General features: G+C 41.2%; 47 protein-coding genes (1 of these 47 cut by a window edge). 43 read left to right on the forward strand and 4 right to left on the reverse strand.

The features are described 5' to 3' along the window. From dpaA to HNQ84_RS09845, 21 genes are all read left to right on the forward strand, one after another. Window positions 1-53, forward strand: the end of a protein-coding gene (gene dpaA, locus HNQ84_RS09745) for a dipicolinic acid synthetase subunit A (protein ID WP_246348845.1). The gene continues 850 nt to the left of window position 1, outside the view; 53 of the gene's 903 nt are visible here — the last part of the coding sequence; its start codon lies beyond the left edge, outside the window; it ends in the stop codon at window positions 51-53. Beyond that, window positions 50-643 (forward strand): dipicolinate synthase subunit B, encoded by a 594-nt coding sequence (dpaB, locus tag HNQ84_RS09750; RefSeq protein ID WP_435621976.1) that lies wholly within the window; start codon window positions 50-52, stop codon window positions 641-643. The genes dpaA and dpaB overlap by 4 nt, the downstream gene beginning before the upstream one ends. Window positions 644-748: 105 nt before the next feature. Further along, window positions 749-1,798 (forward strand): aspartate-semialdehyde dehydrogenase, encoded by a 1,050-nt coding sequence (asd, locus tag HNQ84_RS09755; RefSeq protein WP_435621977.1) that lies wholly within the window; start codon window positions 749-751, stop codon window positions 1,796-1,798. A 22-nt stretch (window positions 1,799-1,820) separates the two neighbouring features. Continuing rightward, complete coding sequence (gene dapG / locus HNQ84_RS09760; protein ID WP_183241480.1) at window positions 1,821-3,047, forward strand: aspartate kinase; 1,227 nt, start codon at window positions 1,821-1,823, stop codon at window positions 3,045-3,047. A gap of 12 nt (window positions 3,048-3,059) precedes the next feature. Continuing rightward, the gene (dapA, locus tag HNQ84_RS09765) at window positions 3,060-3,929 is read left to right on the forward strand and encodes a 4-hydroxy-tetrahydrodipicolinate synthase (protein ID WP_435621978.1); all 870 of its coding nucleotides are present in this window, start codon (window positions 3,060-3,062) and stop codon (window positions 3,927-3,929) included. Window positions 3,930-4,032: 103 nt separating this feature from the next. Continuing rightward, window positions 4,033-5,694 carry a ribonuclease J gene (locus tag HNQ84_RS09770; RefSeq protein ID WP_435621979.1) on the forward strand — a complete coding sequence of 554 codons (1,662 nt, stop codon included), beginning with the start codon at window positions 4,033-4,035 and terminating at the stop codon, window positions 5,692-5,694. A 110-nt stretch (window positions 5,695-5,804) separates the two neighbouring features. Next, the gene (locus tag HNQ84_RS09775; RefSeq protein ID WP_183246965.1) at window positions 5,805-6,518 is read left to right on the forward strand and encodes a ClpP family protease; all 714 of its coding nucleotides are present in this window, start codon (window positions 5,805-5,807) and stop codon (window positions 6,516-6,518) included. After that, a complete protein-coding gene (locus HNQ84_RS09780) occupies window positions 6,515-6,739 on the forward strand; it encodes a YlzJ-like family protein (protein ID WP_183241464.1) in 225 nt (74 codons plus the stop codon). Before HNQ84_RS09775 ends, HNQ84_RS09780 begins: the two co-directional genes overlap by 4 nt. Before the next feature lie 64 nt (window positions 6,740-6,803). Then, window positions 6,804-9,044 carry a DNA translocase FtsK gene (locus HNQ84_RS09785; protein WP_435621980.1) on the forward strand — a complete coding sequence of 747 codons (2,241 nt, stop codon included), beginning with the start codon at window positions 6,804-6,806 and terminating at the stop codon, window positions 9,042-9,044. A gap of 202 nt (window positions 9,045-9,246) precedes the next feature. Further along, window positions 9,247-9,972 (forward strand): GntR family transcriptional regulator, encoded by a 726-nt coding sequence (locus tag HNQ84_RS09790; RefSeq protein WP_435621981.1) that lies wholly within the window; start codon window positions 9,247-9,249, stop codon window positions 9,970-9,972. Window positions 9,973-10,079: 107 nt separating this feature from the next. Next, window positions 10,080-11,171 (forward strand): BMP family lipoprotein, encoded by a 1,092-nt coding sequence (locus HNQ84_RS09795; protein WP_435621982.1) that lies wholly within the window; start codon window positions 10,080-10,082, stop codon window positions 11,169-11,171. A gap of 115 nt (window positions 11,172-11,286) precedes the next feature. Further along, entirely contained in the window at window positions 11,287-12,816 is a 1,530-nt protein-coding gene (locus HNQ84_RS09800; RefSeq protein ID WP_435621983.1) for an ABC transporter ATP-binding protein, read from the forward strand. Next, window positions 12,813-13,859 (forward strand): ABC transporter permease, encoded by a 1,047-nt coding sequence (locus tag HNQ84_RS09805; protein ID WP_435621984.1) that lies wholly within the window; start codon window positions 12,813-12,815, stop codon window positions 13,857-13,859. Before HNQ84_RS09800 ends, HNQ84_RS09805 begins: the two co-directional genes overlap by 4 nt. Then, window positions 13,860-14,813: an ABC transporter permease gene (locus HNQ84_RS09810; RefSeq protein ID WP_435621985.1), complete on the forward strand. Its 954-nt coding sequence runs from the start codon at window positions 13,860-13,862 to the stop codon at window positions 14,811-14,813. An 81-nt stretch (window positions 14,814-14,894) separates the two neighbouring features. Next, window positions 14,895-16,097: a PucR family transcriptional regulator gene (locus HNQ84_RS09815; protein WP_435621986.1), complete on the forward strand. Its 1,203-nt coding sequence runs from the start codon at window positions 14,895-14,897 to the stop codon at window positions 16,095-16,097. A gap of 98 nt (window positions 16,098-16,195) precedes the next feature. Then, on the forward strand, window positions 16,196-17,743 hold the full coding sequence (gene pruA / locus HNQ84_RS09820; RefSeq protein WP_435621987.1) for an L-glutamate gamma-semialdehyde dehydrogenase: 1,548 nt from the start codon (window positions 16,196-16,198) through the stop codon (window positions 17,741-17,743). A gap of 21 nt (window positions 17,744-17,764) precedes the next feature. Continuing rightward, entirely contained in the window at window positions 17,765-18,679 is a 915-nt protein-coding gene (locus tag HNQ84_RS09825) for a proline dehydrogenase family protein (RefSeq protein WP_435621988.1), read from the forward strand. Window positions 18,680-18,764: 85 nt separating this feature from the next. Continuing rightward, complete coding sequence (gene putP / locus HNQ84_RS09830; protein WP_435621989.1) at window positions 18,765-20,222, forward strand: sodium/proline symporter PutP; 1,458 nt, start codon at window positions 18,765-18,767, stop codon at window positions 20,220-20,222. Window positions 20,223-20,323: 101 nt separating this feature from the next. After that, window positions 20,324-21,571, forward strand: a complete 1,248-nt coding sequence (locus HNQ84_RS09835; protein WP_435621990.1) for a GntP family permease — start codon at window positions 20,324-20,326, stop codon at window positions 21,569-21,571. Between the two features lie 111 nt (window positions 21,572-21,682). Further along, window positions 21,683-22,672, forward strand: a complete 990-nt coding sequence (locus tag HNQ84_RS09840; RefSeq protein ID WP_425486234.1) for a CapA family protein — start codon at window positions 21,683-21,685, stop codon at window positions 22,670-22,672. 45 nt (window positions 22,673-22,717) lie between these two features. Further along, window positions 22,718-22,807, forward strand: a complete 90-nt coding sequence (locus HNQ84_RS09845; protein WP_281380797.1) for a hypothetical protein — start codon at window positions 22,718-22,720, stop codon at window positions 22,805-22,807. A gap of 28 nt (window positions 22,808-22,835) precedes the next feature. Here HNQ84_RS09845 and HNQ84_RS09850 read toward each other — a convergent pair whose 3' ends face one another. Continuing rightward, a complete protein-coding gene (locus HNQ84_RS09850; protein ID WP_435621991.1) occupies window positions 22,836-23,210 on the reverse strand; it encodes a zinc ribbon domain-containing protein in 375 nt (124 codons plus the stop codon). A gap of 164 nt (window positions 23,211-23,374) precedes the next feature. On the opposite strand from HNQ84_RS09850, the gene HNQ84_RS09855 reads away from it, so the two are divergent. From HNQ84_RS09855 to HNQ84_RS09905, 11 genes are all read left to right on the forward strand, one after another. Beyond that, window positions 23,375-24,037, forward strand: a complete 663-nt coding sequence (locus tag HNQ84_RS09855; protein WP_183246939.1) for a DUF975 family protein — start codon at window positions 23,375-23,377, stop codon at window positions 24,035-24,037. 253 nt (window positions 24,038-24,290) lie between these two features. Further along, entirely contained in the window at window positions 24,291-25,781 is a 1,491-nt protein-coding gene (locus HNQ84_RS09860; RefSeq protein ID WP_435621992.1) for a malate:quinone oxidoreductase, read from the forward strand. Between the two features lie 93 nt (window positions 25,782-25,874). Next, window positions 25,875-26,054 carry a hypothetical protein gene (locus HNQ84_RS09865; protein ID WP_435621993.1) on the forward strand — a complete coding sequence of 60 codons (180 nt, stop codon included), beginning with the start codon at window positions 25,875-25,877 and terminating at the stop codon, window positions 26,052-26,054. 74 nt (window positions 26,055-26,128) lie between these two features. Continuing rightward, complete coding sequence (locus HNQ84_RS09870; RefSeq protein ID WP_435621994.1) at window positions 26,129-26,575, forward strand: MarR family winged helix-turn-helix transcriptional regulator; 447 nt, start codon at window positions 26,129-26,131, stop codon at window positions 26,573-26,575. 68 nt (window positions 26,576-26,643) lie between these two features. Then, window positions 26,644-27,504, forward strand: coding sequence for a permease (locus HNQ84_RS09875; protein ID WP_435621995.1), 861 nt, complete (start codon window positions 26,644-26,646; stop codon window positions 27,502-27,504). A 15-nt stretch (window positions 27,505-27,519) separates the two neighbouring features. Beyond that, complete coding sequence (locus tag HNQ84_RS09880; RefSeq protein WP_435621996.1) at window positions 27,520-27,666, forward strand: hypothetical protein; 147 nt, start codon at window positions 27,520-27,522, stop codon at window positions 27,664-27,666. Between the two features lie 143 nt (window positions 27,667-27,809). Continuing rightward, complete coding sequence (locus HNQ84_RS09885; RefSeq protein ID WP_435621997.1) at window positions 27,810-29,147, forward strand: MATE family efflux transporter; 1,338 nt, start codon at window positions 27,810-27,812, stop codon at window positions 29,145-29,147. A 185-nt stretch (window positions 29,148-29,332) separates the two neighbouring features. After that, on the forward strand, window positions 29,333-32,578 hold the full coding sequence (gene hsdR / locus HNQ84_RS09890) for a type I restriction-modification system endonuclease (protein ID WP_435621998.1): 3,246 nt from the start codon (window positions 29,333-29,335) through the stop codon (window positions 32,576-32,578). Beyond that, window positions 32,579-34,057: a class I SAM-dependent DNA methyltransferase gene (locus tag HNQ84_RS09895; protein ID WP_435621999.1), complete on the forward strand. Its 1,479-nt coding sequence runs from the start codon at window positions 32,579-32,581 to the stop codon at window positions 34,055-34,057. After that, a complete protein-coding gene (locus HNQ84_RS09900) occupies window positions 34,054-35,529 on the forward strand; it encodes a restriction endonuclease subunit S (RefSeq protein WP_435622000.1) in 1,476 nt (491 codons plus the stop codon). Before HNQ84_RS09895 ends, HNQ84_RS09900 begins: the two co-directional genes overlap by 4 nt. A 557-nt stretch (window positions 35,530-36,086) precedes the next feature. Continuing rightward, window positions 36,087-37,274 (forward strand): hypothetical protein, encoded by a 1,188-nt coding sequence (locus HNQ84_RS09905; RefSeq protein ID WP_435622001.1) that lies wholly within the window; start codon window positions 36,087-36,089, stop codon window positions 37,272-37,274. A 56-nt stretch (window positions 37,275-37,330) separates the two neighbouring features. On the opposite strand, the gene hepT is transcribed toward HNQ84_RS09905, so the two are convergent. Together hepT and mntA are read right to left on the reverse strand one after the other, a co-directional pair. Further along, complete coding sequence (gene hepT / locus HNQ84_RS09910) at window positions 37,331-37,738, reverse strand: type VII toxin-antitoxin system HepT family RNase toxin (protein ID WP_435622002.1); 408 nt, start codon at window positions 37,736-37,738, stop codon at window positions 37,331-37,333. Beyond that, complete coding sequence (gene mntA / locus HNQ84_RS09915) at window positions 37,731-38,123, reverse strand: type VII toxin-antitoxin system MntA family adenylyltransferase antitoxin (protein WP_435622003.1); 393 nt, start codon at window positions 38,121-38,123, stop codon at window positions 37,731-37,733. Before mntA ends, hepT begins: the two co-directional genes overlap by 8 nt. Window positions 38,124-38,309: 186 nt before the next feature. Here mntA and HNQ84_RS09920 point away from each other — a divergent pair, with 186 nt between their 5' ends. The 7 genes from HNQ84_RS09920 (at window position 38,310) to HNQ84_RS09950 (ending at window position 44,691) form a co-directional block, all read left to right on the forward strand. After that, complete coding sequence (locus tag HNQ84_RS09920) at window positions 38,310-39,188, forward strand: Rpn family recombination-promoting nuclease/putative transposase (protein ID WP_435622004.1); 879 nt, start codon at window positions 38,310-38,312, stop codon at window positions 39,186-39,188. Window positions 39,189-39,391: 203 nt separating this feature from the next. Further along, window positions 39,392-39,907, forward strand: coding sequence for a hypothetical protein (locus HNQ84_RS09925; RefSeq protein WP_435622005.1), 516 nt, complete (start codon window positions 39,392-39,394; stop codon window positions 39,905-39,907). 63 nt (window positions 39,908-39,970) lie between these two features. Then, window positions 39,971-42,094, forward strand: a complete 2,124-nt coding sequence (locus HNQ84_RS09930) for a Piwi domain-containing protein (protein ID WP_435622006.1) — start codon at window positions 39,971-39,973, stop codon at window positions 42,092-42,094. Window positions 42,095-42,241: 147 nt separating this feature from the next. Next, on the forward strand, window positions 42,242-42,706 hold the full coding sequence (locus HNQ84_RS09935; RefSeq protein ID WP_435622007.1) for an NUDIX hydrolase: 465 nt from the start codon (window positions 42,242-42,244) through the stop codon (window positions 42,704-42,706). A gap of 145 nt (window positions 42,707-42,851) precedes the next feature. Beyond that, a complete protein-coding gene (locus HNQ84_RS09940; protein ID WP_435622008.1) occupies window positions 42,852-43,280 on the forward strand; it encodes an NUDIX domain-containing protein in 429 nt (142 codons plus the stop codon). Between the two features lie 135 nt (window positions 43,281-43,415). Next, a complete protein-coding gene (locus HNQ84_RS09945) occupies window positions 43,416-44,540 on the forward strand; it encodes a conserved virulence factor C family protein (protein ID WP_435622009.1) in 1,125 nt (374 codons plus the stop codon). Window positions 44,541-44,559: 19 nt separating this feature from the next. Further along, complete coding sequence (locus HNQ84_RS09950) at window positions 44,560-44,691, forward strand: hypothetical protein (RefSeq protein ID WP_435622010.1); 132 nt, start codon at window positions 44,560-44,562, stop codon at window positions 44,689-44,691. A gap of 47 nt (window positions 44,692-44,738) precedes the next feature. Here HNQ84_RS09950 and HNQ84_RS09955 read toward each other — a convergent pair whose 3' ends face one another. Continuing rightward, window positions 44,739-45,311 carry a Uma2 family endonuclease gene (locus HNQ84_RS09955; RefSeq protein ID WP_183246907.1) on the reverse strand — a complete coding sequence of 191 codons (573 nt, stop codon included), beginning with the start codon at window positions 45,309-45,311 and terminating at the stop codon, window positions 44,739-44,741. A 169-nt stretch (window positions 45,312-45,480) separates the two neighbouring features. Between HNQ84_RS09955 and HNQ84_RS09960 the strand changes: the two genes are divergently transcribed. The 4 genes from HNQ84_RS09960 (at window position 45,481) to HNQ84_RS09975 (ending at window position 48,347) form a co-directional block, all read left to right on the forward strand. Then, on the forward strand, window positions 45,481-46,260 hold the full coding sequence (locus HNQ84_RS09960; RefSeq protein WP_032099633.1) for a GNAT family N-acetyltransferase: 780 nt from the start codon (window positions 45,481-45,483) through the stop codon (window positions 46,258-46,260). Window positions 46,261-46,327: 67 nt separating this feature from the next. Next, window positions 46,328-46,789, forward strand: a complete 462-nt coding sequence (locus HNQ84_RS09965; protein WP_435622011.1) for a gamma-glutamylcyclotransferase family protein — start codon at window positions 46,328-46,330, stop codon at window positions 46,787-46,789. Between the two features lie 29 nt (window positions 46,790-46,818). Beyond that, on the forward strand, window positions 46,819-47,211 hold the full coding sequence (locus HNQ84_RS09970) for a gamma-glutamylcyclotransferase family protein (protein ID WP_435622012.1): 393 nt from the start codon (window positions 46,819-46,821) through the stop codon (window positions 47,209-47,211). A 128-nt stretch (window positions 47,212-47,339) separates the two neighbouring features. Continuing rightward, complete coding sequence (locus HNQ84_RS09975) at window positions 47,340-48,347, forward strand: TlpA family protein disulfide reductase (protein WP_435622013.1); 1,008 nt, start codon at window positions 47,340-47,342, stop codon at window positions 48,345-48,347. The last annotated feature ends 199 nt before the right edge of the window (window positions 48,348-48,546 follow it).

The following is a 48,546-nucleotide window of genomic DNA, read 5'->3' on the forward strand; positions in this document are numbered from 1 at the left end:
TGGCACAACTTCTTTCAGCAGATTTGAAAAAAAGAAAGGAGAATAAAAAATGAACGTACAAGGAAAGCGCATTGGCTTCGGCTTAACCGGATCACATTGCACATATGATGCGGTGATGCCAGAAATTGAAAAATTAATTGCTAAAGGGGCAGACGTCATTCCGATCGTTTCCTATACCGTACAATCGACAAATACCCGATTTGGCAAAGGAGAAGAATGGGTGAAAAAACTTGAAGAGATGACAGGTCATCAAGTCATTGATACAATTGTAAAGGCGGAGCCGTTAGGACCGAAATTACCGCTTGATTGTATGGTCATTGCACCGTTAACCGGAAATTCGATGAGCAAATTAGCGAACGCAATGACAGATTCTCCTGTACTAATGGCTGCGAAAGCGACGATGCGTAACCATCGTCCGGTTGTGATCGGCATTTCGACAAACGACGCGCTCGGTTTAAATGGAGTGAATTTAATGCGATTAATGGCGGCAAAAAATATTTACTTCATTCCATTTGGGCAAGATGATCCATTTAAAAAGCCAAATTCGATGGTGGCTCATATGCCTTTATTGCTCGATACAGTAGAAGCCGCGCTAGAAGGTCGACAAATTCAGCCGGTCATCGTTGAACATCGTCGCTCATAAATAAACAGTTGCAAGAAAATTTATAAAAAACGTCTCTCCTTTATGAATGAATGTGCTAAAATAAATGATATTAAAATTGTCTATGAGTTGGAAGGAGAAGAAGAGATGGAGCAAAAAGGATTACATGTCGCCGTCGTTGGCGCGACTGGAGCTGTCGGACAGCAAATGATTCAAACGTTAGAAAAAAGAAATTTCCCAATTGCTAAATTGTCTTTACTTTCATCGGAGCGTTCAGCTGGAAAAAAAGTCATGTTTAAAGGTGAAGAAATTGAAGTGCAAGCAGCAAAGCCAGAAAGCTTTGAAGGAGTGCATATCGCATTATTTAGTGCAGGAGGAGCGGTATCGAAGCAACTTGCTCCTGAAGCGGTGAAACGTGGAGCAATTGTTGTTGATAATACGAGCGCATTTCGTATGGATGAAAACGTCCCACTTGTCGTTCCTGAAGTGAATGAAGCAGATTTACATTGGCATAATGGAATTATTGCTAACCCAAACTGCTCAACGATTCAAATGGTTGTTGCGCTCGAACCGATTCGCCAAGCATTTGGACTAAAGCGTGTGATCGTCTCGACATATCAAGCAGTGTCAGGAGCAGGAGCACAAGCGGTAGAAGAGTTAAAAACGCAAACCGCGCATATGTTAAATGGAGAAGAAGTGACACCGGAAATTTTACCGGTAAAATCGGATCGCAAACATTATCCGATTGCATTTAACGCCATTCCACAAATTGATAAATTTCAAGATAACGGGTTTACATTTGAAGAAATGAAAATGATTAATGAAACGAAAAAAATTATGCATATGCCGGAATTGGAAGTAGCAGCAACGTGTGTACGCATTCCGGTGATGGTAGGACATTCGGAATCCGTTTACATTGAAGTAGAAAAAGAAGGAGTATCGGCCGAGCAAATCCAGTCGCTCCTAAAAGAAGCACCGGGCGTTGTCTTGCAAGACGATCCAAGCGAACAACTTTATCCAATGCCGTTGTATGCAACAGGACAAAATGACGTATTCGTTGGTCGCATTCGCAAAGATTTACATCGCGATACAGGGTTCCATTTATGGATCGTTTCTGATAACTTGTTAAAAGGAGCAGCATGGAACTCTGTTCAAATTGCCGAAAGTCTTTTAAAATTAGGGCTTGTGAAAGCGTAAAATCAGCATCGAGGTGTTGACGTTGAAAATTATCGTTCAAAAGTTTGGCGGTACGTCTGTTCGTGATGAACACGGCCGAAATTTAGCGCGTAAACATATTGAAAAAGCGTTGGAAGACGGATATAAAGTTGTTGTCGTCGTTTCGGCGATGGGGCGAAAAGGAGATCCGTATGCAACGGATACGCTTCTTAGCCTCATTGACGGAGCCAATGCATATGTGACAAACCGTGAAAAAGATTTATTGATGGCGTGTGGGGAAATTATTTCAAGCGTCGTTTTCACAAACATGTTAAACAAACATGGTGTCAAAGCCACAGCCTTTACCGGAGCGCAAGCAGGCTTTCGTACGAACAATGATCATACGAATGCGAAAATTATCGATATGCGTTGTGAGCGGTTGTTGCGTGCGCTAAGAGAGCATGATGTTGTCGTTGTCGCAGGTTTTCAAGGTGCTGCCGAAAACGGAGATGTAACAACGATTGGACGCGGTGGGAGCGACACGTCAGCAGCCGCACTCGGCGCTGCACTAGGTGCGGAATGGATTGACATTTTTACCGACGTTGAAGGTGTGATGACAGCAGACCCACGTATCGTAGAAAATGCACGACCACTTGATGTCGTGACATATACGGAAATTTGCAATATGGCATATCAAGGGGCGAAAGTCATTCATCCACGTGCGGTTGAAATTGCGATGCAAGCGAAAGTGCCTCTGCGCATTCGTTCGACGTATTCTGATGCCCCAGGGACGCTTGTCACATCGATTGGAAAAAAAGGAAGCGATGTGAAAGAGCGATTAGTGACAGGAATTGCGCACGTTTCAAACATTACGCAAATTAAAGTGCCAGCGAAAGAGGGACATTACGATTTACAAGCGGAAGTATTTAAAGCAATGGCAAACGAAGGAATCAGTGTCGACTTCATTAACATTTCACCGAACGGGGTCGTATATACCGTATCGAGCGATGTGGCAGATCGCGCCATTGCGACGTTGCAAAAGCTTGGCTATGAGCCAACTGTCACACGCGGTTGCGCGAAAGTATCGACTGTTGGAGCAGGCATTGCCGGTGTCCCGGGGGTAACAGCGAAAATTGTTACCGCGTTATCCGAACGTGGCATTCAAATTTTACAATCAGCTGATAGCCATACGACTATTTGGGTACTAGTGAAGGAAGAGCATTTAAAAGAAGCGGTGAATGCATTACACGATGCATTTCAGCTTGCCGAACAGAAACAATACTTTAGTTAGGAGTGAAAAATTGTGGTTCAATTTGGTCAAATTGCCACAGCGATGGTCACCCCATTTGACAATAAAGGGAATATCGATTTTGCGAAAACAACGCAATTAATTAACTATTTAATTGAAAACGGTACGGATTCACTTGTTGTCGCTGGAACGACAGGAGAATCGCCAACGTTAACGACTGAGGAAAAGTTGGCGCTTTTTCGCCATGTTGTCGAAGTTGTTAACGGGCGCGTACCTGTCATTGCAGGAACAGGAAGCAACAATACGCGTGCATCGATTGAACTAACGAAAAAGGCAGAAGAAATCGGTGTCGATGCCGTTATGATCGTCGCACCTTATTACAATAAGCCAAATCAAGAAGGCATTTATCAGCATTACAAAGCGATTGCAGAGAGCACGTCTTTGCCCGTCATGGTGTATAACATTCCGGGTCGGGCGGTCGTCAATATTTCTGTTGAAACGATCGTTCGTCTTTCCGAAATTCCAAACATCGTAGCCGTCAAAGATGCCAGCGGCAATTTAGATGCGATGACGGAAATTATTGCAAAAACGCGCGATGATTTCATGTTGTATAGCGGAGATGATGGCTTGACGCTTCCTGTGTTAGCGATTGGCGGAAAGGGTGTTGTTTCCGTGGCCTCGCATATTATCGGCAATGAAATGAAAGAAATGATGGAAGCTTTCATGCGTGGAGACAATAAAAAAGCGGCAGCGATGCATCAACAGCTATTACCGATCATGAAAGCATTATTTGCTGCGCCAAGCCCTGTGCCAGTAAAAACGGCGTTACAGTTGAAGGGATTAGATGTTGGTTCTGTTCGACTTCCACTTGTGCCACTTACTGAATCAGAACGTTTGCAATTGATGCATGTGTTACAAGGTTAAAAGAAAGGGAATTCATCCCTTTCTTTTTTATTGTTGAATCAGTTATAATGGATGTAAGTGACTTTGAGCGGGTGAGTTTGGTTGACTGTAGGAGGATTTTACGATGAAACAAGCAGAGAAAATTCGTGTGTTTGCCCTCGGCGGTGTTGGAGAGGTAGGAAAAAATATGTATGTCGTCGAGGTCGACGAAGACATTTTCGTCCTTGATGCAGGTCTTATGTTTCCGGAGGACGAAATGTTCGGTATTGATATGGTCATTCCTGATATTTCGTACTTAGTTGAACAACAAGAACGTATTCGTGGCATTTTCTTAACGCACGGTCATGACGATCATATTGGCGCTATTGCGTACGTGTTGCGAAAAATTACTGTACCTGTGTACGGGGCAAAATTGACGCTTGCGCTCATGGAAGAAAAATTAAAAGAGCAAGGGATTACATCGAAAGCGAAGCGCATCGAAATACATGCTGACAGCGAGATCGTATTTGACAAAGCTATCATATCATTTTTCCAAACGAATCATAGCATTCCAGATTGTCTAGGGGTAAGTATTCAAACATCGCAAGGTGCCATCGTATATACGAGCGATTTTAAATTTGATCAAACGCCTGTTGGCATATGCCGTACCGATTTCGGTAAAATGGCACAAATTGGGGCGAAAGGTGTACTTTGTTTATTATCAGATAGCACAAACGCAGAAAAGCCGGGATATACAGGTTCTGAAGCGGTTGTTGGTCAAGAGATTTCCGACGTCATTTACAATGCGCAAGGTCGTGTGATCGTTGCTTGTTTTGCATCAAATATTACGCGCATTCAACAAGTGTTGCACGCTGCTCGTGATCATCGGCGAAAAGTGGTGATTATGAGCCGTCATATGCATAAGGTGATCGATATCGCGGTGCGTCTCGGATATTTGAAATTGGATGAAAATATGATCATTTCGATGAGCGAAGTGGATCGCTACAATGATCGCGATTTAGTCATTTTAACGACAGGCAATCAAGGAGAACCGATGGCAGCACTAGCGCGCATGGCGAAACAAGCGCATAAATATATCAACATTAAAGAAGGGGACACGGTCATCGTTGCTTCTTCTCCGATGCCAGGTCATGAACTATTTATTGCTCGAACGATTGATGCGTTATATCGTGCAGGAGCAAATGTCGTATACGGACAACGCCAAGTTCATGTGTCTGGACACGGATATCAGGAAGAATTAAAGTTAATGTTAAATTTTATGAAACCAAAATATTTTATCCCGGTGCACGGAGAATTTCGTATGCAAAAAGCGCATGGAAAAATCGCCCAAGCTGTCGGCATTCGCCAAGATGCGATCTTTTTGATTGAAAAAGGAGAAGTAATCGAATTTCGTAACGGTCACGCCCGTTTTGGCGGAAAAGTGCCAAGCGGTCAAATTTTAATTGACGGATTAGGCGTTGGTGATGTAGGCAATATTGTATTGCGCGATCGTCGCCTACTTTCACAAGATGGAATTATGATCGTTGTTGTGACGTTAAGTAAACAAGATAAGCGTATCGTTGCTGGTCCGGAAATGATTTCACGCGGTTTCGTATATGTGCGCGAATCCGAAACGCTGTTTGGGGAGTCAGTAAAAATTGTAAAAGAGATTGTAGAAAAGAGTATGGAAGATTACGTCATTGAATGGTCTTCATTAAAAACAAACATTCGTGATGCCCTTAGCCAATATTTATTTGAAAAAACAAAACGAAAACCGATGATTTTACCAATTATTATGGAAGTATAAAACAACATGCTCAAAGTCAAGAAAACACCTGCGTGTCGCAGGTGTTTTTTGTATGAACATGTCGATGTTCACGTATACTAACGACATCACGCAACAGAAAGGGGATTGTTATGGAAGAACGAGATATATCTCAAGAGGAAACGAAGCCGTCTCCAGCAGAAAATATTGTTCAGCTCGGTCAAACGAATGTTCCGCAACTTTCTTCTGATTCAACGATTCATTGTTTAACGATCGTTGGGCAAATTGAAGGGCACATTCAATTACCGCCGCAAAATAAAACGACAAAGTACGAACATATTATTCCGCAAATTGTGGCCATCGAGCAAAACCCTAATATTGAAGGACTGCTCGTCGTATTAAATACAGTAGGTGGTGATGTCGAAGCAGGGTTAGCTATTGCAGAAATGTTAGCCTCGATGTCCAAACCAACTGTTTCGATTGTGCTCGGTGGAGGTCATTCGATTGGTGTGCCAATTGCTGTGTCTTGCGACTACTCATTTATCGCAGAAACGGCAACGATGACAATTCACCCGATTCGCCTCACAGGTCTTGTCATTGGCGTGCCACAAACGTTTGAGTATTTAGATAAAATGCAAGAGCGCGTCGTGAACTTTGTTGTGAAACATTCAAACATTAGTGAAGAAAAATTTAAAGAACTCATGTTTTCTAAAGGCAATTTAACGCGTGATATCGGAACGAATGTGGTAGGAACAGATGCCGTGAAATACGGTTTAATTGATGAAGTCGGAGGACTGTCACAAGCGATGTATAAATTACGAGAACTCATTGACCGATCTAATCAAAAAGGGGCAATGTTACAATGATTTTACATACCATCGTTCCAGAGTTTTTAGTTTTTCAAACGAACGAAACGGAGTATAGAAAACACCGCACCGTTCAATATAACGGAGTGACGTTGCTTGTGCAACAGACAGAAACGAATGAGTATGAAATTGTGCGTGTACTAAGTAGCGATCCAAAACATTATTTGACGTATGAACCGGGCACAAAACTTCATGCGACATCACTACAATTTATGGTATAATAAGAACAAGCAGCCACGCTTCTCTGTTGGCTGCTTTTTCATCTTACATGTTGGAGTGGACGAAATGGGAAAGAAAAATAAACGTCGCACAAACAAACAAGATCAATGGAAAAAAACGTTACGCTTCGAGTTAATCGGTTTAACGATGTTAGCATGTACGGTCATTGCGATGGCAAATGTCGGAGCCGTCGGGCGTTCGCTCGTTTTTGCTACCCGCTTTTTTATGGGTGAGTGGTATATCGTTGCGTTATTAGGGGCGCTTGTGACGTCGCTATATGTCATTTGGAAGCGTGCATGGCCTTCATTTTTTCACCGTATTCTTGTCGGTTTGTATTTGATTATCCTTTCACTATTGTTGTTTAGTCATGAGACGCTGTTTCACATTTTATCGCGCAATGGGAAATTAGTAAATCCAAGCATTATTCGAACAACGTGGGAACTATTTTGGGCAGATGTGCGTGGAGAAAGTAGCTCTTTTTCTGATTTAGGCGGTGGGATGCTCGGTGCTTTATTGTATACGATAAGCTACTATTTATTCGATCAATTAGGAACAAAATGGATTGCTTCATTGTTGCTGGTCATTGGTGTGTTGCTTCTCACAGGTAAAACGTTGCGTGATACAGCTGGCAAAGGAATAGAGTGGTTCCTTTCGTTTATGCGGACGCAAACAAAAGCTGTCATTGCGGATGTCCGTTCGTTTTTGAATCGTCCGAAAAAAGAAAAACAACAGCAACCGCATATTGAAGTGGTGACGGCGCTCGAAGAACAAGAAGACAAAGAAGAAAAAGAAGAAGAAACTATGATCGAAGGACCTGTTATTTCTAATTTTCACGAAGTAGTTGAAAAAGAACATCCGATCGCATTTATGCAAACACATGAAACAGATTATGCGTTGCCGCCTGTTGACTTGCTTTCTCCACCAAAGGCTGTTGATCAATCGAGAGAAAAAGAAAGTATTTATGAAAATGCTCGCAAACTTGAAAAAACGTTCCAAAGTTTTGGTGTAAAGGCAAAAGTAACAAAAGTGCATATTGGACCAGCTGTCACAAGATATGAAGTGTATCCAGATGTTGGTGTGAAAGTAAGTAAAATTGTTAGTTTAAGTGACGATTTAGCGCTCGCCCTAGCGGCAAAAGATATTCGCATTGAAGCACCGATTCCAGGAAAATCAGCGATCGGAATTGAAGTGCCAAATGAGGAAATTGCGATGGTTTCTTTACGTGAAGTGTTAGAGGCGAAAGAAGCAGATAAGAAAGAGGCAAAGCTGTTAATTGGACTTGGCCGTGACATCTCCGGACAAGCGGTGCTTGCTGAACTGAATAAAATGCCACATTTACTTGTTGCGGGCGCGACAGGAAGCGGGAAAAGTGTATGTATTAATGCCATCATTGTTAGTTTACTCATGCGCACGAAACCTCATGAAGTAAAAATGATGATGATTGATCCGAAAATGGTGGAGTTAAGTGTATATAATGGTATTCCGCATCTGCTTTCTCCGGTCGTAACCGATCCGAAAAAAGCGTCTCAAGCATTAAAAAAAGTAGTGAGCGAAATGGAGCGGCGATATGAATTATTTTCGCATACAGGCACGCGCAATATTGAAGGGTATAACGAATATATGGAGCGGCATAATGAAACAGCGGAAACGAAGCAACCTCTGTTGCCGTATATTGTTGTCATTGTTGATGAGCTCGCGGATTTAATGATGGTTGCCTCAAGCGATGTAGAAGATTCCATTACCCGTCTTGCCCAAATGGCACGTGCGGCAGGCATTCATTTAATTATCGCAACACAGCGGCCATCCGTCGATGTGATTACAGGTGTTATTAAGGCAAACATTCCATCTCGCATCGCGTTTAGCGTATCGTCACAAACCGATTCGCGTACGATTTTAGATATGGGAGGAGCTGAAAAATTACTTGGGCGTGGTGACATGCTCTTTTTACCTGTCGGTGCTTCCAAACCTATTCGCGTACAAGGTGCTTTTGTGTCCGATCAAGAAGTAGAAAACATCGTGCAATATGTCATTTCACAACAAAAAGCACAATATGAAGAAACGATGATGGCGCAAGATGATGAACCGCAAGAAGCGTTCGATGATGAGTTGTTTGATGAAGCGGTCCAGCTCGTCATTGACATGCAAAGTGCATCTGTCTCGATGTTGCAACGACGATTCCGCATCGGTTATAACCGGGCTGCACGTTTAATTGATGCGATGGAAGCGCGAGGCATCGTCGGACCTTATGAAGGAAGTAAACCGCGCGCTGTGCTCGTATCGTCAAATGATGAAGCAAAAACGTCGTAAAAGAGGCTGAAAAATAAGCCTCTTTTTTGTATAAACGGGACATAATAATGATATATTATTACAATCGCTTACATATTATTTCTTACGACTTTTTTCGACATTTTTTTTATTCACTATTTATTTATAGATGAAAAAATGTTATATTATTAATAAGAAATTTGTCTAACATCAGATGTCTGATATCTAAGGTGGGGGATGGTGAATGTCTGTTAAAACAGATCATCGACACTTATATTTACAAGTCATTGATCGGATTAAAAAGGATATTGAGCAAGGGGTATACAAAGAAAGAGAAAAGCTTCCTTCTGAATTTGAATTAGCAAAACAATTAGGAGTTAGCCGAGCGACGTTGCGTGAAGCATTACGAGTATTAGAAGAAGAAAACGTCATCATCCGCCGCCACGGTGTGGGAACATTTGTGAGTTCCCGGCCGATGTTTACGTCAGGTATTGAACAGCTAAGTAGCGTGACGGAGATGATTCGCCAAGCGGGACGCAAACCAGGAACGATCTTTTTATCTTCTTCGATTCAGAAACCGACTGAAGATGATATAAAGCGCTTTCAATGTCATAAAGAGGAAGATTTACTTGTTGTTGAGCGGGTGCGAACTGCGAATAACGAGCCAGTCGTTTACTGCATTGATAAAGTACCTTGTAAATATTTACCTAAAGGAATTGCTTATGAAAATGAGTCGTTATTAGAAATATTACATAATGAAGCGAATCGGTATATCGCGTATGCTGTTACCCACATCGAACCGCTCGGTTATCATGAAAAAGTGTCACCGATTTTGCAATGTGAGCCAGAAACAGCACTTTTAGTTTTAAAACAAATGCATTTTGATGAAAATGACGAACCTATTTTATACTCGATTGACTATTTCAAATCAGATAAGTTTAGCTTCCACGTTTTACGGAAACGTGTGTAACTTATAAAAGTGCTTATCCTATTAAGGAGGTGACATTGGAGGGAGAAGGATATTTTACATTTCACTTTTTACTCATCCATATTTCAAAACTGAGGGGGTAATGATTTATGAAGAAAAAACGTTTTGGATTGTCGATGTCTTTATTATTGACTGCTGGCATGCTTCTTGGCGGTTGCGGGCAAGCAAAAGAAGAGCCGAAAAAAGAAGAAGGAAAAGCGTCTGAGTTTAGCGTAGCGATGGTTACAGACGTAGGTGGAATTGACGACAAATCGTTCAACCAATCTGCATGGGAAGGTTTGCAAAAATTTGGTGAAGAAAACGGCTTGAAAAAAGGAAAAGGTGGCTATGACTATTTACAGTCACAAAGCGATGCGGATTATGCAACAAACTTAAATAAACTTGTGCGTAACGATTTTGATCTTATTTTCGGAATCGGTTTCTTAATGACAGATGCCGTTACAGAAATTGCAGACCAAAAACCAGATAACAAATTTGCGATCGTTGATAGCGTTGTTGAAAAACCAAACGTTGCAAGCATTACATTTAAAGAGCATGAAGGCTCATTCCTTGTCGGTGTTGTTGCAGGTTTAATGACAAAAACAAATAAAATCGGTTTCGTTGGTGGTATGGAAATTCCATTAATTGAAAAATTCGAAAGCGGTTTCCGTGCTGGCGTAAAGGCTGTAAATCCGAAAGCAACAGTTGAAGTGCAATACGCAGGTGCATTTGACAAAGCGGATAAAGGAAAAGCCATTGCTTCGAGTATGTACGCTTCTGGCATTGACGTGATTTATCATGCTGCTGGTGCGACAGGAAACGGTGTATTCTCTGAAGCGATTGACTTGAAAAAGCAAGATCCAAACAAAGAAATTTGGGTCATCGGTGTTGACCGCGACCAATATGAAGAAGGAAAAGTACCTGGAACAGATAAAAGTGTAACATTAACATCTATGGTGAAACGTGTTGACGTTGCTGTATATGACTTAGCGACAAAAACGAAAAACGGTAACTTCCCAGGCGGTCAAGCAGTTGAATACGGCTTAAAAGAAGATGGTGTAGGTATTGCGCCAACAACGAAAAACAATGTTCCTGAAGACGTGTTGAAAAAAGTTGATGAGTGGAAACAAAAAATTATTAACGGCGAAGTAAAAGTACCTACAACTCGCGACGAATATAAACAATTTGAAGCTTCTCTATAATTTCTTGTTCTCCGAAGGGAAAGCCCTTCGGAGAATCACTAAATGAAAAGTTGCAACATGTTGCAGCTTTTCATTTAGTGATGTAAACCATGCTCATATAAGGAGTGGATCACGTTTGGAATACGTAATTGAGATGCTGAACATCCGCAAAGTTTTTGGGAATTTTGTGGCAAACGATAACATTACGTTGCAATTGAAAAAAGGGGAAATTCATGCGTTATTAGGTGAAAACGGTGCTGGAAAATCAACGTTAATGAATGTGTTATTCGGTTTATATCAACCGGATGGTGGGGAAATTCGTGTCAAAGGAAAAAAAGTAAATATCGCCAACCCGAACGTTGCCAATGACTTAGGGATCGGGATGGTACACCAACATTTTATGCTTGTTGATACGTTTACGGTAACAGAAAACATTATTTTAGGGAGCGAGCCGACAAAAGGTGGACAAATTGACATTGAAAAGGCAGAAAAAGAAGTGCGCGAGCTTTCTGAACGATACGGTTTAGCGGTTGATCCGAAAGCGAAAATCGCAGACATTTCTGTCGGCATGCAACAACGTGTAGAAATTTTAAAAACGTTATATCGTGGAGCAGATATTTTAATTTTTGACGAACCGACAGCTGTGTTAACACCACAAGAAATTCAAGAGCTTATCCAAATTATGAAAGCGCTTGTACGTGAAGGGAAGTCCATTATTTTAATTACGCACAAATTAAAAGAAATTATGGAAGTGTGTGATCGGGTCACCGTTATTCGTCGCGGAAAAGGCATTGGTACATTAAATGTATCGGAAACAAATCCGAACGAACTTGCTTCATTAATGGTTGGACGTGAAGTACATTTCAAAACAGAAAAACAACCGCCGAATGTCGGAAAGCCTGTCCTTGAAATTGAAAATTTAGTCGTGAAAGATTCACGTGGGATTACTGCGGTTGATCATTTAAATTTAACGGTACATGCAGGGGAAATTGTCGGCATTGCAGGAGTAGACGGAAACGGACAAACGGAGCTTATTGAAGCGATCACAGGTTTAATCAAATCAGAGTCAGGCTCCATTCGTTTAAATGGTAAAGAAATTCGCAATTTAACACCGCGTCAAATTACAGAAACAGGTGTAGGACACATCCCTCAAGACCGTCATAAACATGGTCTTGTGCTCGACTTCCCAATCGGAGAAAATATGGTACTCCAAACATACTATAAGGAACCATATTCAAAACGCGGTATTTTGAACTTTAAAGCCATTTACGATAAAGCGCGTCAGCTTATTCAAGAGTTCGACGTTCGTACGCCTGATGAATATACAAAGGCGCGAGCTTTATCAGGAGGAAACCAACAAAAAGCGATTATCGGGCGCGAAGTAGATCGCGATCCAGATCTACTCATTGCAGCGCAACCGACACGCGGGCTCGATGTTGGAGCGATTGAGTTCATTCACAAACGTCTTATCGAACAACGCGATAAAGGAAAAGCGGTGTTGCTCGTTTCGTTTGAATTAGATGAAATTATGAACGTCAGCGATCGCATTGCTGTCATTTATGAAGGAAAAATTGTTGCCATTGTCGATCCGAAAGAAACGACAGAACAAGAGCTCGGCTTATTGATGGCAGGAAGCAAACGGAAGGAAGCAGGTGTATCATCATGAGTGAAAATCGTTTAACGAATATTCTCGTCCCTGTTTTTGCGGTTATTCTTGGAATTATCGCCGGTGCGATTGTCATGATCATCAGTGGGTATGATCCAATTGCTGGGTATTCTGCTTTATTGTATGGCGCTTTTGGTGATCGATATTACATTGGAGAAACGATTCGTCAAGTCACGCCGTATATTTTAGCAGGTTTAGCTGTTGCGTTCGCTTTTCGTACAGGATTATTTAATATCGGTGTAGAAGGACAGCTTATTGTTGGTTGGCTAGCTGCTGTTTGGGTTGGTGTGGCGTTTGAACTACCAAAAGTCATTCATTTGCCGCTCGCAATCATTGCAGCCGGAGCAGCTGGGGCACTTTGGGGATTCATTCCAGGCTTTTTAAAAGCACGTTTCCGTGTTCATGAAGTTATCGTCACAATTATGATGAACTATATTGCGCTATACGTATCGAATGCGGTCATTCGTTCTGTTTTATCCGATCAAGGATTTAAATCGGAAAAAATCCATCCGTCAGCATCGTTACGTTCAGAGTTTTTACAATCGTTAACAGATTACTCTACGCTTCATTACGGCATTATTATTTCATTAGTTGCGGCTGTCGTCATGTGGTTTTTGCTTGAGAAAACAACGACAGGGTATGAACTTCGTGCCGTCGGTTTTAACCAACATGCATCACATTATGCGGGTATGAACGTCAATCGCAATATTATATTAGCGATGGTTATTTCGGGGGCATTCGCAGGTATCGCTGGAGCGATGGAAGGATTAGGAACGTTTGAAAACGTCTCTGTCAAAGCTGGGTTTACCGGAGTCGGATTTGATGGAATCGCGGTCGCTCTTCTTGGCGGAAATCATGCATTTGGAATTATTTTAGCAGCCGTCCTCTTTGGGGCTTTAAAAGTCGGAGCGCTTGAAATGCCATCAGCAGCCGATGTGCCGACGGAGCTTGTTGATATTGTCATTGCGTTAATTATTTTCTTCGTGGCTTCAAGCTACTTAATTCGTCTTGTGCTTACGCGCTTCAAAAAGGAGGGAAAATAAATGTTGAACATCCTTGAAATTATTATTCCTTCCGCGATTTTTTTTGCGGCACCGCTCATTTTTACGGCGCTTGGTGGCGTATTTAGTGAACGCTCCGGTGTTGTAAATATCGGATTAGAAGGGTTAATGGTTATCGGCGCGTTTACCGGTGTAGTGTTTAACTTAACGTTTGCCGATCAATTTGGACAATTAACACCATGGCTTGCCATGCTTGTGGCGATGGTTGTTGCGTCTATTTTCTCGCTTATGCATGCGGTAGCAGCCATTTCACTTCGCGCTGATCAAGTCGTTAGTGGGGTAGCTATCAACTTTTTAGCGTTAGGATTATCGTTGTTTCTTGTAAAAATGTGGTACGGGAAAGGCCAAACAGACCAAGTGCAAGTTGGATTTGATAAAATCGATATTCCAATTTTAAGCAAAATTCCAGTCGTCGGTCCGATTTTATTCTCAAACGGATATTTGCCATCTTATTTAGCGATTGTACTCGCGTTTGTTGTATGGTACGTCATTTACAAAACGCCGTTTGGGCTTCGTCTTCGTGCGGTTGGAGAACATCCGATGGCGGCGGATACAATGGGAATTAACGTAGCAAAAATGCGTTACATCGCGGTGATGTTAAGTGGTGCACTCGCTGGAATTGGCGGTTCCATTTATGCAACAATCATTTCACGTGATTTTAGCCATGCGACAATTTCTGGTCAAGGATTTATGGCGCTCGCTGCGATGATTTTCGGAAAATGGCATCCGCTTGGTGCGATGGGAGCGGCCCTTTTCTTTGGATTTGCACAAAGTTTAAGTATCGTTGGGCAAGCGATTCCGTTTTTGAAAAACGTACCGACTGTTTATTTGCTCATTTTACCGTATGCCTTAACGATTTTAGCACTGACTGGCTTTATCGGACGAGCAGATGCGCCAAAAGCGCTCGGTACGCCTTATGTAAAAGGAAAACGTTAATGGCAAAAGACTTCGGGACAGCCCGAAGTCTTTTTTTCACGTCTTTGATCACGCATAATAAAAAGTAAGGAGGGGATTTCGTTGCATAAATTAGTCGATCAATTATTTTTTGAATTGCAGCGTCCGGTAACGATTGAATCACGTGATTTTGAATTGCTTGCATATAGCGGCCATCATGATCAAACGGATGAAGTACGCATGCGCACGATTTTAAGTAAACGGGCATCTGCCCACGTTTTTCAATATTTACATGAACATGGATGGATGAAAAAAATTGAACAGGCAGACGGAGTTGTTAGCATCCCTCCACTTCCCGATATTGATCTTGGTGCTCGCGCGGTCGTTTGTTTAAAACACGGAGGGAAAGTGTACGGTTATCTTTGGGTGCAAGCGTCGTTTCACGATTTGACAGAGGAGCAGCGAAAACGAATCGAAGACGTGGCAAAAGAAGCGGCACATATGTTACATGAACAAATGGGAAAACGTTATAAACGTCAAGAAGAAATCAATGACCTTTTTCTCCGTTTTATTCAATATCGTGACATAAGTGAACGTGATGTTCAAATGGAAGCCCAGCTACTTGGTGTAGCGCTCCCTTCGTCATTTGTTGTTTCCGCTTTATACGTTCAGAAGAATGAAAAGAAAGATGACATTCGTCAATACATGACGTTTATAACAAGAACAACACATGCCCCGACTTTTTTTATCGAACATCATCATCCATTTTTACTTATTGTGGGGGGGACGACCACACAGCGACCGATTGATGTGTTAAAAATGATGATGACAAAATTACAACAAGACTTTCGTTGTGAGATGGATCGTGACGTTATTGTTGGAATTGGCAATGAGTATAGCGGTTTGCAACGGTTGCGTGATAGCTACAAAGAAGCGATGGAAGTTATTCATTTAAAAAGACATATGGATGAGTATGTACCACATGCTTACGGTGATTTAGGGATTTATCGCATCATTCCATTCATATACGAACAATATAAGCAACGTCGCTATAAAAACGAAGCATTAACAAAGCTAAAAAAGCACGATGAACAACATGGGACGGACTTTTTGCACACGCTTCGTGCATACATTCAACATGACTGCAATATAAAGCAAACAGCCGAAAGTTTATACATTCATCCCAACACGTTGCATTATCGACTAAAACGCATGCAGGCAATTACGAATCTACCGCTTCATGATTTTGAGCAACGAATGATGTTGTACATTGATCTCCTTTTATACAAATATAAGGAAGATGTTGTGGATGAACAACAAAAATAAGTAGAAATGATTATATGTAAACGACAAACAATTTTCAGAAAGTATAAATTATAATGAATCGTAGAATATGTGACAAATTCGTGAAAGGATCGATGCATGTGACAGTACCATACAAACATGAACCATTTACAAACTTTACGCTTGAACATGAAGCAGAAGCGTTTCGTGAAGCGCTTGCTTATGTTGAAACACAACTTGGACAAGAATATCCGCTTATCATCGGGGGGAGACGGGTCGTCACCGAAGAAAAAGTGATGTCGACGAATCCAGCGAATAAACGACAAGTTGTTGGCGTTGTGTCGAAAGCGACGAAAGCGCTTGCTGATGAAGCGATGTCTGCTGCACTTTCTGCGTTTGAAACGTGGAAGCGCGTGTCACCACAGGCGCGTGCCGATGTGTTACTTCGTGCCGCAGCTATATTAAGAAGAAGAAAACATGAATTTTCAGCATGGCTAGTGAAGGAAGTCGGTAAGCCGTGGAAAGAAGCAGATGCCGATACCGCAGAAGCCATTGACTTTTTAGAGTATTATGCTCGGCAAATGATTTCTCTTTCAGAAGGTGTACCCGTATTGAGCCGACCGGGAGAAACAAACCGCTTTTTTTATGTACCGCTTGGCGTCGGTTTAATTATTTCGCCATTTAACTTCCCGCTTGCGATTATGGCTGGAACGACAGTGGCTGCCATTGTGACAGGAAACACAGTTATTTTACGACCATCTGATCGTGCGCCAATTGTCGCTGCAAAATTTGTTGAGCTTATGGAAGAAGCCGGTCTGCCAGAAGGGGTATTAAATTATTTGCCGGGTGGGGAAGCAGAAGTAGGAGAATATGTCGTTGAACATCCGCAAACGCGCTTTATTTCGTTTACAGGATCACGCACCGTTGGTTGCCGCATTTACGAGCGGGCAGCGATCGTTCAACCTGGTCAAAAATGGTTGAAGCGTGTCATTGCCGAAATGGGCGGAAAAGATGCGATTATCGTTGACAAGGATGCTGACCTTGAATTAGCAGCACAGTCCATTGTCGCTTCTGCATTCGGTTTTTCAGGACAAAAATGTTCCGCATGCTCGCGAGCGATCGTGCTTGAAGATGTATACGACGAAGTGCTTGCGCGTGTTGTCGAGCTAACAAAACAATTAAAAGTTGGCAATCCAAAAGAGCAAAGCACATTTATGGGTCCGGTCATTGATAAAGTATCGTACGATAAAATTATGGGCTACATCGAAGTTGGAAAACAAGAAGGAAAGCTCATGACAGGTGGGAAAGGAGACGATTCACAAGGATTTTTTATCGAACCGACAATTTTTGCCGACGTCTCCCCTACTGCACGCATTATGCAAGAAGAAATTTTCGGACCAGTTGTCGCCTTTACGAAAGTAAAAACGTTTGATGAAGCGCTCGAAGTAGCCAACAACACAGATTATGGATTAACAGGTGCGGTCATTTCAAATAATCGTGCCCATTTAGAAAAAGCACGAGAAGAATTTCACGTCGGTAACTTGTACTTTAATCGCGGTTGCACGGGAGCGATTGTCGGTTATCATCCGTTTGGCGGTTTTAATATGTCAGGAACAGACTCAAAAGCAGGCGGCCCAGACTATTTATTGTTACACATGCAAGCAAAAACGGTTAGCGAAATGTTTTAACATTTAAAAGAGGTGAACAACATGCTCGCACAGCTATCGAAAAATATCTTTCTATACGCTTCGCAAAGTAAAATGTTAAATCAAGCAGCGAAAAAATGGGGGCTCCGTTTCGGGGCTTCCCAAGTCGTTGCGGGGGAGACGATTGGAAGCGCTATCAAAAAAGTGCGCGAACTGAATGAAAAAGGGCTCGTTTGTACGCTTGATCATTTAGGTGAATTCGTCTCCAATCGCGAAGAAGCAATCGAGGCAACTCAATACAACATTCGTACGTTAGAAGCCATTCACCGTGCGGGTGTCCGCAGTAACTTATCAGTTAAATTGACCCAACTTGGTCTCGATATTGATTTTGATTTTTGTTTAAACAATATGCATCAAATTGTCGAAACAGCCAAACGGTATAACAATTTTGTGCGCATTGATATGGAAGATTCTGGACATTGTCAAGCGACGCTCGATTTATTGCATGAACTTCGTCGTACGTATGATAATGTCGGCACTGTCATTCAAGCCTATTTATATCGCGCCGAACAAGATGTAAAAGATTTAAAAGGGGTATCGCTTCGTTTAGTGAAAGGAGCATATAAGGAGCCACCTGAAGTAGCGTTTCAAGATAAGCAACAAATTGATGAAAACTACATGAATATTATTCGCATTCACTTATTAAGCGGCAGTTATACGGCCATTGCTACACACGACCATCATATTATTGAAAAAGTAAAAACATTTGTAGAAGAAAATAATATTCCGCGTAATCAATTTGAGTTTCAAATGCTGTACGGTTTCCGAACAGATATGCAACAACAGCTTGCGAAAGAAGGATATACAATGCGTGTATACGTTCCGTTCGGAAACGACTGGTTTGGTTATTTTATGCGCCGATTGGCAGAACGTCCGCAAAACGTGGCATTCGCATTAAAAGGCTTTTTTGGAAAATAATTTTTTGTACAAATTGTGAACATATTTTAGTATAATGATAGGTGCAAAGGGGTTTTTATAGACAACAAGGGAAGGGGAGATTGTTTTGGTTATTGCATCTGTTGTCGTATATATGGTGGGGATGTTACTCATTGGGTATTGGGCATATAAACGGACGTCCAACTTGTCTGATTATATGTTAGGTGGTCGAACGCTCGGTCCAGCGGTGACGGCGTTAAGCGCAGGGGCGTCCGATATGAGCGGTTGGTTGTTGCTCGGTTTGCCTGGCGCGATGTATGCGCAAGGGTTAAGCGCTTCATGGATCGTCATCGGACTAGCTTTAGGGGCGTATGCGAACTGGTTATACGTCGCTCCTCGTTTACGGGTATATACAGAAGTAGCGAACGATTCGATTACGATTCCATCCTTTTTAGAAAATCGTTTTGGTGATACATCGAAGCTACTTCGCCTCGTTTCTGGATTTGTCATTATGATTTTCTTTACGTTTTACGTTTCTTCTGGCCTCGTTTCTGGCGGGGTGATGTTTAAAAACTCGTTCGGTACAGATTACCATACAGGGTTATGGATTGTTGCTGGTGTTGTCATTGCGTACACGTTGTTCGGGGGATTTTTAGCGGTCAGCTGGACAGACTTTGTGCAAGGTCTCATCATGTTTATTGCACTTATTCTCGTACCTGTTGTGACACTTATGCATACAGGGGGACTCACAGAGACAACAGCAACCATTCGCGACATCGATCCGAATTTGCTCGATTTGTTTAAAGGAACAAGCGTCATCGGTATCATTTCCTTATTTGCATGGGGACTTGGTTATTTTGGACAACCACACATTATCGTTCGCTTTATGGCGATTTCATCGGTAAAAGAGATGAAACAAGCACGCCGAATCGGGATGGGATGGATGATCTTTTCGTCTGTTGGCGCGATGCTCACAGGTCTTTTTGGAATCGCTTACTTTAAACAAGCCGGTATGACGTTAGAAGATCCAGAAACGGTATTTATTAAACTTGGTGAAATTTTATTTCATCCGCTCATTACAGGATTTTTACTTGCAGCCATTTTAGCAGCAATTATGAGCACAATTTCATCTCAATTACTCGTGACATCAAGCTCGTTAACGGAAGATTTGTATAAAGTTTTATTCCGTCGTTCAGCGTCTGATAAGGAGCTTGTATTTGTCGGTCGTTTATCAGTATTGCTTGTTGCTATTGTTGCCTTGATACTAGCATATGAGCAAAACAATACGATTTTAAATCTTGTTGGTTATGCCTGGGCTGGATTTGGCGCCTCGTTCGGTCCTGTCATTATATTAAGCTTATATTGGCGTCGTATGACAAAATGGGGAGCGCTTGCAGGGATGATTGCAGGAGCGACGACGGTTATCGTTTGGGCAAACTCTTCATACGCTAGCGTCATGTATGAGATGGTTCCAGGCTTTATCGCAAGCCTCATCGCTATTGTTATCGTCAGCGTATTAACAGCAGCGCCAGATAAACAAGTGACAGAGCAGTTTGATGCTTTTGAACGTACGATTTCATCATAAGAAAAAGGTGTCCGATTGGGCACCTTTTTCTTATGCTTGCATGACTTTCGACAATACTCATACAATGGGGATATAATTTGAAATGAATAATATAGAAAGGAATGGATAAAGTGAGCATATTTGGAGCAATCGTCGCTTTTTTGTTAGCCATTGTTCTTATTTTACGAAACGTTCCAGTAGGGTATGGAATGATGTGCGGGGCGTTTATTGGTGCTTTATTCGGTGGAGCTTCCGTCGATGAAGCGGTTCACCTCATGATGGACGGGGCGAAAGAAATGACTCCGTCTGTTTTGCGCGTTTTAGCTGCGGGTGTGCTTGCTGGTGTATTGATGCAGTCTGGGGCAGCTGTGGCTATTGCGGAAAAACTTGTGCGAACATGCGGAGAAAAATATGCGTTATTTTCGCTATGTTTTGCGGCGATGGTATTAACAGCATGTGGGGTATTTGTTGATGTTGCTATTATGACGATTGCACCTGTTGCACTTGCGCTAGCACATCGACTTCACATGTCACGTTTTGCGATATTGCTCGCATTAATTGGCGGGGGAAAAGCAGGAAATATCATTTCTCCTAATCCGAACACAATTGCCGCAGCAGAAGCATTTTATGTCCCACTATCTTCACTCATGATGGCAGGTATCGTGCCGGCTGTCGTTGGTCTTTTTGTTACGTATCAGCTCTCAAAACGGTGGCGAATCGATGCCAAACATATGACAGACATTGAAACAGTTGAAAAAGAAACACCGCCGTGGCAAAAGGCGATCGTCGCTCCTAGTGTGGCGATCATTCTTTTATTGTCTCGTCCGATTTTAGGGGTGTCAATTGATCCGCTTATTGCTTTACCGGTCGGCGCGTTAATTGGCGTAATGGCTATGAATAAAATGAGTGAGCTAAACGTCTTTTTACGTGTGGGGATGGAAAAAATGAGCGGCGTTGTTTTTATGCTTGTTGGCACCGGAACGTTAGCAGGTGTGATTGCAAATTCACCGTTACATCGAACGTTGATGCATACGCTTGAGTCGTTTGGTTTTTCTCCATATGTGATCGCCCCTCTTGCCGGTGCGTTATTATCAGGTGTTACCGCCTCAACAACAGCAGGCACAGCTATCGCGAGCCACGTGTTTGGAGAAGCGTTAATTGAAGCTGGTGTTTCATCGCTTGCCGGAGCGGCCATGGTACATGCGGGCGCAACAGTGCTCGATCATTTACCGCACGGTAGCTTTTTTCATATCACTGCAGCCAGTGTACATATGTCAACGAAAGAAAGGCTCACATTGCTTCCATACGAAACGCTCATCGGCATAGCAATCGCAACAACATCTACGATCCTTTTTTATATATTTTTATAAAACTATGTTCTAAATAATCAACAAATAAAATAAAAAAAGGATTTTTAACCCATGTGTAGAAAAAGAATGATATACACAAAAGGGGAGTGGAGAAAGATGAGAAGCATATGTATGTATTTATGTATTTGTTTGTTTTTATTCGCCCATCCTGTTTGGGCGCAAGAGGAAACGAGCATCACATTAAGTGTTGCTGGCGATGTGACGCTTGGTCGCGATGAAAACTATGGTTATACATATTCGTTTGATCATGAAGCGAAAAAAAACGGTCTTTCTTTTTTTACTAAATACATCGGGCCCATTTTTAAACAAGATGATTTTACAACAGTTAATTTGGAAACAACGTTAACAACAGCCACGCAAAAAGCTGAGAAGAAGTTTCGCTTTCGAGGTGATCCATCGTATGTCAATATTTTAACGAATGCAAGCATTGAAGGGGTGAATCTTGCCAATAATCATACGTTCGACTATGGACAAAAGGGATATACAGACACGATCGCAACGTTAAAACGAGCAAATATCGGTTATTTTGGAAATGGGATACCACTTGTAAAAACAGTAAAAGGAGTGAAAATTGGCACACTCGGTTATAAAGGATGGAGCGATACGACAGCGGTACGAAAGCAAATCGCAAACGACATACGTTCACTACAAAAGCAAGGAGCACAAATCATTCTCGTTCATTTTCATTGGGGTGAAGAACGAAGCTATGTACCAAACGGCACACAAAAATCGTTAGGAAGGTTTGCGATCGATAGCGGAGCAGATCTTGTCGTTGGTCATCATCCGCATGTTATCCAAGGAATTGAACAATATAAAGGAAAAATGATTGTTTATAGCTTAGGAAACTTTATGTTTGGGGGCAACAAAAATCCGAGCGATAAAGATACGTTCGTTTATCAACAAACGTTTTATTTTGCTAGCGGCATAAAACAACCAAAAACAACAATTCGCATTATCCCATTCCGCATCTCGTCTGTGACGACACGAAACAACTATCAACCGATTCCGCTTCAGGGAAAAGAAGCAAGTCGCGTAAAAACAAAGATTGTAAATTTGTCAGCGAAAATTAATCAACCGACATGGCTCGTATATGAAAAATAATGTATAATGGAAAGAAAAGGAGTTGATTTTATGTACATTGGGGACATGGTTTTTCAACTCGTCATGCTTGGAATAATTGGATTATTCGTTTTCGGAGTCATATGGCTAACACGTTCGGTCATAAAGAAAAATTAGTAAAAAAGTTCGGCGCTCGCCGAACTTTTTATAATGATTTCCCACAAGATGGACAAAATTGAAAGCTTGTTTGTACCATCGTTCCACAATACGGACAAAACTTTTCTCCTTCGTTGCGATGAAAGCGAGCGTTTAGCGGATCTTTTTCTTCATTTTCGTCAACGATATCGACGATGGACATTCGATCTTTTCCTGTAGCGTTTTTATAATGATAAATCGCTTGAAAAATACCGAAACCAATAAAAATCAGCCCAAAAAACGGAAAGATTTGTGTCCCTGGAAACGGAGAATCTTGCGTAATAGAAAAGGTCATAAATGTCCAAAAAATACCGAAAATAATAGAGAAAATACTCCCGACGAAGCCTTGCATCGATGGTCCGCGTCCAGGCTTTATGCTTTTCATTTATATTCCCCCAATTCTTTTGATACATGTATTATATACGAAAAATGGAAAACGTTCAGCTTTTTTGGAGAAAAGAAGTATCATTTTTGAAATATGTATGTTAGAGTGAATAACGACATCATAAACTATATGTGTAAGCATCATTACGCAAAAGGGGGAGTCATATGACATTATCATCATTAAGGCGTGGAGCGAGGGAAGCGTTGAAAGGAAAATGGGGCAGTTCGGTGTTTCTCATGCTTGTTTATGTATTTGTAACAATCATTGTGCCTGCAGGGGTTGAAGTTGTATTAAGTGGGGGATGGGAAACGTGGCTTGCACAAGAAAACGTACCAACATCTGCCTCGATTGTGAGCATGATCATTTCATTTGCCCTCCTACCCTTTAGTGTTATGATGTATTGGGTGTTTTTAGATGCATATCGCCATGAACCTGTTCGTATCTCGCCGATGTTTACGGTATATCAAAATGGAAAGTTATCATTGAAACTCATCGTTACGTCCATTTTATTCGGTATTTTTGTATTTTTATGGAGCTTATTGCTGATTATCCCGGGAATAATTAAAACGTTATCTTATTCACAAGCATTCTTTTTATTAAAAGATCATCCAGAATACGGTGCGCTTCAAGCGATTAGCGAAAGTAAAAAGCGAATGAGAGGGTATAAAGGAAAACTATTTTTATTATACTTAAGCTTTATCGGATGGGGACTTCTCGCGATTATAACATTCGGTATCGGATTTTTATGGCTCGTTCCATATGTCTACACATCACTCGCTGCGTTTTATGATCAATTTATTCGGACGCAAGAAGTGCAAGCTGAGTAAAAAAACGAACAAGGGCAACCTTGTTCGTTTTTTTATAAATAAAGCTAGCAAAATATCAAATTATTTTGTAAAATCATTAAAAAAAGAATATTGTTTTTTGTCGAAAATATGTAATTGTATTCGTTTTTATTTAACCGTATAATCACATTTGTAAAATGAAGAATAATAGTGACATACTATAATTGAAATGTGTTATAATAAATATGGAGAAATTTTCGGTCAAATGGACGGATGAACATTTAGGGGGTCTAAAATGAAAACAGATGTCATTTTAATTGGCGCGGGGATTATGAGTGCGACATTAGGGACGTTGTTGAAAGAGTTAGCACCGGAGTGGGAGATCACTGTATTTGAAAGGCTTGATCAACCAGCAGATGAAAGCTCGAACGAATGGAACAATGCAGGAACAGGTCATGCCGCGCTTTGTGAACTAAACTACACAGTTGAAAAAGCGGACGGATCAATTGATATAAGTAAAGCAATTAAAATTAATGAGCAGTTTCAAGAGTCATTGCAATTTTGGTCTTATCTCATTCAAAATAAGCGCATCCGTGATCCGAAACAATTTATTATGCCAATCCCACATATGAGTTTCGTACAAGGGAAAGAAAACGTTACATTTTTGAAGAAGCGTTTTGAACAAATGGTGGTTCATCCTTTATTTAAAGGCATGGAATTTTCTGATGATCCGCAAAAACTAAGAGAGTGGATTCCGCTGATGATGGAAGACCGTATCGTCACCGAACCGATTGCAGCGACAAGAATTGAAGCGGGAACGGACGTGAATTTCGGCGCTCTAACGCGCATGTTATTTGAACATTTAGAACATAAGCATGTGAATTTGTATTATAAACATCATGTTGAAGATATGAAACGGACAAGTGACAACTTATGGGAAGTAAAAGTGCGTAATTTAGCGACTGGGGAAGTTGACGTTCACACAGCGAAGTTCGTCTTTATCGGCGCGGGCGGAGGAAGTTTACATTTATTACAAAAGTCGGGAATTCCTGAAGGAAAAGGAATTGGTGGATTCCCAGTAAGCGGGCTATTTATGGTGTGCAATAATCAAGACATTATCGACCAACATCATGCGAAAGTGTACGGCAAAGCGAAAGTTGGCGCTCCGCCAATGTCTGTTCCACATCTCGATACACGTTTTATTGACGGGAAAAAAATGTTATTGTTCGGACCATTCGCTGGATTTTCACCAAAGTTTTTAAAGAACGGATCGCTGTTCGATTTAATTACGTCCGTCAAGCCGCATAACGTGTTAACGATGCTTGCGGCAGGGGCTAAGAACATGGCGCTAACAAAATATTTGATTGAACAAGTGATGTTGTCGAAAGAACAACGCATGGAAGAATTGCGTGAATTTATCCCGCAGGCGAAAAGCGAAGATTGGGATGTCATTATTGCCGGTCAGCGTGTACAAGTCATTAAAGATACAGAAGCAGGTGGCAAAGGTACGCTTCAATTCGGTACGGAAGTTGTTGCCGCACACGACGGCTCGGTTGCTGCGTTACTTGGTGCATCACCGGGTGCTTCAACAGCTGTTCACGTCATGCTTGAAGTGATTGAAAAATGCTTCCCGAACGAAATGAAACAATGGGAAGCGAAAATTAAAGAAATGATTCCATCGTATGGTGTATCGCTTATGAAAAACGAAACGCTTTTACGCGATGTCCAAACGCTCGCTGCCCAAACGCTTGGCCTAAAAGAAAACATGCCACTTCAAATTGCATAAACATAAAAGGCAGAAGTCGCTGGGCTTCTGTCTTTTTTGTAGCGATTATATGTAACGGTTTTATGTTATAATGGAGAAAAAGGAAGTGAGTAAATGATCTACCTTTGTCTAGTCGTTTTGCCACTTATGTCCGGTTTATGGTTTTTCAATTTCGCATTGTTGTTGAAAAAACTGCATCAAGGTCGTGATATTCATAACGAAACGGTGTTAGGTACGGTATTCACAGTGATTTTTGTTTTTTTCTTCATGTTCGCATGGCTTGGGTTGTCATGAACGAGGAAAATATTTTTTTGTTTTTAGTTGCAAAATGCAAATAAAAGCGTATAATAAAAGTAAGAGGTGAGAAAATGGACAATGTTCGCGAACTATTCCATACGCTGACAAAACGTCTCGGGTTGTTAGACCGCAATTGCTGCACCGTCGGCGAGATTGAATTATCGCTTGTGCAAAGTCACATTTTATACGAAATCGACCACATGAACGAGCCGTCGATGCAACAAGTCGCTGAGGCGTTAGCGATCGATATTACAACGTTTAGCCGTCAAATTCAAACGCTTGTGAAAATGAACTTAGTGAAAAAAACACCTTACCCTCGAGATCGCCGCGTCTATATTTTATCGTTAACACCGGAAGGAAAATACGTCACAGCGAAAATTGAGGCAGAAGTGAACGAATATTTAGCCGAAGTATTTTCGCATATGACTGAATTTGAACGAGAAACTGTCCTTCGCTCCATTCGCCTGCTGAATGAATGTATGGCGAAATCAACCGTCTGTTGCAAACCGTTGTTTTAAGGCAAGAGAAATCTTGCCTATTGCTTGAACAAATACTTGCATATCGCAAATAAAAGGAGAGGACTTATTTGGAAACGATACAGTCGTTCGCATTTTTATTGTTGGAGCTGACGGCGCTTTTTTTAGTCATTTCGTTTGTCATTCACTTTATCGAGGGATACATTCCGTACGAGCGCATGCAACAGCTATTGGCAGAACACCATCCATTTATCGGGGCAATCATTGCAGTACTATTTGCCTTTGTGACTCCATTTTGTTCGTGCTCAACCATCCCGGTTGTCGTTTCATTGTTGAACAAAAACGTCCGATTTGGTTTGGTCATGATCTTTTTATTTGCCTCCCCTGTACTTGATCCGACGATTTTAACGTTAATGACAGCTTTACTTGGTGTGAAAGTGGCAGCTGCATATACGGTATTGACGACTGTACTTTCGATTTTGATCGGCTTTACACTCGAGGTACTCGGTTTTGAAAAGGCGGTCAAGCGCGTGATTGTGAAAGGAAACGTCGCCATCGGCACAAAATGGACGATGCAAGAAGCGTGGCATGAGACACTTCATCCCATGAAAACCGTGTATCCATACTTATTCATCGGGGCTGGCATTGGCGCATTCATTCACGGCGTTGTGCCAACGGAATGGATTGCAACCTATATGGGAGGTGATACGTGGTGGTTAGTGCCAGTTGCAGCGATCATTGGCATTCCGCTTTATATCCGACTAGCGACGATGATTCCGATTTCGCAAATGCTTGTGGCAAAAGGAATGGCGCTCGATTCGGTCATGGCGCTTATGATTAGCTCGGCTGGCGCAAGCTTACCAGAAATTACGCTACTGCATAGCATTTTTCAAAAGAAACTCGTTTGGGCGTTCATCGCTTCAGTCATCTCAATGGCTACGTTATCTGGATTTTTGTTTTACATCATATAAATGGAGGAGATTTCTATGTTCAAAAAATTATTTACACAAAAAGAAAAAGGTTGTTGCGATGTGCAAATTATGGAGGTCAAAGACGACGAGAGAAAAGAGGATTGCTGCGAAGAGGAAGAAGCGTGTTGTGAAGAGAAAGACGACAACCAAACATGTTGCTAGCGACAGAGCACTAGGGAAGCCTAGTGTTTTTTGTATGGGATAAATGAGGAATAATGGTGACGAAGGAGAGGGGGAGAAATTCAATTGAATGACTTTGCAATAGTGATTAAAATGAACGTATGGTCAGAGAGAGGTGCATTCGTTTGAATATTATACAGAAAACAAGAACGTATTGGCTTCCGCTTATTTCATTAGCTATTCCTGCGATGATTGAAAGTTTGCTTCAAAGTATTGTCGGGTTTGTCGATTCTTTATTTATTTCCAAGCTTGGCTTAGTGGAAGTAGCTTCCGTAGGAATGGCGAATGCGATCTTGCAAATTTACTTTGCTGTCTTTTTAGCGACCGGCACTGCTGCAACAGTACTCGTTGCTACATATACAGGAGCTAATGATAGCCAAAAAGTTAAAAAAGTGATTTCTCACTCCATCATATTAACGATTGTCATCGGAATAGTATTTGGGATCCTTTCATTCTTTTTCGCTGAACATATGTTTAGGTTAATGGGGGCGAACGAACATGTATTACAAACAGGAATCGTTTATTTTCAAATCGTCGCAACGCCATCTATTTTCATATCTATGATGTTCACATTAGGCGCGATCGTTAGAGGGACTGGCGACACAAAAACGCCTATGCGCATCGGCTTATGGATGAATGGAATACATATTATCCTTGATTATATTTTCATCTTTGGCGTATGTTTTGAAGGGTTCGGCATCATAGGGGCTGGAATCGCTACTGTTTTCGCACGTATATTTGGTGTCATTTTACTATTTATTCATCTAAAAAAGAAACAATTGCTCGTCTTTTCAACGGATATGTGGACGTTTCAAAAAAGTGTTATGCTACAATTCGTTCGGTTAAGCATTCCTTCTTCTATGGAACGATTATTTATGCGATTTGGACAAATCATTTATTTTGGCATGATCGTACGCATGGGGACAGAAGTTTATGCAGCGCATACGTTAACAGGAAATTTCACTTTATTTTCATCCATTGTCGGAACAAGTTTAGCAACAGCAACAACAACACTTGTTGGCAAAAGTCTTGGAGCAGGTCAATACAATGAAGCAAAGGCGTATAGTTTTATTTCTATAGTTTGTACTTCGGTGATGATGACGGGCGTAACTTTCCTTCTATTTTTAACATCACCATTGACAGCACGCGTGTTTACACATAACGAAACGGTTATTTCGCTAATCGTTGCCGTTTTAGGCATTGATACAATCGCTCAGCCAGCAACAGCGATCGTTACGATACTAACGTCTGTTTTACAAGCCAATAAAGATGCTAAATTTCCAATGTACGTCACAGCCTTTGGCATATGGGCAATTCGAACCGTCGGAGTGTACATTTTAGGCATTCATTTCGAATTAGGGCTTATTGGCGTATGGCTATCTATTGCGATCGATAACTACGTGAGGGCTGCTCTGTTATACTGGCGGTATCGGTCGCTAACGTGGAGTAGGGGGGTAAATTGAATGACTGTTTGTAATCGCTTAAGAGAAGCTGTCTTCGTGGTAGAGTGTTTGATAGTCGATGATGAAGGTAGCCACCATTCTGATGATGACTGAAGTCAATATATCGGGTTACAAAATGTGAAATATATGGTAAAATAGATGGCGTATTAGTAGAAAAATGCACTATAAAGAATGGTGGGAGATATATGTCGCATAACTTTCGCTTTTTAGAAGAAAAGTGGGAAGTACTTGCAAGAGTTGGGGAAACGGCAGAACGGAACGTATATGAAAACCCGAACGTAACGATTAGCGAACTTCGAAAATTTGCTGAAACGATCACCAAGTGTATTTTAGCATTAGAAAACATTCGCGAAGAAAAAGGAACGGACCAGCAAGAACGACTGAAAGTGTTATTTTATGACCAAATCATCCCAAAAGAAATATATGATTTATTCACGGTCATTCGTTTAAAGGGGAATCTAGCGGTACATAACCCGAGTTATGGAGAAGTAGAGGAAGCAAAAGCTTTATTACATATGGCGTTTCGTATTGCTGTTTGGTTTATGGAAGTGTACGGCGATTGGTCATTTGAACCACCAGCATACGTCGAGCCAGTGCCACGTGCTAAAATGCATGAAGAAGAACTTCAACGCGTCATTCAGCTATATGAGCAAAAGCTTTCCCAACTAGAAACAGAACTTGAGAAAATGCGCACAGAACAGCTATATGTCTCAAGCGAAGAAAAACAAAAACGTCGCGAGATTTCACAACGAGCGGTTATCGATATGGAATTGACCGAAGCGGAAACGCGCCTCCTTATTGACCAGCAACTGCAACAAGCTGGATGGGAAGCTGATTCTGAGAAATTACGATTTTCTAAAGGTGTTCGTCCACAAAAAGGACGAAATATGGCGATTGCTGAATGGCCGTTACGAAATGGTTACGCCGATTATGCTTTATTTTTTGGGCTTGAATTGGTCGGAATTATTGAAGCAAAGCGGGCGAGCAAAGATATTCCATCCGATATTGAACAAGCGAAAGAATATGCGAAATCGGTCATTCGCCATGGCAATGAAATCATTCATGAACCGTGGGGCGATTATTTTGTTCCATTTCTCTTTGCGACAAACGGGCGACCTTATTTAAAACAGTTGGAACAAAAATCAGGCATCTGGTTTTTAGATGCGCGAAAATCAACGAACCATCCGCGCCCACTGCAAGGATGGTATACGCCGCAAGGATTAAAAGAGCTGCTTGATCAAGATATAGAACGTTCGGAACAGCTTTTGCGCGATGAAAAATTCGATTATTTAAAACTGCGCCCTTATCAAGTAAAAGCAATTCAAGCGGTCGAAAAAGCACTCGAAGAGAAAAAACGAAACATGTTAATCGCGATGGCAACGGGAACAGGGAAAACGAGAATGGCGATTGGTTTAGTTTACCGATTAATTAAAGCAAACCGCTTCCGCCGCATTTTATTTCTCGTGGATAGAAAAGCGCTAGGGGAACAGGCGGAAGGAGCATTTAAAGAAAGCAAGCTCGAAAATTTCTTGACGTTTACGGAAATTTATCATTTGCAGTCGTTGTACGACCAAAAGCCAGACAACGAAACGAGAGTACACATTGCAACGGTGCAAGGCATGTTAAAGCGCATTTTTTATAACGATCGAGCAGAAGATGTTCCGCCAATAGATCAATACGATTGCATTATTGTCGATGAAGCTCATCGTGGATATACGTTAGATAAAGAAATGGATGAAGTGGAGCTACAATTTCGCGACCATCAAGATTATGTAAGCAAATATCGCAAAGTGCTCGACTATTTTGACGCTGTTCGCATCGGGTTAACAGCGACGCCAGCTTTGCATACGACTGAAATTTTCGGTCCACCTGTGTTCACGTATTCGTATCGTGAAGCGGTGATCGACGGGTATTTAGTCGATCACGAACCTCCTTATCAATTTGAAACGGTGTTAAAAAAAGAAGGGATTACGTGGACAAAAGGGGAAATGGTTGATGTGTACGACACGGTGTCGGGAACGATTTCGCAAGAGTATTTAGAAGACGAAGTGAATATCGACGTGGCACAGTTTAATACAAAAGTCATTACCGAGAGCTTTAACCGTGTCATTATTCGTGAATTGACGAAATACATTTCTCCAGACGATGAAGGTAAAACACTGATTTTTGCGGCAACGGACGATCATGCTGATTTAGTTGTGCGCATTTTAAAAGAAGAATTTGAAAAAGTATATGGGGCCGTCGAAGATCAAGCGATTATGAAAATTACGGGTTCGATTAAAGACCCTTCTGGCGCCATTCGCCGCTTTAAAAATGAAAAATACCCAACAATTGTCGTGACGGTCGATTTATTAACCACAGGTATCGACGTACCAGCCATTACCAACCTTGTATTTTTGCGTCGAGTACGTTCCCGTATTTTGTACGAGCAGATGCTAGGACGCGCGACAAGGAAATGCGACGAGATTAAAAAAGACCATTTCAACATTTTTGATGCAGTCGGGATTTATGAGTCGTTAAAACCGTATACAAGTATGAAACCAGTAGTAACACGACCAAATATCTCGTTAACACAACTCGTCGAAGAATTAGAGAAAATGGAGAAACAAGAACATCTCCAATACCAGAAAGAACAAATTATCGCGAAAATACAGCGGAAAAAGCAACAATGGTCGGAGCGCCATCACCAAGACTTTTACGTGCTATCTGGCGGAAAAACGGTCGATGAATTTATTGATTGGATAAAAGACTTGCAGCCGGAGCAATTACCTGTAGAATTGAAAGAGTACAAATCAATGTTCCGCTATATGGACGAAAATCGCTACCGAGAAAATAAGCAATTTATTTCGAATCATGAAGATGAACTGATTGCGGTAAAACGCGGATACGGCAATGCGGAAAAACCGGACGATTATTTGCAGTCATTTGGCGAATTTATTCGCAACAATATGAACAAAATTCCTGCACTTATGGTCGTTTGCCAACGCCCTACCGAATTGACAAGGGAAGAATTAAAAAAGCTTTTGCTTGAATTAGACCAAAAAGGTTTTTCTGAGAAAAAGCTGCAAGCGGCATGGCGAGAAGCGAAAAACGAAGACATCGCCGCAGATATTATCGCCTTCATTCGCCAACAAGCATTAGGTGACCCGCTCATTAGCCATGAAGAACGAATTAAAAACGCGATGAAGAAAATTTATCAAATGAAAGTATGGCCGCCGGTGCAAAAGAAATGGCTCGAACGCATCGAAAAACAACTATTGCAAGAATATGTCCTTCATCCTGATCCAGAAAAAGCGTTTGAATACGAGCCATTTAAGAGCCATGGTGGATTTAAGCAAATCGACAAAATTTTCGACGGACAACTCGCGCAAATTGTCCGCGAAATTAACGTCAACTTATATAACTATCACACAAAGAAGGAGCAAGCTTAGATGAACAACCGAGAAATTGTCCAAAAGCTTTGGAATTTATGTAACGTTCTTCGTGACGATGGAATTACGTACCATCAATACGTGACAGAGTTAACGTATTTGTTATTTTTAAAAATGATGAAAGAAACGGGACAAGAGTATATCATCCCAGAGGCGTATCGCTGGGATTCGCTCGTGACAAAAAGCGGCATTGAGTTAAAAGATCATTATCAACAGCTTTTACTTGCATTAGGAAAAGAAGAAAATGAATTGTTAAAGCAAATTTACACAGACGCTGCTTCTAACATTCGTGAGCCGAAAAACTTAGAAAAAATCATTCAATCGATTAATAGTCTCGATTGGTACAACGCGAAACAAGAGGGACTAGGCGATTTGTACGAAGGGCTTTTAGAGAAAAACGCAAATGAAGTGAAATCAGGAGCGGGGCAATATTTTACGCCTCGCCCGCTCATTGAGGTCATTGTGGAATTAGTGAATCCACAGCCAGGGGAACGTTGTCACGACCCAGCGGCAGGAACGTTTGGTTTTATGATTGCCGCCGATCGCCACGTTCGTAAACAAACGGATGATTATTTTGATTTGTCGCAAGAAGAAATAGAGTTTCAAAAATATAAAGCGTTCTCTGGGATAGAGCTTGTCCGAGATACGCATCGCCTTGCAATCATGAATGCATTGCTTCATGACATTCATGGGGAAATTGTATTAGGCGATACGCTTTCATCGTTAGGCGAAAGCTTCAAAAACTATGATGTCATTTTAACAAACCCGCCGTTCGGAACGAAAAAGGGAGGCGAACGTGCGACGAGAACAGACTTTACGTTTATGACATCGAACAAACAATTGAATTTCTTGCAGCACATTTATCGTGCGCTCAAACCGAACGGAAAAGCGCGAGCAGCCGTCGTCGTGCCAGATAACGTCTTGTTTGAAGGTGGAGTCGGGGCAGATATTCGCCGGGATTTAATGGACAAATGCGAGCTTCATACGATTTTACGTTTGCCAACGGGCATTTTTTACGCCCAAGGGGTAAAAACGAACGTCTTGTTTTTCACGCGCGGTACAAGCGATGTCGGAAACACAAAAGAAGTATGGGTGTATGATTTGCGGACAAACATGCCGTCGTTTGGGAAACGCAATCCGCTGACGAAGGAACATTTCGCCGATTTTATCAACGCTTATACAGCGGAAGATCGCCATCAAGTACAAGATGAGCGCTGGAACGTATTCACGCGCGAAGAAATTGCGAAAAAAGGCGACAGCTTAGACATCGGCTTAATCGCCGACGAATCGCTATCGATTTACGAAAACTTGCCAGACCCAATCGACTCAGCAGAAGAAGCCGTCGAAAAACTAGAACTAGCCATTTCCTTATTAAACGAAGTCATCGCCGAACTAAAAGCGGTTGAACAACCGAACAGCTACCAACCATCGAACGACACATTAAAAGTAGCAGAAACATCTGAGGTGCTGAAAAAATGAGCAAAACAAAACAAAAATCAATCGACGAGCTACTAAAAGAAGCACTAGTCCCAGAAGACGAACAGCCGTATGAAGTGCCGGAAAATTGGGTGTGGGTGAGGTTAAAATCTATAAATAAAAATGAAAAAAGGAATATAGATCCTAGAGATTACGATGAGGAAATTTTTGAGCTGTATAGTGTACCAAGCTATGATCTAGACGAGCCAGAATATATCAAAGGAAAAGAGATTGGATCAAACAAGCAACTTGTACAAGAAAATGAAATTCTTTTATGTAAAATTAACCCTAGAATCAACCGAGTATGGATTGTTTCGGATAACAAAAGGAAATACAGACAACTAGCTTCTACAGAATGGATTGTAGTTAGTAAGAGTGAAGTGATGTGTCCAAAATACTTATTATTTTTGCTAAAATCACCGTATTTTAGAAAATTAATCACCTCTAATGTTTCAGGAGTAGGTGGTTCGCTTACCAGAGCAAAACCGAAAGAAGTGGAAATGTACCCAATTGCTATTTCGCCTCTCAACGAACAAAAACGTATTGTTGATAAAATCGAGCGGCTGTTTGCGAAAATTGACGAAGCGAAGCGATTGATTGAGGAAGTGAAGGGGTCGGTTGAGCTTCGATGGGAAAGTGTTTTAGATAAAGCGTTTCGAGGGGATTTAACAGAAAAATGGCGCTCTGAAAGTTCAACGATTGAAATTGCAGACGATATTTTTAATGAAATTCCAAAAATATATAAAAAGCAAAGCAAGGAAGAGGGGCACGAAACAACCCCACCCTATCCAATCCCTCGAAGTTGGAAATGGGTTAAACTAGGTGATATTGTTGAGATCAATCCACCGAAGAAGAAGCTTGCAGATATAGAAGATAGTGAAAATTGTACATTCATCCCTATGCCCTCAGTAAATGATAAAACAGGGGAAATTGAAAATTATGAGGTTAGAAAGTATGGAGAAGTAAAGAGAGGCTACACACTTTTTCTTGAAAACGACATTATTTTTGCGAAAATAACTCCATGTATGGAAAATGGGAAGATAGCTATTGCGCAAAATTTGATAAATGGATTCGGATTCGGCTCAACGGAGTTTCACGTGATTAGGACAAATCATTATGTTAACACCAAGCTAATATACTACTTACTCCGTTCTAAAAAGTTTAGGATGGAAGCTAAAAAAGAAATGACAGGGGCAGTAGGTCAGCAACGTGTCCCTAAATCTTTTTTGGAAAATTATTTAGTCCCACTACCACCGAAAGCAGAGCAAGACATGATTGTTGAGCTATTAGATAAGTTGTATGTTAAAGAATCAGAAATTAAGTCAATAGAGTTGTTGGAAAAGGAGCTGGATTCATTGCGCCAATCCATCCTCTCTAAAGCCTTCCGCGGCGAGCTTGGCACAAATGATCCGAGCGATGAACATGCGATAGAGCTGCTAAAAGGAGTGCTATTACAAAAAAGCGGACAGTCATAGTGCTGTTCGCTTGTTGCATTATTGGGAAGAAATATTTAAGTTGATTTGGTAACTACGTCATTAGTTGCGAGAAACTATGGGACGGTACGAGCAAGGAGGGAAGGATTAGCAAGGTGGTATTGTCAGGTAAACTGGAGCGCGTATCGTTGAGTGAGGATGGTAGAGGGAATCCGTTTTTGAGCAATTAATCTTCATCGTCAATATTTGCGCAGGCCAGACAGGAGTTGATAAAACTTCTGTCTTTTTCGTGGTTGCGTGCCTGTCACGCCCCGGCATCAGCAAGCGAACCCACCTGAGGATGTAGTCACTTGGGATAAGCACTTCAAACGATTGGATATCCGTCATGATAGACCAATAAATTGGTAAAGGCTTAGAAGTCCATTCTCCCCCCTTTTTTCGTTCTCAAAGCAGGAATATTATTGCTTTTGTCGAAAAATATATAGCAAAATCAGGTGATGTCATTTGTCAATAAAAATCCACGCCTTGACAAATGTCAAGAATCTAAAAAAGCGGGACATGTCAGCACATTGTTAATCGAAGGGAGGAACTGCCCGATTATGATGAATATACAGAAAATCGTTCAGCGGCTTTCCCGTGACGAATTGTTAGAGCTTGCGCTGAACTTAATTCGCTCGGACAAGCGTGTTCAAGAACGGGCGCTTGATTTTTTGGAACGAAGTGGGTGCTTGACTGCCACAGAAATGGCACAAAAACATAACCGCGAATATCGAGAGAAATTTGCGGAAGCAATCGGTATTATTAAGCAGTTTAATATGTACGGCGGTGGACCTGAGGAAGAAGAAGATATTGTCTACGAACATATGGAAACGGTTCTTGCGCTCCTTCAAGATGGACATCTTCCGGAAAGCGCTAGAGAGGAAATGATTCATGCGTTAATGGAGCAATATTTAGAGGGGAACTCAGGGTTTGAGGACGCGATATGGGAATGGATCGAGCAAATCGCTTCTACTGGAACACATTGGCGCACGATCGTCAATTATTTAGAACCATTGGGGGATAGATACTATCAATCGCTCATATTAGATATTTATCGCTACAAACTTGGCGATACACATACATATGGGCAAAGACGTGCTCATCAGCTTCGCTATGGAAGCGATTATGCCGAATATGCTTTATTTTTAGAGGAAAAAGGCGATCGTGATAAAGCATTGGAAATTGCGGAGAAGGGACTGAAAGAGGGAGAAGGGGCGCTGGACGGCTTGTATGCTTATTTGTTCAAGCGGTACGATGAAGTGGGGGAGAAGGAAAAAGCGCTTCAATTATTGAAGCAACACTTTTTCCATCGTCCTTCTCATGAACTGTATCAACAAGCGATTGCATACGCACCGCAAAATCAAAAAGAAACAGTGAAACAAGAATTGTACGGTTGGCTCGAAAGTCACCCTGTGCACGCTTTCATCAAAGCGAAAATTGACTACACTGAAGGAAATAACGAAGCGTTGCTTCACTATGTGACAAAGCGTCTGCGCGCTTTTGATTATTCCAGCCTATCAACATATGAACGGTATTTGAACAAGCACTATCCACTTGAAATGATTGCGCATTATAAACGAATCGTTGCTTGCGGAAAGAAAGCGTTCTGCTTATCGACGCGCCATTGGATTTATGAAAGAAATCGAGCATGTATACACGAACCTTCTCAAAGAGCCGAACAAGTGGTCTTTCTATTTTCAAAGTTTCATCGTTCCGCATCAGCAACGCCTCCCTGCCTTTTTAGATGAATGGAAGAAACATTGGGATTAGAATCACAAACATAGGCGATGCATATTCGCACCGCCTATGTTTGTCCAACAATCGCTTTCGTGAACTCAGTAAAGTCTGTTAAATGGTTGTCGAGTATTTTTTGTAAAATCGTCAAGTTTAGTTCTTGGTAGTCATGCACGGCGATATTGCGAAATCCGACCATCGCTTTCATTTTTTGTGACAAAGATGAAGAGATGATGCCGTGTTGTTCTAAAAGAGTGAAAGCGTCTCGGCTTGTTTGTGGAAGTCCGAGCTTTTTTTGTGCAACGATGTGCATCGCTAAGTCAATGCTTGCTTCACACGCTAGTTGGAGGTTGAGGACAATGGAATCTTGTTTTGTGTAATTCTCCAAATTTTTGGGGTTATTTTCGTATTCTTCATAAATACGTTTCATACATCGTTCGATGACACTTATTTTATTTAAGATGACATCATTAATCATAAACTGACCCACCTTCAACAATATTTCGCAAAATTTCCGCTCGTTCTTCGTTTAGTTTTGCATACATTTTCAGCACTCGCCATTCATATTCTGCCCTTTTTTGTTCGTCTGCACAATAGATGACCTTACCGCTATGGACGATTTGTGCTTGAAAAACGGTGCTCGCTTGCTTTAAATCGATGAGATCGACGTCTCGCTGTAATCGCTCTGCCAATTGTTGCGTGAGCATAAAGCGTTCATAATGATCCAACGATCGTTCATCGCTCAAAAAAGCAACATCTATATCGCTATCGTAGCGAATATGTCCTGTTGCTGCTGATCCAAACAAATAAATGACAGAAGGAGAGACCGCATCTTTTAATGTTTCAACAATAATTTGTTCCATCTTGTCACCGTCCTTTTATTTCCATGCTATTACGATTATATGATTTTTGGTTGTGTATGTCACGTCTATACGATGCCTGCCATGCTCCACTAAAACAGAGAGTCTGCTCTATTTTTTCTCTTTCAACGCAGGAACATCACCATTTTTGTAGAAAATATGCAACAAAACAGAAAGTGAGGTGCATATATGTCCATTGACCATGATCGGTTGTTTAAAGAGTTGATTACGACGTTTTTTGAAGAGTTTCTTCTTCTCTTTTTCCCGCAAGTGCATGAGCATATCGACTTTCAGCACGTGTCGTTTTTGTCGGAAGAGCTGTTTACAGATGTGACGGCAGGGGAGAAGTATCGCGTCGATTTGCTTGTGGAAACGAAGTTGAAAGGAGAAGATAGCCTTATTATCGTCCATATCGAAAACCAAAGCTACGTGCAGCCATCGTTTCCAGAGCGGATGTTTATTTACTTTAGCCGCTTGTTTGAGAAATACCGAAAGCGGATGTTGCCGATTGCGGTATTTAGCTACGACTATCTTCGCCATGAGCCTTCATCGTTTACGCTCCAATTTCCGTTTTTCGATGTACTTCAATTCCGATTTCTTACTGTGGAGTTGCGCAAACAAAACTGGCGTGATTACATTCGCCACGACAACCCAATCGCCGCTGCGCTGTTAAGCAAAATGGGGTATACTGAAAGTGAACGAGTAGAGTTAAAAAAGCAGTTTTTACGAATGATTGTGCGCATGGAATTAGACGAAGCAAAGCAACGATTGTTAATCGGTTTTTTTGAAACATATGTGAAACTATCGGAGGAAGAAGAACAACAATTGCGAAACGAGGTGAATGAGATGGAAACGAAAGAAAAAGAACAAGTGTTGGATTTAATCATTTCATATGAGAAAAAAGCGCTAGAAAAAGGCTTGAAAGAAGGCGTGGAACGAGGGTTACAACAAGGACTGCAACAAGAAAAACGCCAAATCGCGAAAAAGATGCTTGAGAAAGGCTACGACGTACAGACGATTCACGAACTGACGGAGCTGCCTGTAGAAGAGATTGAGCGGTTGAAGTGATAACTTGTAAATTTTTGTGGCTGTTGCACGCTTATTTGAACATAACGTTTACACCCTCTAAGGGAGCTCTATTTGGCTCCTTTTTTAATTTGGAGAAAATCTTCATTTTTTTATCGCTTTCTACAATATTCGACAACATTTTCCGTCTCCTTTCCGTACAATTGAATCGAGGAATGTGCTCAATTTCAGGGGAGGGGATTCAAGTGACGACAATTTGCAAAGCGGATTATTATTATGGTGCACTTCTTTCTGCATTAGTGAATGGAGGATTGGCACCAGCATTGTTTGAAAAAGAAAATGAAAGTAGACAAATTTACACGGTTACAACAAATAAAGACAATTACATCATTTATGCAAAATATCATACTACCCCATCTGGCTCCGAAGATTTTACATGGTCTTTCACATTTAGTGACAACGAAATACAGGAAATTATAAATGTCCATGAAAATCATTCAGATAAAACGCTAATTTTTGCTTTTATTTGTGGTCAGAAGCAAGTAAGTGACAATAACCAAATTATCGCCATTGTTCGTTGGGACGAATTCGTTGCATGTGTGGATGTAAATAAACAGCAATTTCGTGGAACACCTCGGTTATCAGTGAAGGTCGTAAAAGGATCCCCGCGTTTTCGCATTTACGGAAGCAAGCGTGCTGATCTACTTGATGGTAAAGACAATACGATTAAAATTGAACGAAACCGATTAAGAGAGTTATAAGCACGATGATTGTCAACGAATCAATGCACGGATGACTATTCATCATAAGGGGTGATTGGTTAGATGAATCAATACTATATAACCGAGTGTATCGCAAACGAAAATGCAAGCAACATTCCACTTCATATTTATACTGTATCTTTATTAAACCCGAACCAAAAATACTCGTTTGCTCATCACATTGTTTATGAGTTAAGAAAGAGGAATCCTAATGTGACCATTGCTGCTCACGGCCAATATATTGCATCGTTTCAAGAGATCACTCATTGGGGTGATCATGAATATATTAAACATGAGTACCGAGCAATAGAATGTTTCAATGCCGCAGAAAGAACGGTATTGGAAAGGTTATTGAAACAAGAGTTAATAGAACGATGCAAAAACGACTATAAAATTTACAAAGATTTGTTTTGTTTGAAAACCGAACAATCGATTGAAATGAACGAAATTATTGTTTACCCGGCTATTTACTTATCTTTTACAGTTGAAGAGAACGGAAATATATTGATCGGCTTTGAATATCAACATCGTTTTGAATATAAAAAAACATTAGAAGACTTACTTCGTGATCGATCTCCACTGATCAAAGAAGGGGTGGAAGTCGTTGATTCATACAATAAAAAATCGTACTACTATACTTTTGTTGAGGTGGCTCCGTATACAGCTGGAGAAAAAAGCCCGTATTTACAACAAAGTGTGATAGATTATTACATAACAAAAAATGAAAAATGGAAATTAAAAGGTGTTCATAATAAGACACCTATTGTGCATGTCAGATCACAAACCGGTGATATTTTTCCATACTTGCCTCATTTATTACGTCTCACTTGTTCGTATGAACAATTGATGCCATCAACCGCGAAGCAAGTAAATCGTATCATCAAGTTGCCTCCGAATAAGAAAATGCCGAAACTTTATCAAGAGATATTTCGTTTGTTGCAATATCAGAACATGTTGACTTTCAGAAAAGAAAACGTTCGGGCGGCAAATCTTAATTATGATATTTTTAATCTCTCCCCACCGTTAATGGAATTTGGTCGAGATTATAAAACAACGAAAGTGTCTGATGGTTTAGGTCAAGCTGGTGTTTATGAGCCGAAGAGTGTCACCGTTAGCTATTTTGTTGATCCAGAATTAAATTACGATCAAAGGAAGAAAGATGAAATATTGGATTTTACAAAGAAATTACAAGATTTATCTGAAAAGCTAGGTGTAAAGTTAAATGTCTCGAAAAAACCGCGTCAGTTATTTGGAGTATTGCCTGTCGATTTTTTCAAAAGTGAGCGTCTTTCGTTCGAACTAAAGTCGATCGCTGATGCGTTCGATGGGACTGTTATTGTCATTGGAACGGAAGAAAATATTGATCGAGCATATATGGCAATTAAACGAGAATTTGGTGCGAAAGCAGATATAATGACACAGTTTGTCATATTTGATTCGTCAATTGTAAAAAATTTGTACTATCAATATAATGTGCTACTAGGAATTTACGCAAAATCGGGAGTTCAGCCGTGGATTTTGTCAGATGAGATGAATTCAGATTGCTTTATCGGTTTAGATGTCAGTCATGAACATGGCAAACATGCTTCTGGGATTATTCAAGTGATCGGAAAAGACGGGCGAATCATAAAACAAAAGTCAGTCATGACTGCTGAAGCTGGTGAAACGATTGCCAATCGTACAATGGAAGAAATTATAGATGAGAGTATATTTAGCTATGAGAAAATGTATGGAATGAAGCCAGCTCATATTACATTTCACCGCGATGGCGTATGTCGCGAAGATTTAGATCATTTAACACGGTATATGCAGTCATTCCAAATCCCATTTGATTTCGTTGAAATTATTAAAAGATCGCGAAGAAGAATGGCTGTATACACAAACGGACGTTGGTTTACTGTGCAAGGATTATGTTATGCGAAGGAAAGGATGGCTTATTTATGTGCAACTGATCCAAGAGAATCTGTAGGAATGGCGCAAGCTGTAAAGATTGTTCAAAAGACGCAATGTTTGTCTATTCGGGATATCGTTTCTGATGCATATAAGCTATCATTTATGCACATCCATTCTATGCTGAAAACACGTTTGCCAATCACCGTTCATTATGCTGATTTAAGTTCAACCTTTCATAATCGAGGGTTGATCCATCCACGTTCAGTCCATGAACAAGCGTTGCCGTTTGTGTGAGGGATAAGTATTCATTGTTTTATACGGTTGGTTAATTTTATTTGAAATGGATATATTCTCACAAAAGTGAAGTTTGCTAAATAAATGAAGAAAAATGAGTTAACTGCATGTATGTCTAAATTTAAATCAGTGAAGGATGAGAAGAACATGAGGATTGTACCGAAGCACTTAGTGGCTGTCTCTGGTTATATTGTAAATGACCATGGGGAAGTATTGCTTGTCAAAACACATTACCGTTCCGATACATGGGAACTCCCTGGTGGACAAGTCGAAGAAGGAGAGTCTTTGCATCATGCATTAGTAAGGGAAGTGCATGAAGAAACAGGATTAAAAATAGTACCACTAGGAGTAACAGGAGTATATTACAATGTTACGGATCATATATTAGTTGTTGTATTTCGTGCGAAGTATGAAGAAGGTGAGTTGAACATTCAGAATCAGGAAATAAAGGAAGCAAATTTTTTTCTGCTAACTAGTAAAAACATTTCAAAATATATAACGAGACCGCATATCGCTTCACGAGTACAGGATGCGATGAAATGCAATTGTTTAGTACCGTATGAAGCATGGGAAGTGTCACCATTTCGAACGCTAGGAAGGGTGGGCGTATAACCGAACTTTTTTATCACGCCTATTTCCAAGATCATGATCCGAAGTCACTTGAACGGTTAGGTGAAACAGAACAGTTAGAGTTGTTTTGAGTATAGGGAAAAAACGAGTCATTGTCTTTGATTTTCAATAACGTGGAGGAAAATGTATGTATCCGAATTATCGAATTTCTGTTGAGGTCATTGTATGGCACGATGACAAAGTTCTTTTAACGAAACGTGCAGAGCATTGTAAGGTAGCTCCGAATGTATGGAACGTTCCAGCTGGAAAAATAAAATATGATGAGATTCCTGTGCAAGGTTTGTTTCGAGAAGCGAAAGAGGAATTGAATTTGGATGTAGAATTGATAGAAGAACTATTCGTTCGCAATTTAAAAAGCAAAAGTGGTGATGAAGATATATATCGAGTTGTGTTTACGTATCTTGTCAAACCGAAAAACAATGATATTTCTTTACTCACACTAAACGATGAGCATTCTGAATTTGCTTGGGTAACGAAAGAAGATCTAAACGATTGTAAGTATGAAACGCTTCATGACGATATACGACACATTTTAGTGACAAAAGTGTTTATGTAAGTCGATGTGAAACCGCCTCTGCGATTTATAGGGGTGGTTATTTTTGGTTCATTGAGCGAAACTTTTGCTTTTCTTTGTTTCTTCCTTTTTAATGAAGTTACAAAATATTTTTTGTAGAGGATAGGAGAGAAACAAATGAAAATTCAATCCATTGAACCGACGCCAAGTCCTAATACGATGAAAGTGTTGCTTGATGAAGAGCTTCCATTTGGCACAAGTTATAACTATAAACCTGCGCAAGCTGCACACGCCCCTGCCATCATCCATCAATTGCTGCAAATCGAAGGGGTGAAGGGCATTTATCATGTCGCTGATTTTTTAGCTGTCGAACGGCATGCAAAATATGATTGGAAAACGATTTTAACAAAAGTGCGCGAAGTATTTGGCGAGCAAGTGGATGAAATCCAAGATAATGAACCTGTACGCAACGAGCATTTCGGCGAAGTGAAAGTGTATGTGCAAATGCTTTATGGCTTGCCGATGCAAGTGAAGTTAACGGATGGTCACGAAGAGAGACGAGTTGGCTTGCCGCAGCCGTTTGTCGATGCGGTGTTAGAAGCGCAAAAACACGCGGGGAATATCGTCATGGAGAGAAAATGGGTCGAAAAGGGCGTTCGGTACGGAACGTTTGAAGAAATCGGTGCCGAAATAGTCGAGGAGTTGTCTGCCGCTTATCCACTCGAACGGCTCGAGCGGTTCGTGAATATGTTTAAACAAGGTGAGCAGGCGAAAACACAAAAACGAACGAGTTTTCAAGTGACAGAACAAATGCTAGATGACCAAGATTGGACGAAACGATATGCGGCGTTGGAACAAATGGCAGAGCCGACAGAAAACGATTTGCCTGTGTTGGCGAAGGCGTTAAAAGATGAAAAAGTCGCCATTCGTCGCTTAGCGACTGCGTATTTAGGAATGATTGGCGGAAAAAATGTACTTCCATATTTATATGAAGCGCTAAAGGATCCAGCCGTTTCTGTGCGTCGTACAGCCGGCGACTGTTTGTCTGATATTGGCGACGTGGAGGCCATTCCTGTGATGGTCGAAGCGCTAAAAGATGCAAGCAAGCTCGTTCGCTGGCGTGCGGCGATGTTTTTATATGAAAATGGCGATGAATCCGTTCTGCCTGCATTAAAAGCAGCCGAAAACGACTCGGAATTTGAAGTAAGCATGCAAGTAAAAATGGCAATTGAACGAATCGAAGGTGGCGAAGAAGCGAAAGGATCCGTTTGGAAACAAATGACGGAGAGTAGAAAGGGATAAATATAGTTATCTTGGAGATTTGAAAAATACAAGTAAAGGTACATCGCTACGAAATAATGAAAGCGTACTAGAAGAACAGCAGTCACCATCGCTGCAATCGCTAGCGGAAGAAGGGAAAACGTGCACGGACGGAAATGGTGTTATCGACTGAATTTAAGCAGATGAAAAGCCGGCTAGGGAACTCTAGCCGGCGTTATTTTATTCCACATCATCCATATGCAAAATGGAATGAAGCGAAATTGCTAAATCTGGATACAAAAAAGACGTTAACACATCTTTCGGGCCGAATACCGCCCGTTTTTGAAACCGTCCGTCTTCTAAGCCAATGACTTCAATCGTTCGATTGCTTGGGTCGACCATCCAATACTCTTTCACACCATTTGCTTCATACAAATAATATTTTTGATTTCGATCTTTAATTCCTGTGCTAGCGGATAACACTTCGATCACGAGATCGGGTGCACCTTGTACTCGGTTTTTTTTCAGTTGAGTTACGTTGCAAATAACGAATAAATCCGGCTGTACAACGGTTTGCGCTTCTTCTTCATTTTTAGCTGCATCGAATTGTACATCAAATGGAGATAAGATGAGGCGACATCCTTGTGCTTTGAAGTAAGGAGCTAAGGCGAGATACAGTTCGCCCACGACATATTGGTGAACATATGAAGGCGATGCAAGCAAATAAGGGATACCGTCAATCAGCTCCCAATTTCCTTCCCATTGTTGAATATCTTTATATGAATACAGACGACCGTGTTGTACTTTTTCCATCTCTCTCACCTGCTTCTTTGTCTTTTTTACATTATATCACAATGAGAGGGAACTTTTTGTATGCGACGAGAATCAAACCTCATCTTTTTCGTTTTTCTACATATTTCGACAAAATTTTGTGCGTATGTTTGCTATAGTAGGATTAATATTTGATCGAGGAGAGATGGATATGATTCGTAAGCTGAATAGGAAGGATCATCATGTTGTGTTTTCTTTTTTAAAGCAAGAGCCGTCACTTAATCTTTTTATTATCGGTGATATTGAAGCGTTTGGATACGAGCAGGAGTTTCAAGAGCTGTGGGGCGACTTTGATGAGGACGGTGCGTTGCGAGCCGTGTTGTTGCGATTTTATGATTCGTATATTCCATATGCTCCGGGGGAGTTTGATATAGAGGGATTTGCTAAAATTATGAGAAATACTGCTCATCCTGTTCGACTTTCTGGAAAAACGGATCTTGTTGCAGCATTTGAACCTCTCTTGCCACTTGGGAAAAAGCGTGTGACGTATTTTTGCGAATGTAACGAAATCACATTTCCGGAAGTAGAAAGCCGCTATGAAATAAAACAAGCAACGATCAATGATGTGGATCGAATAATAGCGTTGCGCAGTCGCATTGCTGAGTTTTCGGTGCTTCCTTCATCGCGAGATATGCTTGTCAAATCGTTAGAGACGAACACAGGTCGCACGTATTATATCGAGGAGGATGGCCGCATGGTGTCGTCTGTCTCGACAACGGCAGAGAATACGCTGTCTGCGATGGTTGTCGGTGTTTGTACGGATCCGAATGATCGACAAAAAGGGTATGCAAGCGAAATAATGAAACGTGTCATCCAAGACTACATTCGCTCAGGCAAAACGTTATGTTTATTTTATGATAATCCGAGTGCAGGACGTATTTATAAACGACTTGGTTTTTCCGATATCGGCATGTGGACGATGTATGGGTGACATATGGCTTTTGCTTGCGGTTTTGCGTATATGTTGAATATAAACAAAATGAAAGGTGCGGATGCATATGCCATTATATTTTGCGTACGGCAGTTGCATGTCGTTTTCGGACTTAGAAAGAACGACAAGTTTTGAGTACGTTGGAACGGGAATTGTTTTTGATTATCGCCTCGCATTTTCGGTATATTCGCGTACGAGACAAGGTGGGGTCGCTGATATCGTATATGCTCCGAGAGAAAAAGTGGAAGGAATTTTGTTTGAAGTGCCGGACTTTAAGCAGTTAGACAAACGAGAAGGACATCCGAATTTTTATCGGCGTCGCGAAATTGAAGTGTGGGATGAACAAGCGAAAACGATGCGAGTAGCTAGTACGTATGAAGTTGTTCACAAAAAAACAGTTGAAATTCCGCCGTCTCTTGAGTATGCGAACATTTTGCTAGAAGGGGCGAAACGATTGTCTAAGTCATACCAGCAACAGTTGCAAGCACATATCTCTTCACTTTGGGAAAAAGAAAAAACAACAGGATGACTATATGTAGCCTGCTGAGGTGAGCGAAGATGAAATCGTTTCAAGTGTTCGTATATGGGACGTTGCTGCAAGGGGAGTCGAATCATCATGTTGTTGCCCCGTATGTTGCACATATCGAGAAAGGTGCTGTATGTGGTTGGCTTCATAGCGTTTATGATTTGTACCCGGCTTTAGTGCTTGATCCGTCTGCTCCTCCTGTGGAAGGGGAATGGCTGACGGTGAGCGAAAAAGGACTAAGGGCAATGGATCAGCTTGAAGGATATGACGGAGAAGGAAAGCACAACGATTATGAACGAGTATTCGTGACAGATGTAAACGGAAAGACGGCCGGATTTGTGTATGTATACTCAAGCGAGCGAGCGAAACATTTGCCACGAATTGGAACGTCGTGGAGAGCGTATAGGCAGTCGCGAAAAACATAAGAGACAAGAGAAGCGTGAAGTGTGCAAGTTTTTGACGCACTTCACGTTTTTCTATTGTTACATATGTGAATATAATAGAGGGGTGGATGCGTTCACTGAAAAAATGGAAATGAAGAGAGGGAAATACGGTGCAGCTTGGAGCGGTTGTCATTCAAGGAGAAAATTTATTGCTTATCGTCAGTTTGCTTATGACGTACGTGTTTTTTTACTACGGTTTGTTTGTTTTAAAAGCGGAACGAAATGTGATGGATGTTATTTTTAACAGTTTCATATATGGCTTGGTCATATGGAAAGTGAGTTACGGTATTGTGCATCCGAACGTGGTGTTACAAAATCCGTTAACGCTCCTTTATTTCAACGGTGGCGTTGTTGGCCTTGTTTTAGCAGCAATATTTATTGTCGTGTATACATATTGGCAACTGAAAAAACAACACATTTCGTTCGATGTTTATATTCGTTCGGTCACTCCTATATATTTCGGGTACTGGGTCGTATTCATGGTGGTGAAAGGAAGTGAATTTTCGGAATATCGCTTCATTTGGCTACAAGCTATCGTAGCTCTTATTTTTTTCGTTGTCTCTTCTCGTACAAAAACGAAGCAAAAGCTCGGACAATTGCTTGTTTTGTTCCATATTTTCGCGTCTATCTTTATATTCGCACCAATATCGGACACGACAAACGAAGTCACGTCGGAGCAATCGGGTACAAACGTTGGAATTAATGTTGGAAAAATGGCTCCGGATTTTGAATTAATGACGTTAAAAGGAGAAAAAGTACAGTTGTCTCAATTTCGAGGGAAGAAAGTGATTTTAAATTTTTGGGCGTCGTGGTGTCCGCCGTGCCGTGCAGAAATGCCAGAGATGCAGCGATTTTATGAACAGCATGGACAACATGTCGCCATTGTAGCTGTCAACTTGACGAATAAAGAAAAAAATCGTCAAGCCGTTGAGACGTTTATTAACGAAAGAGGAGTGTCATTCGATATTATGTTTGATGAGCAAGGAACGGTTAGTAAAACATATGAAGTCATCACCATTCCGACCTCGTACATTATTGATGAACACGGAGTCATTCTCCATAAACATGTGGGCCCCCTTTCATATGATATGATGAAACGAACCGTTTTGTCGGAATGAGCTCGGTCGTTTCGTATGTTGAGCGAACAGCCTTTATGTCTGTTCGCTCATTTGGTGTGCTCGGCATGGGTGCAATCTCTAGGGTGAAAGTCCCGAACTGCGAAGGCAGAAGTAGCAGTTAGCCTAACGCAAGGGTGTCCGTGGCGACGCGGAATCTGAAGGAAGCGAGCGGCAAACTTCCGGTCTGAGGAACACGAAC

This window comes from Anoxybacillus eryuanensis (assembly GCF_051200995.1).
GTDB lineage: Bacteria > Bacillota > Bacilli > Bacillales > Anoxybacillaceae > Anoxybacillus > Anoxybacillus tengchongensis.

Coding starts and splice junctions, on each gene's coding strand:
- asd (WP_435621977.1), top strand. CDS start 749: ATGGAGCAAAAAGGATTACATGTCGCCGTCGTTGGCGCGACTGGAGCT.
- HNQ84_RS09840 (WP_425486234.1), top strand. CDS start 21,683: ATGTATTTATGTATTTGTTTGTTTTTATTCGCCCATCCTGTTTGGGCG.
- HNQ84_RS09845 (WP_281380797.1), top strand. CDS start 22,718: ATGGTTTTTCAACTCGTCATGCTTGGAATAATTGGATTATTCGTTTTC.
- HNQ84_RS09860 (WP_435621992.1), top strand. CDS start 24,291: ATGAAAACAGATGTCATTTTAATTGGCGCGGGGATTATGAGTGCGACA.
- HNQ84_RS09895 (WP_435621999.1), top strand. CDS start 32,579: ATGAACAACCGAGAAATTGTCCAAAAGCTTTGGAATTTATGTAACGTT.
- HNQ84_RS09960 (WP_032099633.1), top strand. CDS start 45,481: ATGATTCGTAAGCTGAATAGGAAGGATCATCATGTTGTGTTTTCTTTT.
- HNQ84_RS09900 (WP_435622000.1), top strand. CDS start 34,054: ATGAGCAAAACAAAACAAAAATCAATCGACGAGCTACTAAAAGAAGCA.
- HNQ84_RS09835 (WP_435621990.1), top strand. CDS start 20,324: ATGGATAAAGTGAGCATATTTGGAGCAATCGTCGCTTTTTTGTTAGCC.
- HNQ84_RS09825 (WP_435621988.1), top strand. CDS start 17,765: ATGCTCGCACAGCTATCGAAAAATATCTTTCTATACGCTTCGCAAAGT.
- mntA (WP_435622003.1), bottom strand. CDS start 38,123: ATGGAACAAATTATTGTTGAAACATTAAAAGATGCGGTCTCTCCTTCT.
- HNQ84_RS09905 (WP_435622001.1), top strand. CDS start 36,087: ATGATGAATATACAGAAAATCGTTCAGCGGCTTTCCCGTGACGAATTG.
- HNQ84_RS09970 (WP_435622012.1), top strand. CDS start 46,819: ATGAAATCGTTTCAAGTGTTCGTATATGGGACGTTGCTGCAAGGGGAG.
- HNQ84_RS09880 (WP_435621996.1), top strand. CDS start 27,520: ATGTTCAAAAAATTATTTACACAAAAAGAAAAAGGTTGTTGCGATGTG.
- HNQ84_RS09805 (WP_435621984.1), top strand. CDS start 12,813: ATGAGTGAAAATCGTTTAACGAATATTCTCGTCCCTGTTTTTGCGGTT.
- HNQ84_RS09785 (WP_435621980.1), top strand. CDS start 6,804: ATGGGAAAGAAAAATAAACGTCGCACAAACAAACAAGATCAATGGAAA.
- hsdR (WP_435621998.1), top strand. CDS start 29,333: ATGTCGCATAACTTTCGCTTTTTAGAAGAAAAGTGGGAAGTACTTGCA.
- dpaB (WP_435621976.1), top strand. CDS start 50: ATGAACGTACAAGGAAAGCGCATTGGCTTCGGCTTAACCGGATCACAT.
- HNQ84_RS09870 (WP_435621994.1), top strand. CDS start 26,129: ATGGACAATGTTCGCGAACTATTCCATACGCTGACAAAACGTCTCGGG.
- HNQ84_RS09940 (WP_435622008.1), top strand. CDS start 42,852: ATGTATCCGAATTATCGAATTTCTGTTGAGGTCATTGTATGGCACGAT.
- HNQ84_RS09790 (WP_435621981.1), top strand. CDS start 9,247: ATGTCTGTTAAAACAGATCATCGACACTTATATTTACAAGTCATTGAT.
- HNQ84_RS09865 (WP_435621993.1), top strand. CDS start 25,875: ATGATCTACCTTTGTCTAGTCGTTTTGCCACTTATGTCCGGTTTATGG.
- HNQ84_RS09775 (WP_183246965.1), top strand. CDS start 5,805: ATGGAAGAACGAGATATATCTCAAGAGGAAACGAAGCCGTCTCCAGCA.
- HNQ84_RS09945 (WP_435622009.1), top strand. CDS start 43,416: ATGAAAATTCAATCCATTGAACCGACGCCAAGTCCTAATACGATGAAA.
- HNQ84_RS09930 (WP_435622006.1), top strand. CDS start 39,971: ATGAATCAATACTATATAACCGAGTGTATCGCAAACGAAAATGCAAGC.
- HNQ84_RS09810 (WP_435621985.1), top strand. CDS start 13,860: ATGTTGAACATCCTTGAAATTATTATTCCTTCCGCGATTTTTTTTGCG.
- HNQ84_RS09965 (WP_435622011.1), top strand. CDS start 46,328: ATGCCATTATATTTTGCGTACGGCAGTTGCATGTCGTTTTCGGACTTA.
- HNQ84_RS09850 (WP_435621991.1), bottom strand. CDS start 23,210: ATGAAAAGCATAAAGCCTGGACGCGGACCATCGATGCAAGGCTTCGTC.
- HNQ84_RS09780 (WP_183241464.1), top strand. CDS start 6,515: ATGATTTTACATACCATCGTTCCAGAGTTTTTAGTTTTTCAAACGAAC.
- HNQ84_RS09855 (WP_183246939.1), top strand. CDS start 23,375: ATGACATTATCATCATTAAGGCGTGGAGCGAGGGAAGCGTTGAAAGGA.
- HNQ84_RS09920 (WP_435622004.1), top strand. CDS start 38,310: ATGTCCATTGACCATGATCGGTTGTTTAAAGAGTTGATTACGACGTTT.
- HNQ84_RS09935 (WP_435622007.1), top strand. CDS start 42,242: ATGAGGATTGTACCGAAGCACTTAGTGGCTGTCTCTGGTTATATTGTA.
- hepT (WP_435622002.1), bottom strand. CDS start 37,738: ATGATTAATGATGTCATCTTAAATAAAATAAGTGTCATCGAACGATGT.
- HNQ84_RS09955 (WP_183246907.1), bottom strand. CDS start 45,311: ATGGAAAAAGTACAACACGGTCGTCTGTATTCATATAAAGATATTCAA.
- HNQ84_RS09795 (WP_435621982.1), top strand. CDS start 10,080: ATGAAGAAAAAACGTTTTGGATTGTCGATGTCTTTATTATTGACTGCT.
- HNQ84_RS09770 (WP_435621979.1), top strand. CDS start 4,033: ATGAAACAAGCAGAGAAAATTCGTGTGTTTGCCCTCGGCGGTGTTGGA.